56 protein-coding genes and 1 tRNA gene (1 of these 57 running past the window's edge) are annotated in these 57671 nt (G+C 56.2%); 17 read left to right on the top strand and 40 right to left on the bottom strand.

The features are described 5' to 3' along the window. The 33 genes from JW885_04465 to JW885_04305 form a co-directional block, all read right to left on the bottom strand. Window positions 1-767, bottom strand: partial view of a prepilin peptidase gene (locus tag JW885_04465; protein ID MBN1881406.1) — the 5' portion only. 13 nt of this gene lie to the left of the window's left edge; 767 of the gene's 780 nt are visible here — the first part of the coding sequence; the start codon lies at window positions 765-767; the stop codon falls past the left edge of the window. Window positions 768-915: 148 nt separating this feature from the next. Next, window positions 916-1548, bottom strand: coding sequence for a hypothetical protein (locus JW885_04460; protein MBN1881405.1), 633 nt, complete (start codon window positions 1546-1548; stop codon window positions 916-918). Further along, window positions 1549-2328, bottom strand: coding sequence for an ABC transporter permease (locus tag JW885_04455; GenBank protein ID MBN1881404.1), 780 nt, complete (start codon window positions 2326-2328; stop codon window positions 1549-1551). Beyond that, window positions 2325-3263 carry an ABC transporter ATP-binding protein gene (locus JW885_04450; GenBank protein MBN1881403.1) on the bottom strand — a complete coding sequence of 313 codons (939 nt, stop codon included), beginning with the start codon at window positions 3261-3263 and terminating at the stop codon, window positions 2325-2327. The genes JW885_04455 and JW885_04450 overlap by 4 nt, the downstream gene beginning before the upstream one ends. Continuing rightward, entirely contained in the window at window positions 3256-3933 is a 678-nt protein-coding gene (locus JW885_04445) for a hypothetical protein (GenBank protein ID MBN1881402.1), read from the bottom strand. The genes JW885_04450 and JW885_04445 overlap by 8 nt, the downstream gene beginning before the upstream one ends. Before the next feature lie 66 nt (window positions 3934-3999). After that, the gene (locus JW885_04440) at window positions 4000-4974 is read right to left on the bottom strand and encodes a flippase-like domain-containing protein (protein ID MBN1881401.1); all 975 of its coding nucleotides are present in this window, start codon (window positions 4972-4974) and stop codon (window positions 4000-4002) included. A gap of 2 nt (window positions 4975-4976) precedes the next feature. Continuing rightward, complete coding sequence (locus JW885_04435) at window positions 4977-6395, bottom strand: sugar transferase (GenBank protein MBN1881400.1); 1419 nt, start codon at window positions 6393-6395, stop codon at window positions 4977-4979. After that, the gene (locus tag JW885_04430) at window positions 6379-8505 is read right to left on the bottom strand and encodes a glycosyltransferase family 39 protein (GenBank protein MBN1881399.1); all 2127 of its coding nucleotides are present in this window, start codon (window positions 8503-8505) and stop codon (window positions 6379-6381) included. The genes JW885_04435 and JW885_04430 overlap by 17 nt, the downstream gene beginning before the upstream one ends. Continuing rightward, the gene (locus JW885_04425) at window positions 8498-9982 is read right to left on the bottom strand and encodes a B12-binding domain-containing radical SAM protein (GenBank protein ID MBN1881398.1); all 1485 of its coding nucleotides are present in this window, start codon (window positions 9980-9982) and stop codon (window positions 8498-8500) included. The genes JW885_04430 and JW885_04425 overlap by 8 nt, the downstream gene beginning before the upstream one ends. Further along, window positions 9979-10755, bottom strand: a complete 777-nt coding sequence (locus JW885_04420; GenBank protein MBN1881397.1) for a WecB/TagA/CpsF family glycosyltransferase — start codon at window positions 10753-10755, stop codon at window positions 9979-9981. The genes JW885_04425 and JW885_04420 overlap by 4 nt, the downstream gene beginning before the upstream one ends. Continuing rightward, the gene (locus JW885_04415; GenBank protein MBN1881396.1) at window positions 10739-11713 is read right to left on the bottom strand and encodes a glycosyltransferase family 2 protein; all 975 of its coding nucleotides are present in this window, start codon (window positions 11711-11713) and stop codon (window positions 10739-10741) included. Before JW885_04415 ends, JW885_04420 begins: the two co-directional genes overlap by 17 nt. A 121-nt stretch (window positions 11714-11834) precedes the next feature. Then, window positions 11835-12566, bottom strand: coding sequence for a 2-C-methyl-D-erythritol 4-phosphate cytidylyltransferase (gene ispD / locus JW885_04410; GenBank protein ID MBN1881395.1), 732 nt, complete (start codon window positions 12564-12566; stop codon window positions 11835-11837). Then, entirely contained in the window at window positions 12566-13549 is a 984-nt protein-coding gene (gene galE / locus JW885_04405; GenBank protein MBN1881394.1) for a UDP-glucose 4-epimerase GalE, read from the bottom strand. Before galE ends, ispD begins: the two co-directional genes overlap by 1 nt. Further along, window positions 13546-14517, bottom strand: coding sequence for a KpsF/GutQ family sugar-phosphate isomerase (locus JW885_04400; GenBank protein MBN1881393.1), 972 nt, complete (start codon window positions 14515-14517; stop codon window positions 13546-13548). The genes galE and JW885_04400 overlap by 4 nt, the downstream gene beginning before the upstream one ends. Continuing rightward, a complete protein-coding gene (locus tag JW885_04395) occupies window positions 14514-15713 on the bottom strand; it encodes a glycosyltransferase (protein MBN1881392.1) in 1200 nt (399 codons plus the stop codon). Before JW885_04395 ends, JW885_04400 begins: the two co-directional genes overlap by 4 nt. Continuing rightward, window positions 15710-16687, bottom strand: coding sequence for a glycosyltransferase family 2 protein (locus tag JW885_04390; GenBank protein ID MBN1881391.1), 978 nt, complete (start codon window positions 16685-16687; stop codon window positions 15710-15712). The genes JW885_04395 and JW885_04390 overlap by 4 nt, the downstream gene beginning before the upstream one ends. Before the next feature lie 74 nt (window positions 16688-16761). Further along, the gene (locus JW885_04385; GenBank protein ID MBN1881390.1) at window positions 16762-18903 is read right to left on the bottom strand and encodes a DUF2723 domain-containing protein; all 2142 of its coding nucleotides are present in this window, start codon (window positions 18901-18903) and stop codon (window positions 16762-16764) included. 131 nt (window positions 18904-19034) lie between these two features. Continuing rightward, entirely contained in the window at window positions 19035-19508 is a 474-nt protein-coding gene (locus JW885_04380) for a prepilin-type N-terminal cleavage/methylation domain-containing protein (protein ID MBN1881389.1), read from the bottom strand. A 244-nt stretch (window positions 19509-19752) separates the two neighbouring features. Further along, a complete protein-coding gene (locus JW885_04375) occupies window positions 19753-21165 on the bottom strand; it encodes a sigma-54-dependent Fis family transcriptional regulator (GenBank protein ID MBN1881388.1) in 1413 nt (470 codons plus the stop codon). A 13-nt stretch (window positions 21166-21178) separates the two neighbouring features. Continuing rightward, window positions 21179-22699 (bottom strand): transglutaminase domain-containing protein, encoded by a 1521-nt coding sequence (locus JW885_04370; protein MBN1881387.1) that lies wholly within the window; start codon window positions 22697-22699, stop codon window positions 21179-21181. Beyond that, complete coding sequence (locus tag JW885_04365; protein ID MBN1881386.1) at window positions 22692-23978, bottom strand: dihydroorotase; 1287 nt, start codon at window positions 23976-23978, stop codon at window positions 22692-22694. Before JW885_04365 ends, JW885_04370 begins: the two co-directional genes overlap by 8 nt. Continuing rightward, window positions 23962-24921, bottom strand: a complete 960-nt coding sequence (locus JW885_04360) for an aspartate carbamoyltransferase catalytic subunit (GenBank protein ID MBN1881385.1) — start codon at window positions 24919-24921, stop codon at window positions 23962-23964. The genes JW885_04365 and JW885_04360 overlap by 17 nt, the downstream gene beginning before the upstream one ends. Before the next feature lie 23 nt (window positions 24922-24944). Next, window positions 24945-25499, bottom strand: a complete 555-nt coding sequence (gene pyrR / locus JW885_04355) for a bifunctional pyr operon transcriptional regulator/uracil phosphoribosyltransferase PyrR (protein ID MBN1881384.1) — start codon at window positions 25497-25499, stop codon at window positions 24945-24947. A 123-nt stretch (window positions 25500-25622) separates the two neighbouring features. Next, complete coding sequence (locus JW885_04350; GenBank protein MBN1881383.1) at window positions 25623-26006, bottom strand: hypothetical protein; 384 nt, start codon at window positions 26004-26006, stop codon at window positions 25623-25625. 103 nt (window positions 26007-26109) lie between these two features. After that, window positions 26110-26712 carry a signal peptidase I gene (gene lepB / locus JW885_04345; GenBank protein ID MBN1881382.1) on the bottom strand — a complete coding sequence of 201 codons (603 nt, stop codon included), beginning with the start codon at window positions 26710-26712 and terminating at the stop codon, window positions 26110-26112. Window positions 26713-26716: 4 nt separating this feature from the next. After that, complete coding sequence (gene lepB / locus JW885_04340) at window positions 26717-27382, bottom strand: signal peptidase I (GenBank protein MBN1881381.1); 666 nt, start codon at window positions 27380-27382, stop codon at window positions 26717-26719. Window positions 27383-27589: 207 nt separating this feature from the next. Beyond that, complete coding sequence (gene lepB, locus JW885_04335; protein ID MBN1881380.1) at window positions 27590-28231, bottom strand: signal peptidase I; 642 nt, start codon at window positions 28229-28231, stop codon at window positions 27590-27592. A 183-nt stretch (window positions 28232-28414) separates the two neighbouring features. After that, the gene (gene lepB / locus JW885_04330) at window positions 28415-29059 is read right to left on the bottom strand and encodes a signal peptidase I (GenBank protein ID MBN1881379.1); all 645 of its coding nucleotides are present in this window, start codon (window positions 29057-29059) and stop codon (window positions 28415-28417) included. Between the two features lie 66 nt (window positions 29060-29125). After that, window positions 29126-30007: a dTDP-4-dehydrorhamnose reductase gene (rfbD, locus tag JW885_04325; GenBank protein MBN1881378.1), complete on the bottom strand. Its 882-nt coding sequence runs from the start codon at window positions 30005-30007 to the stop codon at window positions 29126-29128. After that, entirely contained in the window at window positions 30004-31014 is a 1011-nt protein-coding gene (gene rfbB, locus JW885_04320; protein ID MBN1881377.1) for a dTDP-glucose 4,6-dehydratase, read from the bottom strand. Before rfbB ends, rfbD begins: the two co-directional genes overlap by 4 nt. Before the next feature lie 109 nt (window positions 31015-31123). Then, on the bottom strand, window positions 31124-31591 hold the full coding sequence (locus JW885_04315) for a dTDP-4-dehydrorhamnose 3,5-epimerase family protein (GenBank protein ID MBN1881376.1): 468 nt from the start codon (window positions 31589-31591) through the stop codon (window positions 31124-31126). A 7-nt stretch (window positions 31592-31598) separates the two neighbouring features. Then, window positions 31599-32327, bottom strand: a complete 729-nt coding sequence (locus tag JW885_04310; protein ID MBN1881375.1) for an NTP transferase domain-containing protein — start codon at window positions 32325-32327, stop codon at window positions 31599-31601. A gap of 70 nt (window positions 32328-32397) precedes the next feature. Beyond that, complete coding sequence (locus JW885_04305) at window positions 32398-34602, bottom strand: LPS-assembly protein LptD (GenBank protein MBN1881374.1); 2205 nt, start codon at window positions 34600-34602, stop codon at window positions 32398-32400. A gap of 223 nt (window positions 34603-34825) precedes the next feature. Here JW885_04305 and JW885_04300 point away from each other — a divergent pair, with 223 nt between their 5' ends. Further along, a complete protein-coding gene (locus JW885_04300; protein MBN1881373.1) occupies window positions 34826-35353 on the top strand; it encodes a DUF4405 domain-containing protein in 528 nt (175 codons plus the stop codon). Between the two features lie 79 nt (window positions 35354-35432). On the opposite strand, the gene JW885_04295 is transcribed toward JW885_04300, so the two are convergent. Further along, the gene (locus JW885_04295; protein ID MBN1881372.1) at window positions 35433-36194 is read right to left on the bottom strand and encodes a class I SAM-dependent methyltransferase; all 762 of its coding nucleotides are present in this window, start codon (window positions 36192-36194) and stop codon (window positions 35433-35435) included. Between the two features lie 494 nt (window positions 36195-36688). On the opposite strand from JW885_04295, the gene JW885_04290 reads away from it, so the two are divergent. After that, entirely contained in the window at window positions 36689-36874 is a 186-nt protein-coding gene (locus JW885_04290) for a hypothetical protein (protein ID MBN1881371.1), read from the top strand. Window positions 36875-37075: 201 nt separating this feature from the next. On the opposite strand, the gene JW885_04285 is transcribed toward JW885_04290, so the two are convergent. Together JW885_04285 and JW885_04280 are read right to left on the bottom strand one after the other, a co-directional pair. Beyond that, window positions 37076-37645 (bottom strand): hypothetical protein, encoded by a 570-nt coding sequence (locus JW885_04285; protein MBN1881370.1) that lies wholly within the window; start codon window positions 37643-37645, stop codon window positions 37076-37078. A gap of 202 nt (window positions 37646-37847) precedes the next feature. Then, window positions 37848-38918, bottom strand: coding sequence for a Gfo/Idh/MocA family oxidoreductase (locus JW885_04280; GenBank protein MBN1881369.1), 1071 nt, complete (start codon window positions 38916-38918; stop codon window positions 37848-37850). Between the two features lie 235 nt (window positions 38919-39153). Here JW885_04280 and JW885_04275 point away from each other — a divergent pair, with 235 nt between their 5' ends. From JW885_04275 to rlmB, 7 genes are all read left to right on the top strand, one after another. After that, window positions 39154-39588: an RrF2 family transcriptional regulator gene (locus tag JW885_04275; protein MBN1881368.1), complete on the top strand. Its 435-nt coding sequence runs from the start codon at window positions 39154-39156 to the stop codon at window positions 39586-39588. Between the two features lie 16 nt (window positions 39589-39604). Next, on the top strand, window positions 39605-40537 hold the full coding sequence (gene cysK / locus JW885_04270) for a cysteine synthase A (protein ID MBN1881367.1): 933 nt from the start codon (window positions 39605-39607) through the stop codon (window positions 40535-40537). 42 nt (window positions 40538-40579) lie between these two features. Next, the gene (locus JW885_04265; GenBank protein ID MBN1881366.1) at window positions 40580-41866 is read left to right on the top strand and encodes an O-acetylhomoserine aminocarboxypropyltransferase/cysteine synthase; all 1287 of its coding nucleotides are present in this window, start codon (window positions 40580-40582) and stop codon (window positions 41864-41866) included. A 5-nt stretch (window positions 41867-41871) separates the two neighbouring features. Beyond that, a complete protein-coding gene (locus JW885_04260; protein ID MBN1881365.1) occupies window positions 41872-43029 on the top strand; it encodes a homoserine O-acetyltransferase in 1158 nt (385 codons plus the stop codon). Further along, on the top strand, window positions 43022-43666 hold the full coding sequence (metW, locus tag JW885_04255; GenBank protein MBN1881364.1) for a methionine biosynthesis protein MetW: 645 nt from the start codon (window positions 43022-43024) through the stop codon (window positions 43664-43666). The genes JW885_04260 and metW overlap by 8 nt, the downstream gene beginning before the upstream one ends. A 175-nt stretch (window positions 43667-43841) precedes the next feature. After that, on the top strand, window positions 43842-44195 hold the full coding sequence (locus JW885_04250) for a DUF1232 domain-containing protein (protein ID MBN1881363.1): 354 nt from the start codon (window positions 43842-43844) through the stop codon (window positions 44193-44195). A gap of 58 nt (window positions 44196-44253) precedes the next feature. Continuing rightward, window positions 44254-45048 carry a 23S rRNA (guanosine(2251)-2'-O)-methyltransferase RlmB gene (gene rlmB / locus JW885_04245; protein ID MBN1881362.1) on the top strand — a complete coding sequence of 265 codons (795 nt, stop codon included), beginning with the start codon at window positions 44254-44256 and terminating at the stop codon, window positions 45046-45048. Window positions 45049-45206: 158 nt separating this feature from the next. Here the strand turns inward: rlmB and JW885_04240 are convergent, their stop codons facing one another. Beyond that, window positions 45207-46166 carry a 1-acyl-sn-glycerol-3-phosphate acyltransferase gene (locus tag JW885_04240; GenBank protein MBN1881361.1) on the bottom strand — a complete coding sequence of 320 codons (960 nt, stop codon included), beginning with the start codon at window positions 46164-46166 and terminating at the stop codon, window positions 45207-45209. 100 nt (window positions 46167-46266) lie between these two features. Continuing rightward, window positions 46267-47190, bottom strand: coding sequence for a lysophospholipid acyltransferase family protein (locus tag JW885_04235; GenBank protein MBN1881360.1), 924 nt, complete (start codon window positions 47188-47190; stop codon window positions 46267-46269). A gap of 364 nt (window positions 47191-47554) precedes the next feature. Here JW885_04235 and JW885_04230 point away from each other — a divergent pair, with 364 nt between their 5' ends. The 6 genes from JW885_04230 (at window position 47555) to JW885_04205 (ending at window position 54318) form a co-directional block, all read left to right on the top strand. After that, window positions 47555-48124 (top strand): 2-oxoacid:acceptor oxidoreductase family protein, encoded by a 570-nt coding sequence (locus JW885_04230; protein ID MBN1881359.1) that lies wholly within the window; start codon window positions 47555-47557, stop codon window positions 48122-48124. Further along, the gene (locus JW885_04225) at window positions 48121-49833 is read left to right on the top strand and encodes an FAD-dependent oxidoreductase (protein ID MBN1881358.1); all 1713 of its coding nucleotides are present in this window, start codon (window positions 48121-48123) and stop codon (window positions 49831-49833) included. Before JW885_04230 ends, JW885_04225 begins: the two co-directional genes overlap by 4 nt. A gap of 58 nt (window positions 49834-49891) precedes the next feature. Beyond that, window positions 49892-51043 carry a pyruvate ferredoxin oxidoreductase gene (porA, locus tag JW885_04220; protein MBN1881357.1) on the top strand — a complete coding sequence of 384 codons (1152 nt, stop codon included), beginning with the start codon at window positions 49892-49894 and terminating at the stop codon, window positions 51041-51043. Between the two features lie 11 nt (window positions 51044-51054). Then, window positions 51055-51951 carry a pyruvate synthase subunit beta gene (locus tag JW885_04215; GenBank protein ID MBN1881356.1) on the top strand — a complete coding sequence of 299 codons (897 nt, stop codon included), beginning with the start codon at window positions 51055-51057 and terminating at the stop codon, window positions 51949-51951. Between the two features lie 75 nt (window positions 51952-52026). Next, on the top strand, window positions 52027-53349 hold the full coding sequence (locus tag JW885_04210; protein MBN1881355.1) for a M20/M25/M40 family metallo-hydrolase: 1323 nt from the start codon (window positions 52027-52029) through the stop codon (window positions 53347-53349). A gap of 15 nt (window positions 53350-53364) precedes the next feature. After that, window positions 53365-54318: an MBL fold metallo-hydrolase gene (locus JW885_04205; GenBank protein MBN1881354.1), complete on the top strand. Its 954-nt coding sequence runs from the start codon at window positions 53365-53367 to the stop codon at window positions 54316-54318. Between the two features lie 43 nt (window positions 54319-54361). Here the strand turns inward: JW885_04205 and JW885_04200 are convergent, their stop codons facing one another. Then, window positions 54362-55393 (bottom strand): flippase-like domain-containing protein, encoded by a 1032-nt coding sequence (locus JW885_04200; protein ID MBN1881353.1) that lies wholly within the window; start codon window positions 55391-55393, stop codon window positions 54362-54364. Next, window positions 55390-56313: a bifunctional riboflavin kinase/FAD synthetase gene (locus tag JW885_04195; protein MBN1881352.1), complete on the bottom strand. Its 924-nt coding sequence runs from the start codon at window positions 56311-56313 to the stop codon at window positions 55390-55392. Before JW885_04195 ends, JW885_04200 begins: the two co-directional genes overlap by 4 nt. Before the next feature lie 117 nt (window positions 56314-56430). Between JW885_04195 and JW885_04190 the strand changes: the two genes are divergently transcribed. Both JW885_04190 and JW885_04185 read left to right on the top strand, forming a co-directional pair. Continuing rightward, window positions 56431-56517 (top strand) — tRNA-Leu (locus JW885_04190). Window positions 56518-56703: 186 nt separating this feature from the next. Beyond that, window positions 56704-57216: a GNAT family N-acetyltransferase gene (locus JW885_04185; GenBank protein MBN1881351.1), complete on the top strand. Its 513-nt coding sequence runs from the start codon at window positions 56704-56706 to the stop codon at window positions 57214-57216. The last annotated feature ends 455 nt before the right edge of the window (window positions 57217-57671 follow it).

Genomic DNA, 57671 nt, shown 5'->3' with positions numbered 1-57671 from the left:
ATCCCGAGATACATGTCCATGAGGGTTCTTCCGAAAAATATGAAACAAACCGCTCCCAGGGAGAGAAACGGGCCGAAGGGAATTTTCATCTTCTCGTCGCCTGAATGCCTCATGTGCATAAAAATTCCACAGATGGATCCCACAATACTCCCCAGGAGAATGGTAAAAAAGACGCCGCCGATCCCCAGAAACGCCCCGATCATCGCCAAAAGCTTCACGTCCCCCATCCCCATGCCCTCTTCCTTTGTCCACAGGTAATAACCGAGGGCGGTCAGTGCCAAAAATCCCCCGCCGACGAGAATGCCCAGGGCCGATTCCTTCCACGAAATCTCCGGATTAAGAAACGACAGGGCGAATCCGATGAGAATCCCTGGGATCGAAATGACGTTGGGTATGATCTGAAAATCGACATCAATCATCGTTACCACGATGAGCGAAGCGCTCAGAATAAAATATATGACGAAAGGGACGGAAGGGCCGTAGAGATAAAAGAGTCCCGTGCACACAAGCCCCGTCAGCAGCTCCACAATCGGGTATCGCCATGATATGGGGCGCGCGCAGCCGCGGCATTTTCCCCTGAGCGCAATAAAGCTGATCAGAGGGATATTGTCATACCAGCGTATCGGCTCCTTACACTCGGGACAGCATGATCCGGGATGGACGATCGATTGTTCCCGGGGAAGCCTGTAGATGCATACGTTCAGGAAGCTGCCGATGATCAGCCCGAAAAAGAAGGTCGCGATCTGTATGAATAAATATATATCCATCAACAATCCAGATTGTTTTCGGCCCGGCATGAAAGGCCGGGCCGACAGGGCATGTATATACAGGCGTGTGGAAGAGCCGCAGCTCCCCCCGAATATACGGGCGGCCATATGAACGGGGCATTCATACTGCCCGAGAGATACCGCCCTCTCAGGCCAGATATAATCCGACGATCCATATCAAATAGAACACGATTGCGGCGACACATGCAAAAACCGCTTTCTTTTTGTTCCCCTTTTCATCATAGATGGGAAACGCGCTGAAGATAAAAAGAAACAGCGCCAGGATCCAGCCGACGAAACCGACTCCCACCAAAACCGACCAGCCCCGATGCGGGCCCGTGGGCCGTGTGAGTGTATCCATGACCTCTTCCTCGGTCATGTTCGGATATTCCTGAGCGATGTGATCCGCGAGCCACAGGTTGGAGCGATCAATCCACTCGGTCATGGGCGTAAACGGCCCTCGTGCGGCATTGAGAGAACTCCTGAGGGTTTCAATGGCGAATATCGCCGTTTTCATATCCCCCCGCTTCGCCGCGGATTCCCCGATGTCCCAGAGGGCTTCGGCGGAACCCCTCACCCAGGGATTCAGGGGCGCATACCACTTGATGGCCCTGCCGTGGTGAATAATGGCCGATATCTCATCGCTCGCTCGGGCCGCGTCCACTGCACGGTTGTACTCAACAACGGATCCCACGTATACCCTGCCGAGCACCATGGCCAACAGCACGACAACGAACATGAGAAAACGGGAAATTCTCAACGATTCGGTTGATTCACTCATTTATTTAAAATCCTTCCTGTTAAAGATAAAGGAAGAAATAGCAAACAGCAGAATGATATACAAAAGGCCGTACGTAATCGAAAACAGCAGAAAGTCCCCGCTTACCGGCAATCCGTGAACCGCGTTACTGCGGATGTTGAAGTTATCCAGGTTCGGAAAAACGTAATAGAGGATTTTCAATATTTTTTCAAGCGCCGTTCCGCTGAAATTATGACTAAACTCATACAGGTCATAGGTCAGATGCCCGATAATATAGACTCCGAGGGTGAACATACCGCTGAGGATGGGCGTTGTGAATGAAGAGAAAAATATCGCCACGGCGCAGACGATCATCAGCTCGAGAAATGTCAGCACAATGGCCTCAATAAGCAGCAGATCCACACCCCCGTTCTGTGAGAAAACGATGAGACAGAAAATCAGTGACATCGCCGCCACTTCCACGAAAATCGTAAAGACCAGGCCCAGGTATTTGCCCAGCAGGAATTGCAGTCGTGTGACCGGCTTTGAAACGATGGTATAGATCGTCCTTTTATCCAGCTCCTTATACACCAGGCCGATCCCGACGAAAATGGCGATCAGGGCGCCGAACAGCGAGATGGACGCCAATCCCACGTCCTTGATGATCTTCGTCCTCTGGCCGATCGTGACGACATCCAGCACCGTGGAGACAATCAGGATCAGTACGGCGAAAAAGACGATGCTGTAGAGGATCCTGTCCCGGATGGCCTCTTTGAACGTGTTTTCACCGATCACCCAGACCTTTGTGATGAATTTCATCATGACGACACATCCTTCTTGATTTCACTGATGAAGAGCTCCTCCAGGTTCACCCTGATCGGCTCCACCGTCTCGATCCTCGCATTGAACCAGCGAACAATATCAATGACCTTATTGACATCATCAGTCTTCTTTACCGTAAACAGGTACCTGTCGTCCACGGAGCGCTTCAGCGCCGCATACTCGCTCAATTGATCCACCATCGTCTTGTCACCGCCGCGAACCGTTATCTCCATCGACTTCACCCGTTTCCCGAGCAGCTCATCGAGTTTCCCCACATCCCTGATGCTTCCGTTGATAATGATGCCGACCCGATCGGCAAGCGCCTCCACGTCCGGAAGGATGTGGGAGGAGAAGATAATCGTCTTGCCCCGGCTCTTGAGGCTGTGGATAATCTGCTTGAACTCCGCCCGGCCCAGGGGATCCAGCCCCGCCATCGGCTCGTCAAGTATAATCAGATCAGGATCATTGATGAGGGCCTGAGCGAGGCCGACGCGTTGGAGCATTCCTTTGGAATACAGCCGCAACGCGATATCCGATTTTTTTTCCAAGCCCACCAGCTTGAGGAGATAGCCGATCCGCTCATTCCTTACACGAGAAGAGAGTGCGAACAGTCGGGCGTAAAAATCAAGAAATTCCCTGGCGGTGAGATATTCATAGAAATAGGGACTTTCCGGCAAAAAACCGATGCTTTCCTTGACGACAATATCCCCCGGGGGTCTGTTCATCACCCTGATGATCCCCTTATCCGGAAAGATGATTCCCATGATCAGCTTGAGGGTGGTGGTCTTCCCCGATCCGTTCGGACCCAGATATCCGAACACCTCCCCTTTTTTTATTTCCAGGCTCACACTCGAGAGGGCCTGCGTTTTCTTTATAAAAAAACCGGTACGAAAGGACTTCTGAACGCCTCTCAGATATACCGCATTCTCAGTCATGTGTGCCCTCGCTCTCAAGCTCCATAATTCTTTGCGCAAGAATGGCTTTTATCTCCGGAATGGTGAATGAATTATAGAGAAAGTACATAAATTCAAGGGTTGTTTCCCGTGTCTGTCCATATTCTCTCAATTTACTGGTCAGTTTCGCCAAGTATTCCGGAGATCCCTCGAGCCGGTTCGAACGCTCGAAATATTTCGCTGCTTCGTTGAGGTCCCCGTCATGGAAGAAATAATTGAGTCCCAAAAGGAAGGGAAAATACCAGTCGTCCGGATAGACGGTCATCCCCTTTTCCAGTATCAGGCGGGCATTGTCAAACTGGTTCGCTTCGAGATTTAAAAGCAGTCCCGCAAAAACATAGGGAAACTTGAAATACGGATCCAGGTCGGTGGTGATGTCCGCCATGTGATAGAGCCACGTGTAGGTATGATCCGTAGCATTGTGAGTGGCGAAATATTCGATCATCTTAATAAAAATGATATCGGCCACCACCTGGTCAAATCCGAGACTCACGATGTGCAGCACTCTCCCGGACGGTAAATAGAGGAGTTCCTCCTGCTTTTCCCATGTGACCTTCTCTCTGTCCAGGCGACGCTGAATCGGCACGATGGCCGCCACCAATAGCGCCACCAGCAAAACCACAACAACAATAGAGAGAAGAGACCTCTTCATCGACACACCGCCGCTCCTGATGATTTCACATCAAATAAGCATACAATAACAGATTTCCCCGCTTTTTCAAGATTTTTCATGAAATATTCCATGCCGCAGCACCAGTGTCAGCATCGACGCGACACCCAGAATCACAAGCCACATCATCAACAGCACCCGGTCGATGCCGGTTGCGTAGATACCCGATTCGAATCCGATCCCCGCCACTCGAGACAGCAGTCCCACAACCCCCTCCTTAACCCCCAGCCCTCCGGGAACGAAGCTCAGAACACCGGCGAGATTCGCCAGGGGAATCATGGCCCAGCCGGCGAGGTAGGGAATATCGACGCCGACGGTGCGGTATGAGAGCAGTATACGATAGGAGTCGATCATCACCAGGAGACAATCGGCGACGATGAGGGTCCCCAGGCACATCGCATTTCCCGCGATGACCGCCCATCCCTCTCGAAACCTTACAAGAAGCCGGTTCTGTATGCTCTCCGGGTTTCTCCCCATCCAGAGAAACAGTCCCAACGGCGCCGCGATCATGACGGCATATATCGGAAGTATCTCCCAGAGCATGGCTTCGCCCAGAATCGCCATGCCGATGATTCCGAGACATCCCATCGACGAAAACACGATAACCGTCAGCACAAAACCGGCGCCCAGCACCGAAGCATACCGGGTATAGGGAAAATCAAACACATTCTTCAAGTAGGCGGCGCTGACGATCGGCCCGCTTCTAACCGGGAGGTAGTTCAACAGCGAGTTGATCTGGGCGACGGCGAACCACTGGTGCCCGGCGAGGTGCACATCGAATGCCCGGGTCGCCGCACGGATTTTTACCCCGAGGACGGTTTGAAAAAGCACGATGAGGATGCTCATTTGCACAAGATACCCGGGCGAGAGATCCACAAGCGTAACGAATTCACCCCAGTGTCTCTTGATAAAAAACCAGGCGATGAACCCCACGATACCCAACAACAGGATGCTTGTGAGCACGCGTAATCGTCTTCCCGGCAATCCCGTCGTATTGAATGCCGCATCCCGTTTTTCGTTCACGGTCAGTACGCCCCCCTCCGTGAAAGCAACGCCGGGATGGTACGCAGGATGATGGATATGTCCATAATCAGAGAACGATTCTTTATATAATAAAAATCATATTGCACGTTCTCCTCCAGGGGCAGGTCCTGACGGCCGATAACCTGCCACAGACCGGTCAGTCCCGGCTTGACGGAGAGACGCTTTTTCTCCCACTCCTGGTACTTTTCAACGATAAAGGGCATCTCCGGCCGGGGTCCGACGATGCTCATGTCTCCCGCCAGGACATTGATAAGCTGGGGCAACTCGTCCAGGGAGAGCCGGCGAAGTACCCCCCCCAGCCGGGTTATCCGGTCGTCCCGTTCCTTTCGGGGCGAGCGGGAATAGGTCGGCGTGTCCACACGCATCGTTCGAAACTTTATCATTGAAAACCGTCTGCCGTCCCTCCCCACCCGCTCCTGGGAAAAGAAGATCGGCCCGGGGGAATCGATCTTGGTGAGCGCCATAACGAAAAGCCACAGCGGGACGGTTATCACGATGCCGATGGATGCCAGAATAATATCCATCGTTCGCTTGAAAAAATCATATCCACGCCCCGGCCCCTCCCCCTTGAGATTTACGACCGGAAAATTCCCCACCATGTCTATTCTGGTGGCGTCGGAGATGACGTCGAATACATCGGTCACGATATGAAACGACACACCCTTCCTGCCGGATGCGGAAACGACATTGAGAATGGTGTGATGATCCAGATTCGGCAGAGCGAAAAACACATCGTCTACATGGTACTCATCGATGATGGTGTGAATATCCTGATCGCTTCCCAGTACCGGGATATCGCCCACGTTTGTCCCGATTTTCGAGCGATCGTTATCCACGAATCCAACAACCCGATATCCCACATCCCGGGAATCCTGAAGCTTCTGGACGGTGCGTATACCGCTTTCCCCCGCCCCCACCACCAGGGTTCTCAGAACCCCATATCCCCGCTTCCACAGCACCGATTCCACCATACGAACGATTATTCGTGAAATACTGAGAAAGAAAAAACTTAAGATACCCATGAAGATCACCACGGAGCGGGATATATGCAGGTCTCTCAGGAGAAATCCAAGGGACATGCTGACCAACAGACCCAAGAAAAAGACCTTCACCAGGATGATGAATTCATTGGTAATGCTCATTTTCGCGGTCCGGTGATACAGACCAAAAATGCCGCCCGTGATAATCCAGCCGAGAACCATCATCGGCGTGGCGACGAGATAATCGGAAAAAGGATTGAGTTGGAGCGGATAGTAGTACGCAAGGGCGATCCGAAGCCAGTACGCACACAACCACGAGACGAAGAGAAACAATGCGTCCAGAAACACCAGTATGGCCGTTAAAAACACCCCTCCCCGTCTCTTGATGACGATGTCCCTGTTGTTATTCACCTCTGACACCGCTCAACTCCTGAATTTTCTCTCGAAGCTGTAAGGATTCCGGAAAAAGTTCCAAGCACTTGCGATAATAGGCCAACGCCGCCGGTCGATCACCCCGAATCTCCATAATACTTGCCAGGCCGAAATAGGCCTTCATGTAGTCGGGATTCAGACGGGCGGCATGCAACAGAAGCTCGCCCGCCTCGTCGGTATTTCCGATCTGCAGTTTCGCCAGGGCCAGAAACACCACGGGGATCGTGTCCCGGGGATAATCCGCCGTCACACCCTCGAGAATTGTTATCGCCTCTTCTTGTCTTTCCTGTCGGATCAACTCCACGGCCCTTTCGAAATCGGTCGGCACATATTCATCCGCGCCGGTATATCGATAGAGATCCACGCCGTTTCCCCTGATATATATCGTATCCACAAATTCCAGACATTCGAACACCTCCGGATAAATCTCCTCCAGATACGGCAGCCCGTTTTTCACGTCGATAATCAGGTGCGTGACGCCGGCGGCCTCAAACCGATCACAGGGAGACGACTCTCCGGGATCAATAAACGTCATGTATACGGCGTCCAGGTCATTTTCCAGGGTCATCACATGGGCATAGGGGCCCGCCAGAACCGCATCTTCCGCCAGGATGTCTCCCAATTCCCGGGAGAAGCTGCTCATGGTGTAATGGGGCCGCACCAGCCATGAGACATACATCGATCCCTGATATACGATACATAACACCACAAGCATCCCCACCATCACCACCCGCACGCCTCTTCTAATCACACCGCTGTCACTATATCGTTCGCTTCGCCGGTAGGAGAAGACCACCAGGGCCACGGCAACCCCCACAATGAGTGATATGGACGCCAGGAGATAAAAAGAACTGAAGAATCCGATGATTCGTTCAAAACGAGCGACCCCCTCCGCGGACATGCTCAGCCCCATAACGAAGGTATCGAAATTCCTGATGAAGTAAAACAGTGTTGTGTAGAGCAGCTTGAATGTCAGAAAAACGATCCAGACGATCAGCAGGATGTAATATCCGTAATCGTACTCGACCCGGGGCGGAGGATTCAACAGTCGGGAAAGGGCGCACCCCGCAGTGTAGAACATCGGCGGCATGAGAAACAGGAAGTATCGCGGCGGTGCATATTCAAAAAGGATGGTTGAAAGCGCCCCAAATACCAGCCAGACCACAATTACCAGGCGTACGACGGTATCGGGATCGGTGAAATCAAGCTTTTTCTTTATAAGATCGCCCATAAACATCAGAAGGTAGAGGTAGCTCATGAGCGAGACGACCGGCAGCCACAGGAAGATGGCCCCGCTCTGTCCGAGATTGAACAGATAAAAAAGCACCTTGTCTCCGGTCAATCCCTCACGCATGTGCGCCTTGATCCGTCCCAGGGCCATCAGCACCGGAGCAAAATCAAGATACAGCGACGCAATTACCGCCAGCGCACCCGCCACGACAAGCAGCACCACCGCCCCAAACACCATCGAAATCATCCGCTTTCTGTCCCTGAACCGTCCGTACAGCGCCGCCCCGTGCCCCACCACCAGGGCGGGAACGAGGGCCACGGCTATAACCCGCACCCAAAGGATCGCTACGATCAGTATGATCCATGCCGGGATGAACCACAGGGGTCTCTTGAGGCCCAGCATCCATAGATATACCGCCGCGAGCATGTAGGTAATCATCGTCGTATAGACCAGGGGAATCCTGGTATACATGATCCAGAAATAGGAGAACACCCAAAAAAGCATTGCGAAGATCACCGTCGGCTCGTCGTCCGTGCGGCGGGCGATCAAAAAGAAAAAGACCAGGCCAATAAGCCCGATTAGGACGGTGGTCAGGTTAATGACGGCGTTTGAAGAACCAAAAAGCCAGACGGCGGGCACATACAGGAGATAATACCCGGGAGCATTCCAGTTCCGGGAAATGCTCCGGGTCTCTCCCGTTTCGACGAATGATATGGCTGGTTCAAGATAGTAGGCGGCATCGGTGCTGGGCCCCTGGGACCAGCTCAGGTCAAACGGCGCGTCCGCCGCGGGATGAGCGCTTCTCATAAGGCCCGCCAGAACCAATCCGACAAATAAAATCAATATCCATCGTGTTTTCCTATCCATGACGCTCCCCTTTTGTTTTCTCAGGCTTCCGCGTTAAAAAATCCCTCAGATGCCCAATGACCGCCCGGGCGCCCCGGAATATATAGGAAATATCCCGAAGCGATCTGATTTTAAACAGATTTCTGAGTATGACCCGTGGAGACAAAAACGACTTGTAAATGCCGCCGGCTATCGTCATGACCTCTTCCGGTTCCATGTCCAGGGTTGTGAAGACCGGCTCGCTCATGTCGAACCGCTCGTATTCATCCGGGCGGATGCGAAAGAGATTCTCCCTGACACCCAGCTCGAAGAGCGGCGTGCCCGGATAGGGCACCAGGACTGTGGCCTGAAGCATCTCTGCGGAACCGTCCTCCATGAGGCGCTTGGCGAGATTCAGGGTATTCATCGCGTCGGCCCTGGTCTCCCAGGGATACCCGACGATGACCGTGAGGTGAACATCGAGCCCCGCGGCGGCGGCGTTTCTGCAGCCGGAGACGATCTGTTCGACGGCTATACCCTTGTCGATACGGTCCAGGGTCTTTTGGTTTGCGCTTTCGAGGCCCGCCTTCACCTTTCTGAATCCGGCCCTCTTCATTAGTCGGGGGATGTCCGGATTTTGCAGATAATCAAAGCGCATGTTGCATGAAAAGAGGATTTTTTTGTGATACCCTCTCTCGATCATGCCGTGACAGAACCTCTCGAGCCACGCACCGCCGGGGAAGGTTCCGGTGTCGTCGAAAATCTCCCGGGCGCCGTGCTCGGAAATCAAAAAACCGATCTCGTCCAGGACGTGTTCGACCGGGCGCACGGTGAATTTCGGATAGAGCGTCGTCCATGCACAGAAGGTGCAGCGGTGCCAGGGACAGTCCCTCCCGGACATGATATAGAAAAACGGCGTACGACGCCTCCATTTTTCCCCGTAGAGCCATGCCTGTGTCAGCACGCGGTCGATAAAGGGGGCTCCCGTCAGGTCGTCCTCCAGGCAGAATTCACCGCTCTGTCTTATCTCGCCCGCCTCCCGATACCACACCCCCGGCGGTATCGCGGCTTCGGCGTCGATGTGCGCCGCAAGCTTTTCGAGGGTGAAATCATAGGAGCCGCCGGTCACCGCATAATCGACGGGGGACGACCGCATAGTCTCCTCCGGCAGCGCGGTCACATGATCACCCATCAGTGCCGTCTTGATGTCCTCATCGATATTTTTGATCTTCCCGACGATATCCCAGTGCTGGCGAATGACCGGCGTCTTGCTTTCCATGACAATCAGGTCGGGCCGCTCCTCCCCGACGATACGGAAGAAGTCGTCGGGGGACTTCTTCCGGGCGATGCCGTCATACCAGATTACCCGATATCCCCGGGCCTGGAGGATGGTGGCGGCGGACGCCGATACCACCGGGTAGATATACGACGGCTCGTGATACCACTGAAACTGCCGGTTCTGCGTCAGCATGGGGCTTCCCTTGCCGGAAAGGGCGGGATAGGCGATCATTATCTTCACGAAACGTCCCCTCTCATTCTTTTCAGGCGAAGCCCGAGCATGCGAAAGAGAAACGACGGGTTGCCCACCGCGTAGCGGTAAAACATCCGCTTCGGCTCCATCAAAAATCTGTGGAACCACTCCAGGTGAACCTTTCGCATCCAGGACGGCGCCCGGCTGACCTTCCCCGCCACGAAGTCGAAGGTAGCCCCCACGCACCAGATCAGGGGGATCCCGAGGCGGTCCCGGTGGAACAGGGCCCATTCCTCCTGGGCGGGGGAGCCCATGCCCACGAAGAGGCAATCGGGCCTGTTTCGGGCGAGCATCTCGAGTACGGCCTCATTCTCCATCCCCTTACGGTCGAAATATCCATGATGGGTCCCCGTCACCCGGAGTCCGGGAAACATCGATCCGAGCACCCCCACCGCCTGCTCGGCCACCCCCGGCTCGCCCCCCAAGACGAAGATGGAGCGGTCCTCCTTCGTAAAACGGGACGCGAGATCGGAGATGAAATCGGCGGCGGTCAGTCGGCCAGGGATGGAGAGCCCCGCAACCCGGGCACCCAGGACAACCCCCACCCCATCACAGTATACCAGGTCAGCCCGGGTGAGCATCTCGTGATACGTCCGGTCCTTCCTGGCAAGGTTCATGGTATGTATGTTCGCATACATAAAAACCGCTCCTCCGGGCGGCTTTCCGGACGCGGCGACCACCGCAGCATCCAGGAGGCCATCAAGGGTCAGTCGTGCGATCTCGATCCCCTCGAGGGTCACCGTGTTATTGATCGGGAACAAACCGCCTCCTGATAAACCGCATCACCTCCCGGTGCTCAAGACTTCCCCGGGAGAATATCACCTTTCGTTTTTCTCGCATGACCCTCATCAGACTTGCCGCATCAGCATAGGCGCCCAGGAGGTGACGCTCGAACAGAAGTGCCCATGCGAACAACGCCGCCTCATACCCGACGACGAAGGGGAGGTGACGGGCGAGATTGACCAAAGTGTCGTTCTTTGCCAACAGGAGATACCGGTTGCGAAACTGGAGATAGGTGGCGCGTCGATCTTTCCCGCGCCGGGGGACCAGAGTGTATTCATGGACATGTCGTGCCACAGCCCTCGGCTCGTACCGGCATCGCCAGCCCGAAAGAAGCGCCCGCCACGACAGGTCAACCTCCTCACGGTAGGCGAAAAAATCGGTATCGAAGTACTGATCCCCCTGTTTTATATCCTCCAGCATCTCCCTCGAATACATCCCGTCCGACCCCATGACTCCCATGACGTATCCCGGGATGTCGTATTGTCCCCGATCCATTTCTCCTCCGCCCCGGTCGTCGTTCTTGCGGGTGCGGGAGAGAACCATTCCCGCACTGTCTATGGTCTTTCCGTCAAGACGGAGGAGCTTCCCCGCCACAAGCCCGATTCTGGGGCCCGCCTCAAAGGCCGCAACCTTACGCTCGATGAAATCCGGCTCCATGAAGAGATCCGGGTTGAGCGTCATGAAAAAATTGAAGCCGCCGCCGGCGATGATCCGGTTGTGGCCCCCGGAAAAGCCGGTGTTTTCAGGGTGAAGAACAATCTCATATGTGCCCCGGTACGACTTGATCACGTCCCGGGAGCCGTCGGAGGACGCATTATCGCTGATGACAAGCTCCACATCATCGTGGGTTTGTGCCCTGACCCGCTCGATACACTCTTCCAGGTACGCCTTATGGTTGTAGTTCAGGAGGCTTACCAGCACTCTCCGTCCGCTCATCGGGTGTGTCGCCTCCTTCTATAGACACCGCCCTTGGCGTGCATGCCAAATAGAACCACAAAGGTATCCCAACATACATCCCCCGTGTGCGCCCGGCCGACGCCGGGCCGATCATCCCCCTTCACTCATCCGTGTGCCCGTCGTTGCCCGCCAGGATTCCCTCCACCACGGCGATGTCCCCGGGGTGCGTCACCTTGATGTTGTTCGGGTCTCCGGGAACGATCCGCACCTCCCCACCGTTTTCAATTATCAGGGATGCATCATCCACCGCATCGGTTACGCCCCGTTTTCGGGCATGCTCATGGGCATCCGCGATCAGGCCCAGGCGGAAGACCTGGGGGGTCTGAATGCGGAAGAGCCGTTTTCGATCCAGGTAGGAATCGATACGCACCCCGTCCGTCAGGACGGCGGCATCCACCGCGGGGACCACCGCAACCGCGGCGCCGCTTGTTCGGGCGGCCGTTACCGCCCTCTCAACCACATCTTTATGTATCACGGGCCTGGCGGCGTCGTGGATCGCCACCAGATCGTCCGGATCTCCGCCCCGCTCCATCACCGCCCTGATCCCGTTATAGACCGACTCCTGACGAACGGCGCCGCCGGGGACACATGCGACCGATGAGCGCTCCCGGACATATTTTGCTAAAATGTCTTCGGCCGTCTCGAAGTCGTCCTCCCTGAGCGTCAGCACGACGCCCGCAAAATCCGCCGCGTGAAAGAGGGCTTTCAGCGTCACCGCCAGCATCGGGACGCCCCCGATGGACAGAAACTGCTTCGCCGCACCGCCTCCACCCCTCATTCGCTCCCCCAGCCCGGCGGCGGGCACCACGCCCCATAGACGATCGCCGCCCATCACGACACCATGTCTCTCTTCATCATGAAATTCCAGGCGTCCCGGACGATCTCGTCGAGATCGGTATGGGAGGGACGCCACCCCAGCGTCTCCTTGGCCTTTTTCGAAGACGCCACCAGAACCGGCGGATCTCCCGGCCGCCGCTCCCCCATCACCGCAGTGATCTTTCGTCCCGTCACCCGGCGGCACACCTCGATCACCTCCATCACCGAATGTCCCGATTCGCTCCCGAGGTTGAACACACAGCTTTCCCCGCCGTCCATCAAATGTGATAGGGCCAGAAGGTGGGCGTCGATCAGGTCGGTGATGTGGATATAATCCCGGATGCAGGTCCCGTCCGGTGTCGGGTAGTCGTCGCCGAACACGGTGACGGATTCCCGCCTTCCCCCCGCCGCCTGGAGCACCAGGGGGATGAGATGGGTTTCCGGGTCGTGGCGCTCGCCGATCTCCCCCTCGGGATCGCATCCCGCGGCGTTAAAATACCGAAGCGAGACATACCGCATGCCGTATGCCGCGTTGTAATCCGAAAGCGCCCGCTCGAAAAAGAGTTTCGTCGTGCCGTAGGGATTGATCGGAGAGAGCTCCGTGTCCTCGGGGATGGGGATTGCATGCGGCTCTCCGTAGACCGCGGCGGTGGAGGAAAAGATACACGCTTTCACGCCCGATGCGCGCATGGCCCGAAGGAGCGTCAGGCCGCCCACGGCGTTATTATCGTAATAGAGCTCGGGGTGCTCCACGGATTCCCCCACATACGTCAGCGCCGCGAAGTGCATCACGGCGTCGATGTCATAGGACCGAAAGACCTCCATCAGCCGATCGTAATCCCTTAGATCACCCTCGACGAAATCATCGGTCAATACGGCGTCTTTGTGTCCCCGGGAAAGATTATCCAGCACCACCGGCCGGTGTCCGGTGTGTATCAGCGCCTTGACCGCGTGTGAGCCGATATACCCGGCGCCGCCCACCACGAGTATCGTCCTCATAGGGTAATTCCCGCCTTCAGGATATCGTGAATGTGTATGACGCCCCGGGGACGGCCCTCATCGTCCGGGACCACCAGCGAGGTGATGGCGTTGTCCTCCATAACCCGCAGAGCCTCCGCGGCGAGCTTTTCCGCCTCGATGGTCCGAGGTATCCCCTTCCCGGCGATGAACTCCCCAACCTTCATGTCCAGTGGGGCCGGATGGTTCTGGAATATCCGCCTGAGATCCCCGTCGGTGACGATACCCGAAAGTCTCCCCCCCTCGCCGATGACGGTGGTCATCCCCAGTCCCTTGGAGGTCATCTCATAGATTGCATCCTTGAGGAGAGTGGAACGTTCCACCCGGGGGCACTCGTCTCCAGCATGCATCAAATCCGCCACGGAGAGCAGTACCCGCCGGCCGATGGCCCCTCCCGGATGGCGCTTTGCGAAATCCTCCAGGTTGAACCCCCGCATTTTCAAGAGAACCACCGCGAGGGCGTCACCCAGGGCCATCATCAGAGTGGTGGAGGAAGTCGGCACGATATCCCAGGGACACGCCTCCTTTTCGACCCACACATCCAGCACCACATCCGATTCCCGGGCCAGGCGGGAGTCCTTCGATCCGGTCATCCCGATGATCTTGACGCCCACCCAGCGAAAATAGGGGAAGAGACGGAGGATTTCATCGGACTCGCCGCTGTACGAGATGGCCACCACCAGATCGTCGGTCGTTACCACCCCCAGATCTCCATGGAGACCCTCTGCGGGGTGGAGATACACTGCCGGGGTTCCGGTACTGGAAAGGGTGGCGGCGATCTTTCTGCCCACCAGTCCCGATTTCCCGATCCCGGTGATGATCACCCGGCCGGTCGTCTCGTAAAAGAGGTCCAGGGCACGGGAGAACTCACTCCCCAGTCGATCCCGGAGGGCTCCAATGGCCCCCTGCTCGATATCGAGAACGGTTTTCCCCTCATCTATCGGATTCATGTGTCTGTTTCCCGTGTGCGTATGCGCAGAAATTGTTCTTCATATTGTTCGGCGATGACCGGCCAGGAAAATCGCTCCTTAACCTTCCTTTCCGCCGCCCCGACAATACGATCCCGAAGATCACCGTCACCGGAAAGCAGTATGACCGCATGAGCGATGGCGTCCGGGTCCTTCTGGGGAAAGATAAGTCCGGTCCTTTCGTGCTCGACGATATCCGGTATCCCCCCCACACCGGACGCCGCCACGGGAAGACCCGCGGCCATCGCCTCCAGTATTACCGTTCCCAGCCCCTCCGTCTCACCGGTTTCGGTGACGATCGCCGGAAGGACGAACAGATCGTGCTCCCGCAGTATCCCGGGCACATCAGCATGAGGCACCTCTCCCGTGAAGGTCACTGCCGCTCCCACACCCAGCGTTTTCGCCAATCGCTCCAGCGCCTCCCTCTCCGGCCCTTCGCCCACCAGTGTGAGAACGGCCCCGGGGAACTTCCCCTTGATTTTCACCAACGCCTCAATCAGATATCGATACCCCTTGAGGGGGATGAGCCGCCCCACGCCGATGATCCTTGGTGCGATGGCCTCCTGTTTTTCCCCCGAACCGCCGCCGGATGGTGCAAAACGCTCCACCTCCACCCCCATGGGTATCACCCTGATCCGTGCCTTGGGAGCAATGGCTTGTGCCCGGCGGGCCGTCGCGGCGCTGTTGGCGATCACGCCCGACGCGCCCGAAAGAGTCCACCGGGCGAGAAAGGCCGTCACCCTCCCCCCGACAAGGTGCACGTCACTGCCGTGGAGTATTACCACGGGGGAGGCGCCGCACAACCGGGCCACCATCCCCTGGGGGAAGAGCCAGTGGGCCGCCACCACATCGGCATTGGAAGCGAGGCGCCCGAGGACCAACCCCTGGGCCGCTAAAAAGAAGGGCACCAGAAAGAAGAGCCACGGACGGCGGCGCACATTGGTAACCATGCCCCGGCCGTACGCCAGCGCTTCGAGCCTTTCCGGACGCATGTATCGAAACCTGACCACACCCACGCCGTCGACGATTTCACCCCGAGCAAGGCCGGGCGCGTGAGGCGCCGCCACCGTCACCCGATGTCCCCTCCGCACCAGCTCTCGGGCCAGGGATAATACAAACACCCCGGCCCAGTCCTCCGGCCCGCGGGGAAAGGAGCTGGTGGTCATTACGATTTTCACGGCGACACTTTCGGATTTTCATCGCCCTTTAAGGGTTTATTATATTCCATATCAAACCACATGGCAAAGAACAGAGACTGGAGGCCTGATATGAACAGAAAGGCGGCGAATAGAGCGCTGGTCGCTGCCACGCCGTGTCCCAAAATCCGTACCACGAAGAGATACAGCCCCAGGATTCCCCCGGCGGGGGTGAGGGAAAGGCCCATCATGTAAAAAAATACCAGAGGGTGGAAATCATAGATGACATATTTTTTGAACATACGGGTGAAGAAGCCGCGAAGAAGCAAGAGAGAAATGGTCGGAATCACCTTGAAAAGCCGGATGCCCGACTTCTCCCCAATGTTGTACACCGGCCTGACCGGAACATCCACAACTCGGGCGTTGATGATGTTGAGTTTGATGAGCATGTCGTTGGGCATGCCGTAGCGGGGATATATGTTTTCCAGATCCAGACGAGCGAGGGTGCGAAAGTTGATCGCCGTGTACCCGGTCTGGGAATCGGCCACGTGCCAGTATCCCGAGGCGATTTTTGTTAAAAGTGAAAGGGTGGAGTTGCCCAGATAACGCACCTTCGGAATCATCCCCCACGCCCCCCCCCCGAACAGGCGGTTGCCCTTGGTATAGTCGGCCCGCCCGTCCAGCACCGGGTCCACCACCGCAGGCAGGTCCGCCGGGTCCATCTGGTTATCCCCCGCCATGACCACCGTCACATCGGCCTTCAGAATCAGCGCCTCCCGGTATCCCCGGGCGATGGCCCTCCCCACACCACTGTTGTTTTCCAGGGTGATGAGCCGCACCTCGCCCCGAAAGCTCCCCGAGTAGTCGGATACCCGATCGACGGTGGCGTCGGTGCTTGCGTCATCCACCACCACCGCCCAGTCGACGTAGTCCGGCAGACCCTCAAGCACCCGAGTGATCAAAAGTTCCTCGTTGTGGGCCGGAATGACGACACAGATTGTCTGGTTCTTCCTCATGGACGATTTATTTCGTATCCCGCTGTGAATGGGTATCTACTTATTGTATATATACCTATTTATATTATCTCTCTTTATCGGGACAGTTCATCAAGCAATTCCTCGATCTTCTCCCTGTCGTCCGGCGATGTATTCTCGTTTATCGCCTCCCGGGCGGCACGAAGGGCGTCGACCGCCTCCTCGTTTTGCTCCATCGCCAAAAAAACGATGCCCAGCCCCAGATAGGCCTCGGCGTTTATATCACCCATCTCCACGGCCAGAGAGAACTCCCGTGCCGCATCGTCATACCTCCCCTGGGAGAACAGGTTGTATCCATAATTCACCAGCAACAGAGACACGTTCGGGTACCGTTCAAGAAACCAGATGAACTCATCCTCCGCCTCGTCGTAGCGCTCCAGCATCGTCAGGGCATCCAGGAGGTCCCTCTTTATCAAGGGCACGGGCCCGATGACAATCTCCGCCATCCTGGCCACAGACACCACGGCCAGCCATTGTTTCTGCTTTACCAGGTAGGTGGACAGCGCCAGGAAATTGTTGCTGTAGTACGAGCGATACACCTCGTCTGCGAAAAACTCACCGCCCCGGGAGTCCAGCTCCCTCTGCACGAAATCATGAAGCCCGGTCAGATATGCGGCGCAATAGTCGGCATCCACCTTCTCCGCTTCGTCGTCTGTCACCACCCGGAAGAAAAACAGCTCGGGAACCAGCTGGTTCGAGAGCTTTTCAACGATGCGTCGATCCGGGCCCAGGTACACGGTTCGGGACGAGATGTTTTCACCCATCAGTTGGAGCATGAAATCAATGCCGGTGTCCCGGGTGTATTTCATGTCCGGGACCTCTATCCCGGGAAAGCGCTCCGGCGTCACCCGGTTGAAATATTCCGGCTCAAGGCAATCGCTGACGGGGACCACGTGGAGGTCTTCCCGAAGCCTCTCCACGTCCTTAAAGTAGTAAAAAAACGGCCAGTACAGGGATGTGAGGACCAGGGCGTCTCGATCGAAGCCGGTATAATCCGCCGCGGCCAGGCGCTCCGCCGCCCAGTAATTGGATTTATCGAGTTTTCCGTAGTCGATCGCCAGGGTAAACATCACGAAGGCCGCAAGCACCACCGCCCCCACCCGTCTCCATCGAATCCGCACACTGAATCTCTTTTCGATCCAGGATATTCCGAAATAAAAGGCCACAGCGGCGAGCATCATCGGCACCACGTACGACGCCGTGTAGATGCTGCCGGTTTGCCAGTACCAGATGAAAAATGATACATGCCCCAAAAAATAGAGCAGAAAAAGGAGCGCCATCCGCCAATTTTTCCGAAACACCACCAAAAGACCCGCCACCGAAACCAGGCTCCACAAAACCGTCAGCTCAGAGGCGGTGATGCCCACAAACCGCGAGATATTACTCCACAGCCCCCCCCGGGATACGGCGAAGTGATATGCGGAATCCTTTCGATCGGTGATATGAATGAAAAACTGCTCAAGGGTTTCCGGATTCCCCCAATCCATCCTCGGATTCGAAAGAGACCTGATGGGAAGATACATATATACGGAAAAGCCGATGGCGAAAAAGAGAAGGGCCCATCCCACATCTCCCAGCCTTCGGGGGAGTTCGTCCCGTTTCAGGTTCAGGACGATAAATACGAGGACCGCCGGGAGAAACAGGGCCACGGTGGCGTGGATGCCGGCGGACAGCCCGTAGAGGAATCCGCCTGCGATGAGATACCTCCGATCATCCCTCACCGCCCATCGGACCAGACAGAAAAGGATCCCCGCACCCGCCGCCGCCATGCCGGCATACACCTCCGCGCTGACCGAGCTCTCCCACAGCGAAAAGGAAAAGGCGTACGTCAGCGCCCCCGCCGCAGCTAGAAATCGGGAAGTATTGTCCCTCCCCCCACCCATCGCAAACACAACCTCCATAATGAGAACGGCGACCATCACCGCCGCACCGGCGCCCATGAATGCGGATAACAGATTGACCTTGAACGCAATGGACCCGAAGGGAAGATAGGTCAAAAGATTCGCCATCGGCATGTAGGAGGGAAATCCCGCCGGGTGGGGGATGGCCAGGGCGAAGGCGGCGTCAACAAACTCCGCCGAGTCCCTCCAGTAGACCGTCGGGCACAGGGTCAGGAGATAGACGAAAAAGCTTACCAGAAAAACGAATCCGAAAAGACCCGTGTCGATATTGTTTCGTATAAAACGGAGGTCTGGCATGGTTTTTATCTACCACGAAACAGACAGGTAATAAAGAAAAAAACGGCGGAACCTGTAGGTTCCGCCGTTAGTGGCCATCGTCTGCATACATCATAATGATCTATGCATACATACATCGCCCGGCGTCGTTATTAGACGTCGTTAAAGGCCTGCTCTCCCGCAGCGTTAAATCCACCAGGCGTGTCTTCCTGTGAAGGTTCACGGGATCCGTCATGTACATACCAGACGTCGCGATCCGCGTCACGGTCGATGTTGCCGGAGCAGGTGGCGGTAAAGCTGTCGTAGAGGGTATCCCCGTCACCGTCATACATCGCGATCCAGTCGGAAGATGCAATTTTAGTGTCCCCGCCGGGATACATCAGGTAGTATTTGGGGTCAGATGCGGTTTCGAATCCAATGAGGTCTGGTACTCTACTGAAGGTATTCTCGGTGGCGAAGTAGGCCAGCTCGGCCTCGTACACACCGGTCAGGATCGTCCGGGCTTCGGACTGCTTGGATTTCGCCTGGAACTTCAGGAAGTTCGGGATGGCGATGGCCGCCAGAATGGCGATAATGGCCACAACGATCATCAACTCAATAAGGGTAAAACCCTTTTTGCTTCTGATCTTACTCAACATAACATGTCCTCCTTTTGTAGGTAAACGTAGTTTCAGGACCATTTGACATCACTCATATAAAGCAAATTCAATGCCAATAATAATCTTTTTCGGGGGTTTGTGTGCGCTCTAACAGCATGAAATCGCTCATTAAAACGCAATCACCTGAAAACTCTTGTTATGAAGTATACCACACATGAAAAACTTTTGCAAAAAAGCAAATCCTTTTTGCAAAATAGTCACACATACCAACTCAGGCGTCGTCACCGATGCCGTATTTTTCGATCTTCCTGAGAAGCACCCAGTAACTGATGCCCAAAATCCGGGCGGCTTCTTTCTTGTTCCTGCCGGCACGAAGCAGGGCTTCTTTGATGAGCTCGGTCTCAATGCCCGAGATATATTCCTCCATGGAAAACGAATCGCCTCCCAGCATATGTGCGGCGTCTTCCGTTGCCGCCCTGCCGCCGTGCTCCTTATGCATGGAGAGCGCCAGGCTCTCCGGCAGAACGATATTGGAGGACTCCAGGGCCACGGACCGCTCGATGATGTTTTCAAGCTCCCGAACATTGCCGGGAAATGAATAGTCCTTGAGCACCTCCAAGGCGTAGGAAGATATCTTCCTGATCTCCTTTCCCTGCTCCGCGGACATCTTTTCCAGAAAATGCGACGCCAACAGCGGTATATCCTCCCGCCGCTCCCTGAGGGGCGGTATTTTTATCTCTATCACGTTGAGGCGGTAATAGAGATCCTCCCGGAAGCGGCCCGATATCACCTCCTGTTCCAGCTCTCTGTTCGTGGCGGCGATGATTCTCACATCCACAGAAATGTCCTCCGTCCCCCCTACCCGCTTGAATGTGCGCTCCTGGATGGCACGAAGCAGCTTAACCTGGATCGCCTGAGTCAGTTCCCCCACTTCGTCGAGGAATATGGTACCGGTATCGGCCACCTCGAAGAGACCCTCCTTGTGGGACACCGCTCCGGTGAAGGAACCCTTTACGTGTCCAAAGAGATCACTCTCCAGTAGGTTTTCAGGGATGCCGCCGCAGTTTATCACCACGAACGGACGATCTTTTCTCTGGCTTTTATTGTGTATCGCCCGGGCCACCAGCTCCTTGCCGGTGCCGCTTTCTCCCAATATGAGCACGTTGGACTTTGTGGCCGATACCCGTCCGATCAGGTCGAATATCTTCTGCATGGCGAAGCTGGTCCCGATGATATTCTCATAGTTATATTCTCTGCCCAGCTGTCGTTTTAAGAGTACGTTTTCCTTCTCCAGTCTCCCCCTTTCCAGGGCGTTGCTGATGATAACTTTTATCTCGTCGACATTAAACGGCTTCGTGATGTAATCGTACGCACCCTCCTTCATGGCGTCAACGGCGCTTTCGGTGGAGGCGTAAGCGGTAACCATGATGACTGTGGTGGCGGGATTGACCTCCTTCGCCTTTTTGAGGACCTCCGTTCCGTTCATGCCCGGCATAATGATATCCGTAATGACGAGATCATACATTTTTTTATCAATACGTTCGACCGCCTCCTTCCCGTTTTCAGCCAGATCAACCACGTACCCCTCGCGCCTGAGCATGATCTCGAGAAAATCTCTCATATTCTGCTCGTCATCCACCACGAGAATCTGCGGGGCTCGCTTTTTTTCCTGGTCCGTTTCCATATTCCCTACGTGTTCATTTGATATCGGCCCTTTTCGCCTCAAGAATCGTCACGTCGATGCTGCCCACAAGGGACACCACGTCGATGACCACCGCGCCGCTCCCCTCGGCAAACTTGATATGGGTGACGTCGGCGGGAAACTGACCGAACGCCGCGTCCACCGGAATCCATTCATCGAGGTACACTTCATTCCACGCATGAAAAAGAAACGCCTCCATTTCCTCCACGTAGACGATGCCGTTAACCACCCTTGTGGGGATACCCGCCGCCCGCACTAGGGCCGCATAGAGCTTCGCGTGGGATTCGCACTCCCCCTCCATGGTGGACAGCACATCCAGGGCCGACGTCGCGTCGACAAGCCGTTTTTCCACGTTACGATACACCCAGTCCATGATCATTTTCGCGGACCTCGTCGGATCGGCGACATCACCCAGGATATCTTCGACGGTGCGCTGCATCTCTTCATTATCGCTCTCGATGTCTATCTCGGGCAGAAGATATCCTTCAACTCCTTCAGGATATATCTCTGGAATTTCGATCGGTCCGTCCGACACCTCGGGCAAGAGGATCGTGTAGATATACGCGCCCTCATCGTCCGGTCCCACCACCTGCTGGTAAAAACCGTCGATGGGCTCAAACCCCCGGGGGACTCCCGTTACCCTGATCGACAGTTCCGACAATGACACAGGAGACGGCAGGGGAAAATCAACCGGTATCAGGGTGAAATCGATGACCGCCGTCATCGTGATTCCCGTTATCTCTCCCATGTTCGTCGCCGTCTCCCTGTCCTCCAGGCGTTGATCGAACTGGTCCATCGATACCTGGCGGATCAGGTCCCCGTCCCGGGTGACGTAGGATGTCGACTCCAGCCCCCGAATCGCTCCGACGACCTCGAACACCTCCATCGATTCGCCGTCAATGTCAATGACGGTCTCACCGACAACCTCTGCGGAAAAATCCTCGATGGCCCGCAGGTTTTCCAGAAACACCCGGTACTCAAAACGAGAACCGACCTCCAGGGGCTTTTGCATCATGAAATAGCCAATGGCCAGCGACGGGTAGATCCCCTCGTCCAGACGGTACTTTATCCGCTCATGCCCTCCCCCGGAATACACGTCCAGATACATGAAGCCGTCCTTTTCCGCAAGCCCCACCTCGGTGAGGAGGTGATCCATGATGATATGCTCATACATCAATCCCAGGACGGTGTTGTCACCTGTGATAAACACCTCGGAACGAAACGTGTTGTCGGTGGGATGGGAGAATTCATCGAGGCGATAGCGTATCATCCCGTCATCGTTGAGCCGAACAACCGGATTGTCGTCAAGCATACCCCGGGTTACGGTAAAATGATCATACCCGACCTTGATATCGTGAAAATATATGCCGAACCATTCGTCGAACATCACATCAATAGATTCGAACTTCTCGAATCTCCGGTCATAATCACCGGTCATGGAGCAGCAAACGAGGCTTGTCATGATCAGCAGGATGAGCGTCGTGAAGCGTCCGTATCGTGAAAATATATCAGACAATGGCGCCCTCCCGATACACAATGCTGCCCGCGACAATGGTCATCTTCACCCGGCCCGGGACGCTTCGCCCGGCAAACGGACTGTTTTTGCCCTTTGAGAAAAAGGCTCGGGGATCGACCGTCCAGTCCTCCCCGGTATCGACGATCGTTAGGTCCGCAGGAACCCCTGTCGCCAGCGTCCCGCCGGCAAGCCCCAGCGTTCTGGCGGGGGCGATGGTGAGCTTTTCAACAACATCGAAAAGGGTCATCTCCCCATCCCTGACAAGCTGCAGGGAGAGGGAAAGGAGCGTTTCGAGACCGGATATGCCGCTGGCGGCGTAGGAAAACTCCACCGCCTTTTCCACAATATCGTGCGGGGCGTGATCCGAGGCGATGACGTCTATGGTGCCGTCCTTGAGGCCCTCAATGACCGCCCGCCGGTCTTCCTCCGACCTGAGGGGCGGATTGACCTTGGTGTTGGTGTCGAAGGTGCGCACGGCATCGTCAGTGAGTGTGAAATAGTGGGGACAGGTCTCCGCCGTGACGGCCACCCCCCGCTCCTTCGCCCGCCGGATGACCTCCACGCCCCCGGCGGTGGAGATGTGGGCCACGTGGAGCCGGGCGCCGGTGAGCTGTGCCAGGGTGACGTCGCGAAATATCATGATTTCCTCGGCCTGGGGCGGATTCGCCGGGAGGCCGAGCTCGGTGGAGACGAATCCCTCGTTCATCACCCCATCGGCCACCAAGCTCATGTCTTCGGAGTGGGATATCACCGGGAGATCGAAGGTTACGGCGTATTCCATCCCCCGGCGCATGAGGTCCGAGTTGGATATCACGTGCCCGTCGTCGGAGAGGGCGCACACCCCAGCCGCCGCCAGCTCCCCGATCTCCGCCAGGACTTCCCCCGAAAGCCCCCGAGACACCGCCCCCACGGGATACACCCGAACGACGCCGGTCGTCTCGGCCTTCTCAAGGATATATTCGGTGATCTGTCCGTTGTCGTTGACCGGATCGGTATTTGCCATACAGGCCACAGACGTGACGCCGCCCGCGGCGGCGGCGCGGGTTCCCGATGCAACGGTCTCCTTGTATTCGAAGCCCGGCTCCCTCAGGTGTGTGTGTATATCAATGACGCCCGGGATGATCGTCATCTTTGAGACATCAATGACGTCGGCGTCCTTCGGACCCGCTCCCGGTGAGAGGACATCCGAAATCACTCCGTTCTCTATCAGAACATCGGCGGGGCCGCTTTGGCCGCCGCCCGGATCCACAACGGTACCGCCCTTAAGCAGCAGCTTCATCGGAACCTCCCTTGCCGATGAGGAGATAGAGTATGGCCATGCGCACAGCCACACCGTTTGTCACCTGCTCCAGTATGACCGAAAAGGGGCCGTCGGCCACCTCCGGGCTTATCTCAACCCCGCGGTTGATGGGACCTGGGTGCATAATGGTGACATCGTCTTTTGCTTCTTCCATATTCTCCAGGTTCAAGCCGAAAAATCGGGCGTAATCCCGATCCGACGGGAAGAGCACTTTCCCCTGACGCTCGCGTTGTATTCTGAGCATCATAATCACATCCGCGTCCCGGATCGCCTCCCGGACGGTGCGAACCACCCGTACGCCCATCTCTTCTACGCGGGTCGGTATCATGGTGGCGGGTCCCGCTATGGTCACGTTGGCGCCCAGTTTTGTCAGGCAGTAGATGTTCGAGCGGGCCACCCTGCTGTGTGTGATATCGCCGATGATCGATATATTCAGGCCGGCAATCCCCCCCTTAACCTGACGAATGGTCATGGCGTCAAGTAACGCCTGGGTTGGGTGCTCGTGGGCGCCGTCTCCGGCGTTGATGATGGACGACCTGACATGCCTCCCCAAAAGATCCGACGATCCCGGGATGGGATGACGCATAATGATCGCGTCCGGCGCCATCGCCTCCAGGTTGCGGGCGGTGTCGATAAGGGTTTCTCCCTTTTTCGCGCTGGATGTCGAGGCGGAGATATTGACGGTATCGGCGGACAGTCTCTTTGCGGCGAGTTCAAAGGACACCCGGGTTCTGGTGCTCGCCTCGTAAAACACGGTGATGACGGTCTTCCCCCTCAGAGTCGGGACCTTCTTAATATCACGTTTTGAAATTTCAAGAAAGGACTCGGCGGTATCGAGGATCAGTTCGATCTCCCATATATCCAGGTCCCTGATGCCGAGAAGGTCTTTTCGCTCCCAGACTTTTTCCACCGACTCGCTCATTTTTTCTCCCTCTTCAAGAAGCATTATGATGGTGTCTGTTCATGCTGTCGTACGACCGCCCCCAGGAGAGTTCCCTCATCGTCGAAGATGACCTCCACCCGCTCGTTCTCATCGATGGAAATCGTCTTCCCCACAAAATTTGGACTGATGGGCAGTTCCCGCTCACCGCGATCCACCAACACCGCTAGCTGCACTCGTTTCGGGCGGCCGAAATCCATCATGGCGTCAAGCGCCGCCCTGGTGGAGCGGCCGGTATGCAATACGTCGTCCACCAGAAGCACCACCCGACCGTTCAAAGAAAAGGGAATTTCCGTTTTTCGGACGAAGTGATGCTGGTCGGTTGTCGATATATCATCGCGGTAGAGGGTAATATCCAAAACGCCGATGGGAATAGCCACCCCTTCGAGCTGCTTGAGTTTTTCCTGTATAAGCCGCGCCAGAAATATCCCGCCGGTACGCATGCCGATGAGCACCACCTCTGCGGCATTGACGTTTTTCTCAAGAATCTGGGTGGCCAATCGGCTGACGATTCGATTCGCCTGTTCCTGACTTAATATAAGTCGATCTTGTTCAGTCACCGGATTTCCTTTTATGCGCCTTCCAAAAAAAACCCCCTTGCACGAAAACAGGGAGGTTTTGTGATATCCAGCTTTACGCTACTCGTTATATTATGTGTAGGATGAACCAATGGTTCTTTATTATTATTTTTGGGGTTTACTGAAGCCCTCAACGTGAAATTTCAACTCGTGTTCGAACATGTCCGGTATAAGCACAACCGTTTCCGTGTAATCGATCATGGCATAGTTCTGGTTGCCCTTCTTGACAATGACGATGTCATCCCGACCCAGATCTTCTTTCACTGCCGCAATTCTCGGCGACAATCTTTCCAGAATTATTTCCTCACTCCCGCCGCCGTTTGACCACATATATTCTTCCACAACTTTTTTCAGATCCATATGTGTTTTAATCGGCGGGAAGAATTTCGCTGCGGCGTAAACAATAATGGCGATGACGATGATCACCGCAAACGTCTTTCCCCGTCCTTCACCGCGCTGGGAAAAAAACGTTCGTCTTATTCTATCCATAATTTCATCCTATCGGTACAGATGTAATTTTTACATACAAAATGATATATCCCTAATGTATGTTTTTATCACCTTAGTCAATCAGTGTCAATGGATTTTTCCATTAAAAGGATTTCCCCACACGTTCCCATCTGACGGAGTAGAACCGCCCGGTCAGATCCCGGGACCAGTAGCAAAGCAGCACACGGCCCCTGAGATGCTCGTCTCCGATGAAGCCGAAAAAACGCCCGTCACCCATACTATCCCGATGATCGGCCAGAGCGAAGACCGCCCCGTCCGGCACAACCACCGGACCAAAGTTGTCCCGGACAGACAAATCCCGGGGATATATCTCCGGATCGTCAAAGGTCACATACGGTTCCTCTTGGGGGACTCCGTTGATAAAAAGCGTCTTGTCGACGATCATCACCTCATCACCGGCACATCCCACAACCCTCAGAATCACACGCCGTCTGTCCTCATCGGGGGTTCTGACATATATCAGGTCGTTTTTCCTCAGGGTTGAGACGTCGCAGAGTACTGGTGCCGCCGGTAAAAAACACCGACCCCCGGGAGAAAGCACCAGGAGGTAATCGCCGGGACTGACCGCCGGCTCCATGCCCGAAGCGGTCACGTAGATATTTTCAAACAGCCAGACGAACAGGAGAAAAAGGAATCCGCAGAAGAGGCAGAAGGCAAAAAAGAACCGGTGACCTCTTTCTATCATTGCGTTATCTGTGGACCAGGATCGTTCCGATGCGATCCCAGCGGATGTGGGCGGGGCGGCCGAGGAATCCGCCGTCTCCGGTATCCCGGCACCAGTACACCATTACGGTACGACCGATGATTTCGTGTTCCCGGACCAATCCCCAGAAGCGGGAATCGTTGCTGTTGTCTCGGTTATCACCCATCATGAAAAATGCGCCGGGAGGGATGGTGATCGGTCCGTAGTTGTCCCGTCGGCTGACGACGCCCGGCATCACCAGAGGATCTATATATTGTGCCTCCGCCACGTCATACACCTCGCCGTTGACATACAGCACCTTGTTTTTGATTTCGATGGTATCCCCCGGCATTCCGACCAGCCGTTTAATATAGTGAACACGATGATCCGGCGGGAATTTGAAGACAACCACATCCCCCCGGGACGGCTCGCGTAATCCGAAAATGAAAACATCCGTAAAGGGAACGGGAACGCCGTAGGAGCACTTACAGACGAGAATCTGGTCTCCGGGGTAAAGGGTGGGTACCATCGATTCGCTCGGAATCCTGTATGTCTGGAATACCAGCGTTTTACAGACCAGCACGATTATCAGCGCCAGGACAATGATCTCGGCAAATTCCCTGACGGCATGGACGGCGTGTGTCGTCTCCTTCGCCCGCGACTCCGTGCTCAATGGATACTCCCGGCAAATGTCATCCTGAATGAGGTCCCGGGGTGCGGCGGCATCTTGTTGATTAAGGACGGTTTTTCCCACAGCACTGGATGTCGCGATGCATATGCATACGTTGTTTCAAATGTTATCTGAAAACGAAAGAGAGAAGTCTTCCGCACGTTCCACCTGTTGTCGGTCATTATGTCAACGCTTCGATGTATGTGACACTCAACGGTTTATTATGGTTCCAATACGATCCCAGCGGATATGTGCAAATCGGGAGAGATACCCTTTCGCCTGAATGTCCCATGACCAGTATATCAATTGCGCGGTTCCGGTCAACTCCCGGGTATGGACAAATCCCCAGAAGCGGGAATCTTGACTGTTGTCTCGATTGTCCCCCATCATGAAATAGGAATCGGGTGGGACGACGATCGGGCCGAAATTATCCCGCTGCCCCGGTATAATGTCAGGGTCCGAGTGGATTTCACTCTCCACGACATACTCCTCACCGTTGATATACACCCGCTTATCCCTGATTTCCACCGTATCACCCGGCAGCCCGATCACCCGCTTGACGTAATGAACCCGTCTGTCTTCCGGATACTCGAACACCACGACATCGCCCCGCCTCGGCTCCCGAATGGTAAGCACCTTTACATCCGAAAACGGAATGCGGGTGCCGAAGACGAACTTATTGACCAGGAACTGATCTCCCCGAAGTATGGTGGGAATCATGGAGCCGGTGGGAACCTTGAAGCTGGGAAAGATAAACGCCTTGATGATAAGCGCCAGCATCAGAGCGATGGTAATGGCCTCCGCGTATTCGCGAAATACACTCAGCTCTGTTTCCTTTTCTTTGTGTGCCATTATCACACCTTTCAGACTTCATATTAAGGCTCTTCAGGCCGAAACACGCCCCGTTTTTCCACACCATAAGATGTCACAATGTGTATATGCCCGTCGCTTCAACCGTATTGGCGATACACGGCTTCCGGCACATCGAGAATTCCACGTGTCTCCGGCTCGTTAAGACACCGATATATGCGACACTCAGCGGTTGATTATGGTTCCAATACGATCCCAGCGGATATTGGCAAAGCGGGCGAGATAGCCCCCCGCCTGGATGTCACATGACCAGTATATCAATTGTGCGGTTCCGGTCAACTCCTGGGTATGAACAAAACCCCAGAAGCGGGAATCCACGCTGGTGTCCCGGTTGTCCCCCATCATGAAATAGGAATCGGGGGGAACGACGATCGGGCCGAAATTATCCCGCTCGCCAGGCACAATGTCAGGATCCGAGTGTATCTCGCTCTCTACGAAGTACTCCTCACCGTTGATATATACCCGCTTGTCCCTGATTTCCACCGTATCGCCCGGCAGCCCGATCACCCGTTTGATATAGGGAATCCGCCTGTCTTCCGGATACTCAAACACCACGACGTCGCCCCGTCTCGGTTCCCGAATGGCAAGCACCTTTACATCCGAAAACGGAATGCGGGTGCCGAAGACGAATTTGTTGACAAAAAACCGATCTCCCTCGAGTATGGTGGGTATCATGGAGCCGGTGGGGACCATGAAGCTGGGAAAGATAAACGCCTTGATGATAAGCGCCAGCATCATGGCGATGGTGATGGCCTCGGCGTATTCACGGAATACGCTCAGTCTGGTTTCTTTTTCTTTATACGCCATCATCACACCATTCAGACCACACTTGCCGAAATATTGCCGAATTCCCCCCGCCGCTGCTTGTCACAACGATTATTCAACAGGCAGGTTTTTCCGGCGAAGATACGCCGCCAGCCCCTCCCGCCAGGAGGGCATGGTCATACCGGTGTCCTTTTGAAACTTCATCATATCGAATACGGAGTTCCCGGGCCGCCTGGCAATCGCCGGATAGTCCTCAGTGGATACGGGGACCACCCGCACGTCCTTCCCTGTTCGAGTCATGATTTCCCGGGCGAAATCGAACCAGGTCGTTTCTCCGGAGTTGGCTACGTGATAGACGCCTTGATGTTTTCCCTCCACCAATGTCGTCAGCGCCCGGGCCAGATCTTCGGTATATGTGGGAGAGCCCCGCTGATCGTCAACAACCCGGAGCTCGTCTCTCTCGTCGGCGAGTTTCAGTATCGTCTCAACGAAGTTTTTCCCCTCGGGACCGTAAAGCCATTGGGTCCTGACGATGAGCGCGTCGGGACACGCATCGAGAGTCCTTTTTTCTCCTTCGAGCTTGGTCTGTCCGTACCAGTTCACCGGCTCGGTCGGATCGTCCTCCCGCCAGGGAGTCTCTTTCTTTCCGTCAAAAATGTAATCGGTACTGATATATACCACCCGGGCTCCGATCCTCCGCGCCGCCCGGGATATGTTTCCGGCGCCGTCACCATTAATGCGCATCGCCGCCTCCCGTTCGGTCTCCGCCAGATCGACGGCGGTGAAGGCCGCACAGTTGATGATGACCTCCGGCGGCTCAGGTAAACCCTCCAGAGCACTGTCGAACGCTTTGTTATCGGTAATGTCCGCCTCCTCCACATCCCACAGCGTAAGATTATGCTTCGGGGACCTATCCCGAAGGACACCTGTGAGGTCTGTGCCCAACATCCCTCGGGCTCCGATCAACAGTATCCGCACAAGATTCGTTCCTATGAAAGATCTCCGTAAAAGTTCTTGTAGTATTCCTGATACTGACCGCTCTTGATCTCCTCCCACCACCAACGGTTTTCCACGTACCAGGTGACCGTCTCCTCCATCGCCCGATCGAAGGTATACGACGGCGCCCAGCCCAGCTCTTTCTGAATCTTGGACGAATCGATGGCGTACCTGCGGTCGTGGCCGGGTCGGTCCGCCACGAAGCGGATGAGGTCGGTGGACTTGTCAAGGGCCGCAAGTATCGCCTCGGTGATCTCAAGATTCGTCCGCTCGTTGTTCCCGCCGATGTTGTATACCTCGCCGGGGACACCTTTTTTCAGCACCGTCTCGATCGCCGCGGCATGATCCCAGGTGTGCAGCCAGTCCCGGATATTCTTCCCATCGCCGTAAATCGGCAGGGGCTTGTCCTCCAGGGCGTTTGTGATAAAAAGCGGGATAAGCTTTTCCGGGAATTGATAGGGACCATAGTTGTTGGAACAGCGGGTGACCATTACCGGGAGACCGAAGGTCTTGAAACTGGCCAGGGCCAAAAGATCCGCCGATGTCTTGCTGGCGGAATACGGGCTGGTGGGGTCCAGGGGTGTCTGTTCGGTGAAATACCCTGTCGGCCCCAGGGAGCCGTACACCTCATCGGTGGAAATCTGGACAAATCGGGAGATATTATATTTCTTGGCCGCATCCAGAAGCACGTGGGTGCCCAGGATGTTCGTTTTGATGAACGTATCGGGGTCTATGATAGAGCGGTCCACGTGAGATTCGGCGGCGAAATTGACCACCGCATCGATCCCGTCGGCCATGATCTCTCCCACGAGCGTGGCGTCGATTATATCACCCTTGACAAACCGATACCGGCGATTATCTTCCACAGACTTCAGGTTCGCTAAGTTTCCCGCATAGGTGAGGGCGTCGAGGTTGACGATTTCTAAGCCTTCGTCTTTCTCCAACAGGTATAAAATGAAATTGGAGCCGATAAATCCGGCCCCACCGGTCACCAAGAGTTTCATCGTGTTTACATGCTCCATGTAGTGTGTGGAAAAAATGAAGGTATCCTATTCACATGGATACCGGAGCCAGCCGTCTCTGATGTACCGCCGCCTGTTGTATCGCCGCCCGTTATCCATCCTTTCTATCCCAATCGTAGGGTATGTCGTTTTCGTGGGGATGAACCCGATATTCATCCGGATTTTTACGATCGTAGGGTTCCGTGGGCGTGTTGATGACGATGGCCTCCACCTCCGAGATGCACTTGAACCCGTGAAACACTCCCGGCGGAATGACCACAAGCTGGGGATTGTGCTCACCCATAAACAGCTCCATGACGTTCCCCTTCGTGGGGCTCCCATCCCTGGAATCGTACAGCACGATCTTCATCATTCCCCTGACAACCGCCATATGGTCCGTCTGCTCCTTGTGATAGTGCCACCCTTTCACTACTCCCGGAAACGCCGTGGTCATATAGACCTGGCCGAATTTCTGGAAAAACTCATCGTCGCACCTCATTATCTCCATGAGACGACCCCGTTCATCCGGGATTGTCTTGAGCCGTTTGACCACGACCCCCGCTATATCCGATGATTTCATTGTCTCCCTATACGTTGTTGGCCCCTGTCTTGGCAACGAGCCCGCTGGCCGAAAGAAGTGAGTCGAAGGTGCCCGCGTCGGACCACCAACCGTCGATGACGCTCCACGTCAGGGCGTCTCGCTCTATGTAGGCGTTGTTGACATCAGTGATTTCCAACTCTCCCCGATCCGACGGTTTGAGTATTTTTATGATACTGAAAACCTCATTGTCATAGAGATATATCCCGATAACGGCATAATCCGATTTTGGATCTTTCGGTTTTTCCTCTATCTTAACGACTTTGTCGCCCTTGAGGACCGGCACACCGAACCGCTGGGGGTCCGAAACCTCTTTTAAGAGTATCTTCGCCCCGTTTCCCTGATTGTCAAAATCCTTCACCGCCTGGATGATGTTTTTCTCGATAATGTTGTCCCCCAGCACCACGCAGATGGCCTCTCCCTCGGCGAAATGCTCCGCCAGGCTCAGGGCGTCCGCAATGCCCCCTTCCCCTTCCTGGTACGCGTAGTGCAGGCGCTTCAGGCCGAAGTCAGCACCGTTTTTCAACAGGCGCAAAAAATCGCCGGCGCTGTTTCCACCGGTGACGATGAGGATATCCTCAATACCCGCATTGACTAGGGTCTGAATCGGGTAAAATATCATTGGTTTGTCATACACCGGCAGGAGATGCTTGTTGGTTACCCTCGTGAGTGGATAGAGCCTGGTGCCCAGCCCCCCCGCTAAAATAACACCTTTCATACCTGTTCCTTTTCATTCATTCCAAGATGATGTCGTATTCATCGTACGAGCGATTCACACCCGACGAACATCAGTCCCCATACGAGATGGAGCCCAATCCCGTCAGGGAGATGGTCATCATAAAGCCGTAGTCGTCCGAATCATCACTCGTGTCTTCTTCGTAATACACGTCCAAAAAGACCGCCCAGCATTGTTTGTGGTAATCGAAGCCGATGCTGTAATATCGCCTCTCATCGTCGGTCTTATGCAAAACACCGTCTTTGTATTCTTCATCGTTGAACACACAACTGGTTTCCAAATAGAGATCAAGATCTCTGTATGCAACCAGTTTCAACTCCCCGAAAAGCCTATCGTACTCTTGTGTGTAAAACTGCTCATCCTTGATATTATAGTATATTTCTTCAATCCTCGAATACCCGACCTTCAGATAATCGCCCCGGGAATCGGTGACGCTCATATCCCCGGAGAGCCGGGAAATGTTGTTCAAATAGTGGTCTATGTCCATCTCGAACCCGAGGCTGAAGTGATTGCAGGGGTTCAGACGCACCTCGTAGAACGAGGTGACATAGGTTTCGGGAAGATTGTAGTTGACGCTGTCAGGATCCTTGTCGAAATCCATCGCGACGCCCGCCTTGAGATAGAAAATCTCGAGCGTATCGGGCGTATCGGCAAAGACGGGATTCCCGTTGAGACTGCTCTCCAGAGAAAAAGTGAGTATGCTCCTCCCCCACACCCGATCCACGGAATCGAACCGGGGGTAGTGTTTCTGTTCGAGGTCCGGGGCGAAGGTGTAGGACACGCCGGGTCTGATGAGCCACGAGAGCGTATCATACGGACCTCCATCCGGATAGACGGTGGACACATGTTCGCTGAACGCCTTCACCCCCGCCACGTAGGTGTATCGATCGGAACTGTTGTCGCCGCGGTTGTTGTCGTCGGTCCACCACCAGGTGGCGATGCCCTCGGCCCAGGGTTCCACGGTCAGGTATTTCAGGGAGATCGGCGCGGAGAGCCTGGGGTTGACGTTCAGACGTACCCCTTCAGTCCCTTTCTCGCGATAAAAATAGACCATCGTGGGTGACATCCTGAACACCAGAGGCGTATGGGGTATCTCAACCGGCCGCACCGTGAACCCCGCCTCGGGTAGCCGATGGAGGGTTCTTTCATCCCGCCGATCGTCCAGATCGTCGAGATAGCTGAAATTGACGTAGGCGAAGGCCCAGTCAAAGTCCCGGGATAAATTCACCCTGGACTCCATATAGTCGGAGTCTCTTTGTTCGATATTGTCGTACGAGTCATACAGGTCGTCGATGTAATCGTCATCGCTGATCATGTTGATGTCCACAAACGCCTGGATACCCCCGGGGAGCACCTGGGAATGGTCGAAGGAGAACGCCCAGCGAAAGTCGGTATACGTACGGCCGGTATCCACGTCCTTGCGGTTATGGTCCTCGATAAAGCTGTAGTTGATCTGGCCGTACAGGTCTTCGGCCAGAACATATCGATATTCCAGCCCCACCTTCAGGCCCCGCTCGGTCATCACATCACCGATGATGGTGGCGTCCATGCTCTTATTGATGGCCCAGTAAAAGGGGAGCGTGAACGAAAAGCCGTCGTCGCTGGACGAGCCGAATGACGGCATGAGAAGCCCGGTCTGCCGCTCCCTCTTGACCGGGTAGATGCCGTAGGGAAGGTACATGACCGGCACGTCCTTGACCCGGAACACCCCGTCCCAGACTTCCGCGTACCCGCCGACGGTCACCTCGGCTTTTCTGCCGGAAATCCTCCAGGCCGGTACCTCCCCGTCGCAGCTGGTCAGGCTTCCCCTGAAGGCCCGATAGGTATCCTCGCCGGTCTTCTCCAGTTCCTCGCCGGCGACGTAGAAATGTTTCTCGGCATAAAAGATCATTCCGTTATAGAGGATACCGGTCTGGGTGTCTATATTCAGCTCAACCCGGTCCGCCTCTACCCGGTTCTCCCCATCATAATACACCACGTTCCCCTCGGCAACGGCGTCCTTGGTGACGGCGTTGACCCTGATTAGGTCCGCATTGAGCATGGAGGTTCCCCGGGTGATTTCAACATTCCCCTCGGCGATGTATACATTATTTTCCCGATCATAGCTGAGCATATCAGCTTCGATCGTGACGGGCGTGGTCGGATCGCCGAAATAGTCGTCATCGACCTGCGCCGTCGCAAACGGCGCAACGGCCACCACAGCGATGACCAGCATCGCTGAACCGATACATCGAATCAATGCTATACATGATTTCATGGGTCGTATCTATTCCCTAAAAACACCAATGAAAATTCATAACATATAAAAAGTTCCATTTCAAGGAAATAACAGCGTGATTCTTTGCACGCCCATTTCGGCGTTTCGCGGAATATTCGCACCCCCCGAAGAAAAAAACGAAGGATATCCCCATATCGCCTGTTAGTATCAACAAAAGGGAGGACCTGCTGTTCACCACTTTCTTATCTGGAGAAAGGCTCTTATGATGGACAAAAACAAGATCAACTTCTGGATCGATGCGGCAACATTCGTGGTCTTCGTCATCCTGGTATTCACCGGCTTTCTTCTGTACACCCATGCATTCGGCGGATCCGGTAGAGAGGGCGGTTTCACCATCGGCGGCCTGAGCTGGAAGGACATTCACATGATCGCCTCCCTGGTCTTCCTTGCGCTGATTATCGTGCACCTGGTGTTCCATCGTTCCTGGGGTGCGACGTGCGGGAAGAAATACACCGGTGTCGGGTTGTGGATACTGGGAGCGCTCATGGGGCTGTTACTCTTGGCTGCGGTGTGCGTCCCCTTCTTCTTCGCGGGGGAACACCCGGGAGGAAACGGATATCGAGGAGGCAGGGGGGTCGATTACGGGATAGAATCGAACCTCTCCGGATTCAACCGGGGCCCCGGCCCGGGAAGGATCTCGGGTGATGTGAACCTGAAAACAGTCGAAATACCTGCGAAAACAGCCCCCGGCACGAGAGCCGGGGGCCATCGATGGGGAAAAAACCGGTAGGACAAGACCGGAAACACTCTTCGAGAGCCGGATGAAAAAAGACCGGGCGTATGCCGGCCTCACGAATACTTCCAGTATTTTATAGCGCGCCGTAGACGACATTCGTCGTATATTCAATGTATACTTTCCCGTCCTTGTTTAATTCACCGAAAAGAGCGCGAACCGCATCCAGCATTTCCTCATAATTATCATCATCGGGTGACGGAGCGTACGTGTTTGACAATATCCTTTCGACAAGACCGTCCTCGGAGAGTGTTTGAGAATAGGGAAAGTACGCTGTTTTGTATTTCCGGGAACCGTATAAGGATCCGATTTTTTCATCATCAATCTTATCCCGTTCGTGCGCCGCATACCCGGATGAATACGTACGGAGAATTTCATTATACGCCGTCAAGAAATCAGACCCGTGAGTATTTCGGACGTTCCATATCAGTACGACCATCCCCCCTCCACGCAATATCCGCCGGAATTCTTGGCGGGCTCTCCTCACATCAAACCAATGAAACGCCTGGGCGGCGAACACAAAATCGGCCGCATGATCCGGCACATTCATCTCTTCCGCCGTGCCCTTGACGGATATATATTTTTTATATCGGGATAGGTTTCTCTCTGCAATCACACGCATTCGGTCATTCGGCTCGACGGCATACGCTCGATTTTCGTTCTGCAGGAGAATTTCAGTAAGCTTTCCGGTCCCGGCCCCAACATCAACCACGACATGCGATGCATCCAGTCCAACCTCCACCCTGAGAAAATTCATCATCTCGACCGGGTAGGAAGGTCTGAACCTGTCGTACTCCTCCGATCGTTCATCAAATCTGTGTATTGCGTCGGTCATCATCGGCCCGTTATCGTTGTTCCGATTTTTCCGATATTCCCTTCCCGATAGGTACACACCCACAGTCTTTCTTGGATTGATACGTCCTCTCTTTTATCAGCATTTTACCATACGTTTTTTAACCATCCATCCTCAACACGTGAGAAATAGTGTCACATCTCCGCTCGAACAGGGGGAGGGACCACCCAGAAAAAACAGCCAACAGGTATCCCGCATTTGAAAAACGGGGCCGCCCCGCCTTGACCGTTGGTTCACAGCGGCATTACGTTCTTTTCTCCCGCCAGTGTACTCCGAAAATCGACCGCCCCTTTTCAATACCTTTTTAATAAAAAAATACTTGACAGAGATGTGATATTTTATATAATATAGCTTAAAATGATATGTTATTTAACCACCTTTAAGCATAATTATGCGTTATTTAAGCATAATTATGCTTTCGGGTAAACGGCACCGAACAGGGAGCACCGTTTTTTGTCACCCAAACAAGGATGAACGCCATGAATGGGAAGATGGAACAGGCAACAAAAATCCTGATGACTAAACTGGATGTCAACAAAAAGGATGCGGTCAATCGAATCTCTCACCTCGCCGCGTTGAAAAATCTCGATACCGAAAAAACCTGTGACGTGATCATCCAGCTTGAAAATATCGTCTCGGAGAAGTGGTTCGCCACGTCGGCGTAGGAATCCGCCTCTTTTCCGTCGATGCACATGCACACCACCGTCCGTCGACCATGGACATGATCCAAAGACACCGGTGTCATCGTGCAATCCCGACCCGTCAAGGATCGGGCGTTGATATACTCTTTTTTCCCGAAAAGAAACGGGGAGCGAAGGTCATCGCTCCCCGTTTCTTTGTCAGATTGTAATCGAAATCTTCAGTCCCTACTGTCTTCCCCAGTAGCCGATGACATCGGAAATGGTCTCGGCCATGGCGCCGTTGAGGGATTCGGCGTGGGCCTGGTGACGCACCTTGGAGATGATGTTCCCCGTGGCGTTGTCCACAATATAAATTTCCACCTCCACGAACGGGCCGCCGATGCCCCACCAGCTTCCGCCGCCGCCGGCGTAATAATCGACCATGGCGCTGTGTACGGTGATGTCCGCGTTCTTATCCACAACGGACAGTCCCAAACGTCCCAATCCCTGACGCAGGTTCTCCGTCAGGGCGTGCTGGGCGTTCACGTCGATGGTGCGGGAGATGTTTTCAAAGGGGATGACTTCGACGGTCTTGTACTGGGAGAGGCTCACGCCCGGCTCGGTCCATACCCATGCGTTGCTGGAGTCCTCGTACATGTCGGTATAATCGGGGATAAAGTCCCACACCTCGTCGGAACTGCGGAAATCATCATCGTTGACGAGAAGTTCCTGCCCCAGTGCCGGCACCGTTAACAGCACCACCAGCAGCGCCACAAGGGAAAATAAAAACAATCGCGTTGCACGACGATCACACATTGAAGCCTCCTTTTTCAAAAATAGTTAAATTAGTATACTCTATTTTCACGTATTCTTCAAGTTACCATACATTACGATCGAATCCGTGTGCCGTGTCACATTTTATGAGAAGAAATACAAAAGCTTCACACAATAGACGGGCCTCGACCGTACCGATCCCGATCCACCACTCACCCGCACGCCGTCGCAGGCGGGGCGCCGATCAAAAATCCATCTGCGGTATGTCCATCACCCTTCCCTCATCGGCGGACATGCTGGCACACAGGGCAATATTCAAGGCCGCAATGCCGTCCTCCCCCGTCACCGGCACCGGGAGGTCGTCCGCCACCGTCTTTGCGAAATAACCGGCAAAATCCGCGATGTTTCTCACCTCATGAATCTCATTACCGAACAACTCCACCACCGTCTCCTCAGGCGGCCTCCCGTGGGCCCGATAGGCCACCACCCCCATATGCTCGCTGACGTAGTTGTCAAGGGGCGATCTCTCCTTATCCTTCACCGAGCTCCAGAGGGTCCCTTTCGTACCGTTTATCACGATCGTCAGGTCGAAATCGAATCCGGTCAGTACGTGAGACACCTCCCAGATCGAGCCGTCTTCAAAGATGCCGTGGGCGTACGCCATATCCTCGAAGTCGAAATCATCAAAGACCCAATCGTTCTTTACGCAGCCCACCCTCGTCATCTCCATCCCCTTGTAGTAGCGTAACAGATCGAACCAGTGACATGTCTCCTCAACGATCATACCGCCCGAAAATTCCTTCTTCTGTATCCACCGCTCCCACTTGTCCCGCAGAAAGGGCCCGCGAAAATGCTGCAGAGACATCCCCGCAATCGTCCCCAGGACACCCTGATCGATGAGCTCTTTTGTGCGTACGGTCACCGGATTCAGGCGGTATTCATACCCGACACAAAGCTTGACATCCTTTTGCTTCGCCGCGGTGACGATATCCACGGCACTCGGGATGTCCAGGGCCACCGGTTTTTCCAAAAGGAGGTGCTTGCCCGCTTCAATCACCGCCAGGGCCACCTCCCGATGGGTATGGTCCGGCGTGGCCACCACCACGAGGTCAAGATCCTTCCGGGCAAGAAATTCGTCAAGATCGGTATAGGTGTCGGTCTTGAAATACTCCCGGGCCTGAGCCAGGCGATCCTCCATCAGATCACATACCGCCAGCATCCGGGCGTGTTCGCTCTCCATCAGCCCGATCACATGTGCGCGCCCGACTCCCAATCCGATAACTCCCGCCCCCGGAACCTTTTTCTTCGCAGTCATATATAATATTCCTTTCGGCACGGTATATGCCAATATAGAAAAAGATATCCTCACGCATCGGCACCACCCGCCTGTAATACGCACTTATACTACACCATTTGCAGTAAAAAGAAAATACCGCATATCAATCAATGCTCATACAAATTTTTAAAAAATGCGGGTTTTTATTGCTTTTATTTCAAATATAATAAATAATGTTTGGGAAAATTCTTATTCCCATTCAAAAGGATTCCCCATGAGACTCACCACGCTTTCCCGATACGGAACCAGGGCGCTATTTGATATCGCCTATTACGGACAGGGCGAAGCTGTCCGGGCGTCGGAGATCTCCAAGCGCCAAAATATTTCACTCAATTACATTGGACAGATATTTCTGAAGCTCAAGAGGGCCGGACTTATCAAGAGCCATAGAGGGCGCTCGGGCGGATATGTCCTGAGTGCCGCGCCGGAGGAGATCACTCTTCTTGCCATCATCGAGGCGGTGGAGGGACCCATCGCTCTCGTCTCGTGTGTCAACAATCATAAAGACTGTATGTTTGTGGAGTCGTGCATCACCCACGACGTGTGGGTAGAGGCGAGCGAGATAATCGCGGATTATTTCAGAAACATTACTCTGAAAAACCTCATCGATCAGGGTAAGACCTTGGGCTTGGCGCGAGAGGCTTCATAAGGAAACGTCGCTCCGTATGATTTCCGAAACCATCACCGACCTCATCGGAAACACCCCATTGGTCAGGCTCAATCGGCTTTCCCGAGACCTCTCGTCCTCAATCCTGGTGAAACTGGAATCGAAAAATCCAGGCGGCAGCATCAAGGACCGTATCGCCCTTTCGATGATAGAAGCGGCGGAACACCAGGGTTTGATCACTCCGGGAGTATCCACCATCGTGGAACCCACATCAGGCAACACCGGCATCGGTCTTGCTCTGGTGGGGGCGGCTCGAAACTACCGGGTGGTCATCGTCATGCCCGATTCCCTGAGCCGCGAGCGTATGGACCTCCTAAGACTCTTGGGAGCTGATCTGGTACTCACGCCGGGGGCATCGGGCATTGAGGCCGCCATCGAAGAGGCTTCTCGGATACGAGACGAGACGCCGAACGCCTATATGCCGCTCCAATTTGAAAATCCCGAAAACCCCGCCGCTCACCGCCGCACCACCGCCGAGGAGATTTATCGAGATACCGAGGGTTCCGTGGATGTCTTTGTGGCCGGTGTGGGCACCGGCGGAACCATCACCGGCACAGGATCACGGCTCAAGGAGCTGATCGGCGACTGTCGGGTGGTGGCGGTGGAACCCGCAGGCTCCCCCGTGATCTCAGGAGGAAAGCCGGGACCCCATGGTATCCAGGGTATCGGCGCGGGATTCATTCCACAGGTATTAGACCTGACGGTGATTGATGAAATCATCACCGTCACAGACCAAGACGCCCTCACCACCGCCAGGAGGATCATCACCGAGGAAGGTATCCTGTGCGGCATCTCCTCGGGGGCAAACGTATGGGCCGCACGCAAGCTCGCCGCCCGACCCGAATACACGGGAAAAACCATCGTCACCATCATCTGCGATACCGGAGATCGATACCTCTCAACAGACCTTGCAAAAAGCACAAACGAATAGTATCATCTATATTCACTCCTTTCATCCTTCGGAAAAGCAAAGATGACAAATAAAAAAACGGATTCTTACGGCTTCGATACGCTGGCCCTGCACGGAGGGTACACACCGGATCCCGCCACCGGCGCCCGGTCCGTCCCCATCTACCAGACCACGTCGTTCGTCTTCGACGACGCGGAACACGCCGCCCGGCTCTTTTCCCTGGATGAATCGGGCAATATCTACACCCGCATCGGAAACCCGACCACGGAGGTGTTCGAAAAAAGAATGGCGCTGCTGGAGGGGGGGGTGGGTGCGCTTGCTGTCGCTTCGGGCCAGGCGGCGGTGAGCCTGGCGCTGCTCACCATCACCTCCGCGGGGGGGCACGTGGTATCCTCTGTGAGCCTCTACGGCGGAACCCACACCCTGTTTCATCACACCTTCTCCCGTCTCGGCATCGATGCGGATTTCGTGGATATCCACGATCTTGACGCTGTGAAATCCGCCCTGACCGACAGAACATCGTGCATCTACCTCGAGACGATCGGCAACCCGGCCATGGACGTCCCCGATATCCAAACAATCGCCGACATCGCCCATGCCCACGGCGTCCCGTTGATGGTGGACAACACCTTCGCATCCCCCGCCCTGTGCCGACCCCTGGAGCACGGAGCGGATATTGTGATACACTCGGCCACGAAATACATCGGCGGGCACGGCACCTCCATCGGCGGGGTCATCGTGGACGGCGGCGCCTTCGACTGGTCATCACGCCCCTTCTCACTTTTGACGGAGCCGGACCCCTCGTACCACGGGATCGTCTTTACCGACGAATTCGGCCCGGAGGCGTTCATCACCCGCGCCCGGGTGACGATGCTCAGGGATTTCGGCCCGGCCCTGTCACCCTTCAACGCGTTTCTCTTCATCCAGGGGTTGGAGACCTTGAGCCTGCGCATGCGGCGCCACAGCGAAAACGCACAAATCGCGGCCGAATTTCTCGACTCTCACCCGGCCGTCTCCCGGGTTTCCTACCCGGGACTGACAACTCACCCCACCCATGCATGCGCCGCACGATACCTCCCCGGCGGATGCGGGGGGATGATCGGCTTCGAGGTGATGGGGGGGATCGAGGCGGGGAAAAAGGTCATCAACAACGTCAAGCTGATTTCCCTTCTGGCCAACGTGGGGGACGCCCGGAGCCTCATCATCCACCCGGCCAGCACCACCCACCAGCAGCTGACCGAAACCCAGCGGCTCGAGGGAGGCGTGACCGACGGCTTTGTCCGCCTCAGTGTGGGGCTGGAGACGGCTTGTGACATCATCAATGATCTCGACTGTGCCCTGGGAGGGTGACGACCATGCCGAACGGCACAAGAAAAACTCACCGGGAATCCCCGGGAAGTGTGGGCATCGTCGGGAAAGAGTATTTCACCTTCGCCGCCCACCCCGATGAGCTGGAATTGGAGAGCGGCGCGCGCCTGGGACCCGTCACCCTGGCTTACGAGACCTACGGCTCCCTCAACGCCGATCGATCCAACGCCGTTCTGGTGTTCCACGCCCTCTCCGGGGATTCCCACTGCGCGGGCCGCTACACCCCGGATGACGAGAAACCGGGCTGGTGGGAGGTCATGGTGGGCCCCGGCAAGGGGGTGGACACTGATCGCTTCTTCGTCATTTGCGTAAACGTCATCGGCGGATGCATGGGATCCACCGGCCCCGCATCGATACACCCGAAGACGAAAAAACCTTATGGCCTTGCATTTCCGGTCATCTCCATCAGGGATATGGTCGCAGCCCAACGACACCTAATCGACCATTTGGAGATAGAGGTGCTCCACGGGGTCATCGGCGGCTCGATGGGGGGGATGCAGGCCCTCCAGTGGGCTATCGACTACCCCGAGCGGGCGAAATCCGCGGTGCTCTTGGCCACCACCCCCCGCCTCTCGCCCCAGGGCATCGCGTTCGACCAGGTGGGCCGACAGGCCATCATCAACGATCCCAATTTCGCCGGCGGCGATTATTACGGAAAACAGCCCCCGGAGATGGGGCTGGCCGTGGCCCGGATGATCGGGCACATCACGTATCTCTCCGATGAGGCCATGCACGAAAAATTCGGCAGGCGGCTGAAAGAAAAGGACAAAGGATACGCCTACAATTTCGACGTGGAATTCGAGGTGGAGGGCTACCTGGAGCACCAGGGCGTCAGCTTCAACAAGAGATTCGACGCCAACTCGTACCTCTACATCACCAAGGCCATCAACTACTTCAATCCCCAGGCCTATCACGCCACCCTGGCCGAGGCCTTCCGGGGGGTTCGGTCGAAGTTCCTGGTCGTGTCGTTCACGTCGGACTGGCTGTACCCCAGCTATCAGTCCAAGGAGATGGCCCGGGCCCTGATGGCCGCCGGGGCGCCGGTGTCGTTCTTGGAGCTGGACACCCCCCACGGCCATGATTCGTTCCTGCTTCAAAACGACGAGCTCTCCGGCATCGTCAGGGATTTTTTCGCCAATGTCTGATCGATCGACGTCACACGCACCGCTTTTCAGGGACGATCACACGTTCATCTTCGAGACCATCCCGGATGGGAGCCGGGTGCTCGACCTGGGCTGCGGGTTTGGGGAGCTCCTCGGCGCCCTGGTGGAGGAGAAGGGGGTATCTGGCCGGGGAGTGGAGATTTCCGCCGACGGCGTGGCGGCCTGCGTCTCCCGGGGCCTGTCGGTCTATCACGGCGATATCAACGAGGGTCTCTCCGAGTGGGCCGACGGCTCGTTCGATTACGTAATCCTCAACCAGACTCTCCACGAGATACAGCGGCCGTTGTTCGTCCTCACCGAGATGCTCAGGGTCGGGGATATCGGCATCGTCGGCTTTCCAAACTACGGCTACCTCCTCGTGCGGCTCTATCTCCTCTTCTCCGGTCGCATGCCGGCCACCACCGACATCCCCTACGCCTGGGACGACACACCGAACATACACCCCTTCACCCTCCGGGACTTCGACACGTTGCTTGACCGCATGGACCTTTCCGTCATACGGAGAAAGCACTTTCCCGAGACGGGGGGTGTATCGTCTTTCATCCGGGACGTCATGCCCAACAGCCTTGCCAGAAACTGCGTGTACCTCATCGGCAGGAAAAAAACCGTCGGACGATGAGCCGACGGATCCCGGGCGGCCGAGTAAGGCGGCTCACCTCGACCTTTCGAACATCCCCGGAGCGGGCGGCGAGCCGGTGTGAATCTCACACGACTCCCTTTTCCCTCTTTTCTTTCCGAACAATATGCCGTATAATGATTAGTATTCATTATTGACGTACCACGGGAGTGTTTCCATGCCCTCGAAAAGCATATTCGACGCGGTGAATATCGCCCGCCGCTGGCGATACCTAAAGGCCATCTTCACCGACAAGGCCTACCGGGTTCCGCTCTTTCGAAAACTCACCTATCTCGCCCTGATTGTATATATCCTCATCCCCATCGATTTCATCCCCGGCATCTTTCCCCTGGTCGGCCTGGTGGACGACATCGGCGCCCTGGCCCTGATCATGGGACTTTTGGTCTACGAGACCGAGCGATACAAAAACTTCCTTGAAACGGGAGAGATGGACGCAGATGACACCGACCCGTCGGACGCAAGCGACCGGGTCCGGGAAAAGATGAAGGATTTCGAAGGAACCCGCAGGTAACCCCCGCTTCGTTTCGAAACCTCGAGACAAAACGTCCTTTTCGAAGATCGGTTTTTTAGTGAAAAAGAAAAAGCATCCTCCAAAACCGGGCAAAAGACGCCCCGAAGACGAGCCCCGTATCAGCCTGGAGGGGCGAAATGTGGTCCTGGAGGCGTTGGGGTCCGACCGGGAGATCGAGGAGGTGTTTCTGGACGGGGGCGCCGAGGCGGCGGGGAAGGTGCGCTCCATCATGGAGCTCGCCCGAAAACGGGGGGTCCCGCTCACGGCCCTGGACCGCCGGGAGCTGGACGCCCGCTCCCAAACCGGCTCCCATCAGGGGGTCATCGCCCTGGCCCGTCCCCGTGAGGATATCAGCCTCAAGACCCTCCTTGAGGTCGTCGACAACACCACGGATCCTGTGATCCTGGTGCTGGGAGAGGTGCTCTACGAGCAGAACCTGGGGGCGATTCTGCGCACCTGTGACGGCGCCGGCGCCCGGAGCGTGGTGGTTCCCCCCCGCCGAAGCGCACCGCTGTCTTCGGTGGCGGTCCGGGTGTCCATGGGCGCATCCGAATATATCCCGGTCATCAGGGAAAGCCCCACCAGCGCCCTGGCCCAGCTTTCCCGGGCCGGGTTTCACATCATCGGGGTGGAGGCGAACGGCGAATGCGCTCATTTCGAGGCGGACCTGACGGGGCCGGTCGCTTTAGTCTTCGGCGGGGAGGACAAGGGCCTGTCCGATACCCTCAGGAACAAGTGCGACCGGGTTATCTCCATACCGCTTCTGGGCCGCATCTCGTCTTTGAACATCTCGGTGGCGGTGGCGGTGGTGCTGTACGAAAAGGTCCGCCAGCAACACGTCGTCTCCAGCTGATAAAACCGCGTCTTTCTCTCCCTCCGGAACAGACACACAGAACACCAATGGTATCGAAAAAAACCCCCCGATGTGTGCCATCGGAGGGTTTTGAATATCACGTGTATTCTTTATCTCAGTCACGGCCGGTGATTCACACACATCATCGGCCTCATTCGCTATACCACCGTCACCGGCTGGAGTGAACGGTATTTTTCATCCAACAGCTCGTTGATGGCCTCCATCACCTGGAGGGCGAACTCATGCATCTCGTCGGCCAGGCGGATTTCGGCGTCCCGTGAAAAGGGGACGAAGTCCATTTTGTCCTCATCGACAACGAAGTCCCTCGGATCGATGGGCATACCCACCCGGTAGACGACCTTTCCCTTTTTCGCCACCGGGGAGTTACCGGGATAAATCGTATCCGATCCGCTGCATCCCACCGGCACCACCTTGGCCCTGGACTTCAATGCCAGATGAGATATGCCGGTTTTCCCGGAGGTGAGGGTGTCCGACCGGGTGCCCTCAGGAAAGATGATAACATTGAGGCGCTTTTCAAACAGCGCGTTGAAGTTTATCTCCGCCACCTTCGCCATCAGCATCCGGTAGTACCGCTCAACGTACTCGGCGTAGGGAATTTTTATCTCGTCTATAAGCTGACGGGGATACTCCAAAACACTTCTAAGGGCCTCGGTGATCTCGTCGCTCAGCTTCTGTATCTGCTTTTTCCCGTTGACCAGGTCCCTGAGCAGCCGATACTCGATCTGGGATATCTTCCGGTTGACGATATCCCGAAAATCCTCCTTAATGAGATAGCCCCGGGACGGCACCGGGATGTTGTTCGTCCAGTCGAAGAACTTCCCCAATAACGGGTTGTTGTAGTAATCTCCCTTGACCCAGGTAGTGGTGTAGGGAAGCCTCGGGTTCATCCGCCACATCTTGTACTGAAACGGCCAGTAGTTGTAGCGATCGGTGTGGTTCAGGGCGAATATCACCGTCTCGTCCGTGGGTATCCGCTCGATGTTCTCGATGTTAATGTCAACCTTCGAGAAGAAGTAGTTGGGCCCCACAAAAAACCTCCCGAGGGTCTTTTGCAGCTTGGCGTTTGTGCTCAACCGTATTCGGTTCATATGATTCATGTCAATTTTCATCTGTTTCCCTTTCAGTTGCGCGTCGAGGAAAAACGGCACTGCAAAAAATATTAAATTACTGAGTCTTCATCATATCATAAATTCACGTTTATCTGCGCCTTTTTTTCCACCTGTCGTGGGTCCAGAGAAGCTCATGGGGATACTCCCGCACATATCGCTCCATGATGTCCGTGCGGAGCTGGGAATAATTTCGGATGTCCTTTTCGACATCGCCGGTGGGGGCGAATTCGATCTGGTCGTCCACCACCACCCGGTAGCAACTCTTTTTCCCCCGAAAGATGTTGATGGGCAGCATCGGGGCGCCGGTCTTGAGAGCGATGGCCGCCGGACCCGCAGCCAGCATGGTGGTTTTGCCGAAGAAGTTCACCTCAACGCCGCCCCGGCGCTTGAATTCATCGGCCACCATCATCACAAAATCACCTCGTCCAAGCGCCCGAAACGCCCCCTTTGCGGCGCTCACCCTGCTGACGAAATTGATCCGATTGACCGGGATGGTGTCCATGTATTTATACCATGCCTTCGCGAAATGCGGATTCTTCGGATCCTTCACGAGAAAGGAAAAATTGAACTCCTCCTTGCTCAGGCGGATGGCCAAAAGCTGGAAGTTCCCCAGATGGGCGGCGGCGCCGACGGCGCCCCGTCCCCCCTCGAGCGCCCGGTGAATTTTTTCGAGCCCCTCAACGGGCACATTTCGGAGCAGCTCATCGATATTCCTGGGGTGGTAGTAGTGGTTGATCTCGAGGCTATCGATCAAGAGCTCATAGAGGGCCCGTCGGGCCAGCCTCCGGGAATCCCGTGGGGTGAGGTCCTCCTCGAAGGCGATCCTGATGTGCCGGGCGAACCGCCGTTCAAGCCCCAGCAGGTATCCGGCCACCGGATACATCAACACGAACATCACCACCGACACCCCCCGGATGAGCCAGAGGGGCGTATAGGGGATAACCTCCGCGAAAAAGCAAAAGGCGATCGCGGCCAGACGATCTCCCAGGTCAGAAACGAATCCCCGTGCCATAGGTAGTGTGTGCGCCGATCATTCCTCATCAAAAAGATCTCCGGTGAGAATTCCGGCGCGCTCCTGCGTTATCGAAACGATGCGACAAAATGCCGCAAAGTATAGACTGTAGCAACACGGGAGGTGGAAGTCAAAGTATTTCTTTTCAATCGTCCCGGCATCGATCGCCGAGGCGGGGAACACTTTGTATACGTGTGCCCTTCGCGCCGCAATGAGAACCTCCCTGAAATGCCCGACGGGGGTGGCATACCGAGTCCGGAAAGCTCTCGGATACGGCCCGAAGGGCGCTGATTGCCCTTGACACGCCCCTTCGTCCCGGCTAACATGAGTGATGTTTTTCACGACACCGGAAAGCGCCACTTTCATGTACGAAATTCGATTTCACGGTCGCGGGGGACAGGGGGCGGTCATGGCCTCGGAGATTCTGGCTCTGGCGGCGTTCCTCGAGGGGAACTATCCCCAGTCGTTTCCCTCCTTCGGCCTGGAGCGCCGCGGTGCGCCCGTGGCGGCCTACCTCAGGATCGACGATGAAAAAATCCTCATCCGGCAGAACATCTACAATCCTGACTTCATCGTGGTGATGGATCCCACCCTCCTGGAGCTTGAGCCGACGCTCTCCGGCCTGAAGCCGGAGGGGGGGCTTTTGATTAACAGCGACGACCCCCCGGAGGCGTTTCGCACCCTCAAAAGCTGTGAAGGGATTTCCATCGGCACCGTGCCCGCGGGCACGATCGCCCGGAGCCGGGGGCTGGGGACGGAACTCCTTCCGATCATCAACACCACCATTTTGGGCGCCGTAACACGCATGACCGATATCGTATCCCTCGAAAGTTTGACCGACGCAATCGAACAGACCATCCCGAAACACGCCGCCAACAACGCCGAGGGCGCCCGGGAGGCGTATAACCGGGTGATCATCCTGGAGGCGACGTGACCACGAAGATAACCCTCACCCAGATCGACCAGTATCCTGAGGTCCCCTCGTCCTGGGGGGGAATGGAGTGGAACAAAACCGGGAGCTGGCGGTTTCTTATGCCGGTATTCTCCCCCCGGCCCTCCCCCTGCAGTAGAGAGTGCCCCCTGCAGAACAATATTCCCGAGATGATGGCCCTCCTCGCAGACGGAGACACGGCCGGGGCGACCCTCGCCCTGGCCCTGGAAAATCCCTTTCCCGCCGTCCTGGGGCGGGTGTGCCCCGCATTCTGTACGGAAGCGTGCAATCGGGATCGATTCGACGAGAGGGTCTCCATCAGGGCCGTCGAGCGCCTTCTGGGGAACGAAGCACTGAAAAAACACCCCGACCTCCCGAAGCGAAAGGCCACGGGGAAAAGCGTGGCGATCGTCGGCTCCGGTCCTGCGGGCCTTTCGACGGCGAGGTTCCTGGCGCTCTTGGGATATGCGGTCACCGTCTTCGAGCGGGAGGAGGCCCCCGGCGGGGTGCTCCGGCTGGGGATTCCCCCGTATCGGCTCCCCCGGGACATACTGGATTCGTGTATCGATGCAATCCGCCGCCTGGGGGTGGATATCAGAACCGGCGTTTCCATCGGTACGGACATCATTCTCACCGATCTCGAGAAAGACTTCGACGCCGTCTTCGCGGCGCCCGGGGCGCATCGCTCCCTGGATGTGGACCTGGGAGGATATACAGGAATCGGCGTTCTATCCGGCCTTTCTTTTCTGGCGGACGTCTTTCGGGGAACAATCGATTCGGTCACGGGCGAGTACGCCGTTATCGGCGGCGGGAACACCGCCCTGGACGCCGCCCGCACGATCCTCCGCCTGGGGGGATCCCCCCATATTTATTACAGGAGAAGTCGTGACGAGATGCCCGCCTTCACCGACGAAATCGAGGAGGCGCGTGAGGAGGACATCCCGATCTCGTACCTGACGGCCCCCGTCGGGCTCACGGAAAAAAAGGGGCGCCTGGCGATGACCCTGATCACAATGGAGTTGGGGGAGGAGGACGCCTCCGGCAGGAGGCGGCCGGTGCAGATTTCCGGCAGCGAGCGGGAGGTCTGTGTGGATCGGGTCATCACCGCCGTGGGTGAGGCGGAGGACTTCTCGTTCATGGGGACGGACGGGGACAAAAAAGATCCCGTATCCATCCTCGATGCAGAAGGCGTGCTCCTGGGCGGGGACGCGGGTGGGGGGCGACGCACCGTGGCGGACGCCGCCGCCGCCGGCAAGCGGGCGGCGATCATGATCGACGCGCGTCTCTCCGGCCGCCCGGCGCCCGAGGCGACGGAGAGGATGACCTTCAGCCGCTGGCTGGAAGAGCGTCCGGCCCCAGAGGGGGACCCGGTGGCGTTCGAGGATATACAAACGGCCTATTTCAAGAAAAGTGACGCCTATCGTCTCCAGAAGACGGACCCACATATGCGATCGGGTGATTTCTCGGAAGTCACCGCGGGGCCGACCGAACGGGACGCCGCCGCCGAGGCGGCCCGATGCTTCGTCTGCGGCACCTGCATCGACTGCAAGACCTGCGAGCGGTTCTGTCCCGATTTTTCGCTCTCGATCATCAGGAATCTCAAGGCGCGCGGTGTGGGAAGCAGCGTCCGGGTCGACGAGGATTTCTGCAAGGGATGCGGTATCTGCGCCCGGGAGTGCCCCCGGGGCGTCATCGTGATGAAAACGCCGTGATCCCCCACGATCTTCGTGTGGGATGCGGCCGGATTTGACCACCAGAGGCGAGCAACATATGAAACAACTTTTGGAGGGGAACCATGCCGTGTCGATGGGGGTGCTGCGCTCCCGTGTCCAGGTCATCCCCGCCTACCCCATCACCCCCCAGACACACATATCGGAACTGTTGGCCCAGTTCGCCTCCGACGGGACCATGGACGCCCGCTACATCAAGGTTGAAAGCGAGCATTCGGCCATGGCCGCGTGCATCGGCGCCGCCACCGCCGGCGCCCGAACCTTCACCGCCACATCCTCCCAGGGTCTGGCCCTGATGCACGAGCTGCTGCATTGGGCCGCCGGGGGACGCCTCCCCATCGTTATGGCCTGCGTCAACCGCACCCTGGGCGCCCCCTGGAATATCTGGAACGATCAGTCCGATTCCATGTCCCAGCGGGATACGGGCTGGCTCCAGTTTTACTGCGAGGACAACCAGGACTGCGTCGATTCCGTGCTTCTTGCCTATGCCGTGGCGGAACGGGTATTTACACCGGCCATGATCATCCTCGACGCCTTCATCCTCTCCCATACCACGGAAGCGGTGGATGTGCCCGATGAGATGACGGCGGATCGGTTTCTCCCGCCGCTCAACAACCCCCACGCCATCGATCTGGACTCCCCCCGGGCCTTCTCGCCGGTGGTGGCGCCGGATCACTTCACCGAGGTGAAGTATCGCCAGTTCGACGCCGCCCGCCGTGCGTTAACGGTCATCGACGAGGAAAACCGACGGTTCAAGGAGATCTTCGGCCGGAGCTACAGCTCTATCGAGACCTACCGGACTGACGGCGCCGAGACCATCATCGCCGCCTGCGGGGCGGTGTGCGGAACAATACGGGCGGCGGTGGATCGGCTTCGGGAAGAAAAGACGCCGGTCGGCATGCTCAAGGTGCGGACTTTCAGGCCCTTCCCCTCAGAGCTGATCACGGACGCCGTCTCGGGGGTGTCCACGGTGTTTGTCCTGGACAAGAGCGTCATCCCGGGGCAGGGCGGCCCCCTGGCCCAGGAGATCCGCGCCGCCCTCTACGATGCGAACAAACGTCCCCGGGTAATCGGCGCCGTGGCGGGGCTGGGGGGGCGGGATATCACCGTCGACCTGATATGTGAGGCGATCCGTGGGCTTGAAAAAACGAAGGATACACCCCAACCTTTCTTTCTGGGCATGAAGAAATAGACGAGTCAATCATGACGACACCGGATACAGCGGCAAACGAACGAACCGATCAATACATCACCCCGGGACACCTGGCGTGCCCCGGATGCGGGGCGACGCTGGCCATGCAGTGGGTGCTGTCCGTTCTGGGGAAGGACACCGTGCTGGGGCTTCCGGCGTGCTGCTTTTCCATCATCAGCGGCGCCTTCCCCCATACTCCCATGAACGTCAACCTGGTCCACACCGCCTTCGAAACCGGCGCGGCCATCGCCTCCGGCCTCAAGGCGGGATTGGAGGCCACCGGCAGGGGACATGCCCATGTGGTCTCCTGGGCTGGAGACGGCGGCACGTTCGACATCGGGCTCCAGGCCCTCTCCGGCGCCGCCGAGCGAAACGAGGATATCATCTACGTCTGCTACGACAACGAGGCGTACATGAACACCGGCAACCAGCGGAGCTCCGCCACCCCCCGGTTCGCCCGGACCACCACGAGTCCCGCGGGGGAGAGCATGCACAAGAAGGATATCCTGGCCATCATGGCCGCCCACGGCATCCCCTACGCCGCCAGCGCCTCCATCGCCTTTCCCGACGATCTTACGGCCAAGGTCGAAAAGGCGAAACACATCACCGGCACCCGGTTTCTCCACATTCTGGTGGCCTGCCCCACGGGCTGGCGCATGCCGTCGGACATGACCATCACCGCGGCCCGCCTGGCGGTGGAGACGGGCGTCTTTCCGCTGATTGAAATAGAAAACGGCGAGCGGACCACCATCACGTATCTCCCGGAGCCCCGGATTCCCCTGGCCGAGTACCTCTCAATACAGGGGCGGTTTTCCGGCATGTCGAAAGACGAGATCGCCGAAATCCAGCGGTGGGTAAATGAAAGATGGGAACGGCTCATGAAAACGGCGGACGTTTCCGTCCCGTAGTATCGGGGGCCAACAGGATACACACATCCACACCATGGTACAACATATGGCCGCCTGACAAAAGGAGTATCGATAATGAGCACGCACGACTCAGACCACGAAGCGGTTCGACTCCTGTCGGACTATATCAAGATCAACACCACGAATCCCCCCGGCAACGAGCGGGTCGCCGTCGATTTCCTCTCGGAGCTCTTCACGGCCGAGGGCATCGATTACAAAATCTATGAGCCCGAGGCGGGGCGGGCGTCCATCAGGGCGCACCTCCCCGGTACGGGGGAGAAAAAACCGCTTATCCTCATGACCCACATCGACGTGGTTCCCGCGGACAAGAGCGAATGGAGCTTCGACCCCTTCGGCGGGAAGATCATCGACGGCTTTGTCACGGGCCGGGGGGCGCTGGATACAAAGGGCCAGGGCATCATGCTGCTTATGGCGCTGCTTCACCTCAAGCGGAAGAAGATCGAGCCGACGAGAGACGTCGTGTTTCTGGCCTGCGCCGACGAGGAGATGGCCGGTAACTACGGCGCGGGATACTTGATTGAAAACCACAGGGATGATTTCGAGGCGGGGATCGTTCTCAACGAGGGGGGGATGGGCATCACGGATCTATTGGCCGGACGGCCCCTGATGACCATCGCCACGGCGGAAAAGGGGCTGTGCTGGCTGAAGCTCTCGGTCACCGGTCCCCCGGGCCACGGCTCCGCCCCCCACGGCGAAAACGCCCTGGAGCGATTGACCCGGGCGGTGAACCGGGTGCTCGAGCGGGGGACCGACTACGACGTCAAGCCGGCGGTGGCCGCCTATTTCAAAAATCTCGCCGAGGGGTGGCCCTTTTTGGCGGAGTATCAAAAGGACGGCGATGCGGACACCCTGATACAAAACCTGAAGGACTCATCGCTTCTTTTCAATCCCATGATCTCCGCTCAACTGAAGAACACCATCAGCCTGACGGTCATGCACTCGGGAGACAAGACCAACACCATCCCCTCCCGGGCCGAGGCGCATCTGGACTGCCGCCTGCTGCCGGGGGAGGGCGTGGAGGAGTTCATGGCCGCCGTAACCAAGCTTCTGAATGATGTCGGTATCGACGTGTCATACCTCGACACCTCGGTGGCCAACGAATCCCCCTTTAATACCGATGAATATGAAACCATCGTCCGTGTCATGGAACGATATCTGCCCGACGCCGTCATCACCCCGTCGCTCTTGACGGGGTGCTCCGATTCGCGGTTTTTCAGGAAAATCGGCATACCCACATACGGCGTCATGCCCGCCCTGGTGCCGCTCTCCGATGTCATCTCGATGATTCATGGCATCGATGAGAAGATTTCGATTGAAAACGTCATCAACGGCTCGAACATCATGACGGATATCGTCCTCGACCTGTGCGGGCGGTAAAAAAAGGAGTAAATCATGAGCGTATCTCTCAAAGAAGTGGACAAGGTGGAAATTCTCACCCTCCAGGACAACTACGTGGACCTGATCCTCAGGGACAACTCGGAGGTCGTGCTTCGGGCCATGCCCCTCAAAGACATGGAGGTGAAGAACTCAATTTTAGCCGAACACGGCTTTTCGTCCCTGGTGACGGTCACGTCCGGGGACGTCTCCCGGAGCGTGCTCTTCGATTTCGGCTTTTCCGCACACGGCGCCGCATTCAACGCCGACGCATTGGGTGTGGACCTCTCCGTCGTGGAGACGGCGGCGCTCTCCCACGGACATCTTGACCACACCGGCGGCATCGAGGAGCTGGGCAAACGCATCAAAAAGCCCGGTCTCTCCCTCTATCTCCACCCCGAGGCCTTCCGCAATCCCCGTTATCTGAAAGTCACCGAGGATATCCGGGTCGGCTTTCCCTCCTTCACCCGGGAGCGGGCGAAAAAGGCGGGGTTCGAGCCGGTGGAGCGATCCGAGCCCACGCCGCTGTTGGACGGCCAGATGCTGTTTTTGGGGGGGGTGCCGAGAAAGACCGATTTCGAGAGGGTGGGAAACGACTTCTTCTTTGAGAGGGACGGCGTGGAGACCCAGGACGATATCGCCGATGACACCTCCATCGTCGCGAACCTGAAGGGGAAGGGATTGATCGTGCTCTCCGGCTGCGCCCACTCGGGCATCATCAACACCACCAACTACGCCAAAGAAGTCACCGGAATCGGCGATGTCCACGTCATCATGGGGGGGTTCCACCTCAACGGGGCGGATTTCGACGGGGTCATCAAGCCCACCGCCGATAATCTCATATCCCTCGATCCGGCCTACATCATCCCCACCCACTGCACCGGGAGGGAGGCGATCGGCTACATCGAGGAGCGGATGTCGGATAAATTCATCCTCAACATGGCCGGCACGAAACTCACTTTCGCAGCCTAAGACAAAATCGAACGGGGGACGGTGTAGCCGTCCCCCGCTGTATTCAATCTTGGACCGCCTTTTCCGGCGTCACGCCGGCGGCCGAGGCCCTGTGCACCTCGCCGATATCCACCTTATCCAGCCAGATGAACAACAACCCCCCGGCGATGGCCGGCAGAAAATTGACCGCGTGCATGACGATACCCATGCCCACCGCCTCCTCCGCCGGAAGGCCGAAAAATATCAGGGCATAGCGGGCGGCGGCATGGAAGGGGCCGATGTAGCCGGGGGTGGAGGGGAGCGCCACGGCGAAGCACAATATCACCGTCAAAAACAGCGCCGCAGAGATGGGAAGCATAAATCCGAAGGCCAGAAAGACCGTGTAATAGAGACCCGTCACCGTCAACCAGAGAAGCAGTGTGGTGACGATCACCGGTATGAAGAGATCCTTTCGAAACAAAACCGCCAGGCCCCCGGCAAAGGATAAAGCCATCGACTCCGCCCGCCCCCGCCAGCGCTCCGGCACCGGCCTGGTCACCCACGCAAGCAACGCCTTCGCCCAGCGGCTCTCCCGGCCCAGGAACACCAGGAAGACAAAAACCCCGATCACGCCCGCGAGACTTACCATCCCGGCGGCCCGAAGACCCCGCTGAAACTCCTGGTACTCCCCGGGGAAGGGCACCAGCACAAGCACCACCCCCAAAAGCACGAGCACCGCCAGCATATCGAAGAGCCGCTCCACCACCACCGTCGCCAGAACCGCCGACGCCCTGACCCGCTCCATCCTCCCCAGCACGATGCAGCGGATGATCTCACCCAGGCGGGCGGGAAACATGTTATTGGCCCCGAAGCCGATTGCTACCGCCGAGAAGATCGTGCGGAGCCGCATCTTTTTGATGGGCATCGCCAGATATCGCCAGCGTATCGTGCGGATCAGATAGGTGAGGTAATAGAGGAAAACAGAGAGGACGATTATCGGCCACCGGATGAGGAAAAAGGCCGCCCACAGGGCTGTGTAATCGAGCCTTCGCAGGGCGAGATACAAAAAAAAGGCCCCGATACCGAGCCCCAGGTAAAATTTCCAGTCCAGTTTCATGAGCCGAGGATTTCCCGTGCCTCACGCACGTCCATCACGATCCGGGCGATGAGCTCCTCGGGACCGGAAAAGGCCCGCTCACCCCGGATGCGCCGGACAAAGGATACCTCGATCACCTCGCCGTAGAGGTCTTCGACGAAGTCGAGGATAAATACCTCTAAAGACAACCCGACATCGGAGAACGTCGGATTATTGCCCAGGTTCGCCACCGCGGGATACTCCATCCCGTCCCGAATCACCCGGACCGCGTACACCCCGTCCGCCGGGACGAGGCGGGTAGTGAAATCGACATTGGCGGTGGGAAATCCCAAGAGACTTCGTCCCCGATCCATCCCGTGTATCACCTCGCCCCTCATGGTGTACTCCCTGCCCAGAAGCTGTGCCGCCCGGTCCACGGCGCCGTCGCCGATGAGCCGGCGTATCTCCGTCGAGCTCACCGGCATCCCATCCAATGTTACCTCCTCCACCTTTTCCACCGCAAATCCCAGCTTCTTACCCTGAACATTCAGGTCGTCGATATCGCCGATCCGGTTTTTACCGAAGGAAAAATCATAGCCCACAAAGACATGAACGACCGAGAGGCTTTCACGGAGTACCCGCCGGGAAAACTCCCGGGGACTCATCCGGTAAAAGGTCCGGTCCTCCCCCACCACGAAGACGGCACTGATACCCTGTTGTTCGATCAGGTGCATCTTCTCGTCAAAATCGGTGATTAGGAGCGGCTCCTCCCCGGTGAAAATCTTTCTGGGGTGGGGATGAAACGTCAGGATCGCGGGTTGTGCGTCTTCCCGCTCGGCCCGATCCACCACCCGCTCGAGTATGGCCGTGTGCCCCCGGTGGACGCCGTCGAAGTTGCCGATGGCAAGCACCGTTCGATCGAAGGGCGCCCGATAATCCCTGTGCCAATTGATGATGTGCATGGTCGTCGGTTCTTTTTCCTTGACACGAAAATTAAAAAAGTATACTCTTAAAACTTGTCATTTTCAACCTAAAAAGGGGTGGGTAAAAAGGGAAAGAAGGCGAAAAAGTAAAAAAATGCCGAAGTGGCGGAACTGGTAGACGCGCTAGGTTCAGGGTCTAGTGGGTGTACGCCTGTGCGGGTTCGACTCCCGCCTTCGGCACCAAACGAATATAATCCGAACCACCAAAGACAGGGAGAACCTGTCGGCGAGGGGTTCGGATTTGTGCTATATCTGGAATGAGATTGAGAGGACGGGCGACTATGCTTGTCCTCTTGTTTTTATGGGTATATAATTTAGTGCATGAGATATAAGGTGAATGAATATTATATTGGAAGGTGAAATTTTGGTATGGTGATTTTGGAAACGTCACGTTTGTGCTTGCGGGAAATACACACAGATGACTACAAATCTATTGGCTCAATTTTACAAGATATTGATGTTATGTACGCTTGGGAACATGCTTTTTCTGATGAAGAAGTTATTCAATGGATTGATGAAAATATTATGAGATATGATAGGGATGGGTATAGTTATTGGGCAGTAATAGAAAAAACATCCGACAGGTTAATTGGTGTTACCGGGCTAATTTCTGAAGAAGCAGACAATGAAAACTATGTTGGGATCGGCTACATTTACAAAAAGTCGCATTGGGGAAACGGGTATGCCTTTGAAGCTGCCTCCGCTTGTATTGATTATGCTTTTAATGTCTTGCATCTAAGAGAAATTACAGCACAAATTAGACCGGAAAATACTGCTTCAAGAAAGGTGGCGGAAAGGCTTGGCATGTCTATTAAGAAACAGTTTATCAGGTACTATAAAAACAAAGACATGCTCCATCTGCTTTATACCCGTACCATATGAACAAATAGTTTTTCTTTCACCTTCCGCCAAACAGACCGACATCGGGCCAGGTTGGTCCGGCCCGTCACGGGAAAGAAGCCAAAAACGGAGGATAAGGGACAAAACCCTTTCCCTCCTTTTTTTATGCCCTGAAAGCCCATACATCAAGCCTTTTCAAGTTCTAATCCGTGATATCTTCTCCCCTTGTTCCGCCTGTACTTTTTCGCCCTTTTTGCGTGGAGTCCCCATCGAGTGAGAGAGGGTCGGTTTTTTCGCCAACCCTTACGTTTTGCCGCATCCGCATGCGAAAAGGCCGGATGATACCGGCCTTTTTTTATTAATTTCATACCCGTACGAGGCCGGTCGTCCCCCATCGCCCCCCCGGCATCCTCGTCCCGGCTCGGCTTGTACCGTTCGCTGCCCCCCCCCCCCCCCCCCCCCCCCCCCCCCCCCCCCCCCCCCCCCCCCCCCCCCCC

Source organism: Candidatus Zymogenaceae bacterium, from assembly GCA_016931225.1.
In the GTDB taxonomy this organism is placed as follows: Bacteria; Desulfobacterota; Zymogenia; order Zymogenales; family Zymogenaceae; genus JAFGFE01.
Note: the sequence above shows the minus strand (reverse complement) of the source record. Positions and strands in the feature narration are given on the sequence as shown.

Bases quoted from the DNA above. Each gene is read 5' to 3' on its own strand.
- JW885_04460 (MBN1881405.1), bottom strand. From the start codon at position 1,548: ATGAGTGAATCAACCGAATCGTTGAGAATTTCCCGTTTTCTCATGTTC.
- JW885_04455 (MBN1881404.1), bottom strand. From the start codon at position 2,328: ATGATGAAATTCATCACAAAGGTCTGGGTGATCGGTGAAAACACGTTC.
- JW885_04450 (MBN1881403.1), bottom strand. From the start codon at position 3,263: ATGACTGAGAATGCGGTATATCTGAGAGGCGTTCAGAAGTCCTTTCGT.
- JW885_04445 (MBN1881402.1), bottom strand. From the start codon at position 3,933: ATGAAGAGGTCTCTTCTCTCTATTGTTGTTGTGGTTTTGCTGGTGGCG.
- JW885_04430 (MBN1881399.1), bottom strand. From the start codon at position 8,505: ATGGATAGGAAAACACGATGGATATTGATTTTATTTGTCGGATTGGTT.
- JW885_04415 (MBN1881396.1), bottom strand. From the start codon at position 11,713: ATGAGCGGACGGAGAGTGCTGGTAAGCCTCCTGAACTACAACCATAAG.
- ispD (MBN1881395.1), bottom strand. From the start codon at position 12,566: ATGGGCGGCGATCGTCTATGGGGCGTGGTGCCCGCCGCCGGGCTGGGG.
- galE (MBN1881394.1), bottom strand. From the start codon at position 13,549: ATGAGGACGATACTCGTGGTGGGCGGCGCCGGGTATATCGGCTCACAC.
- JW885_04400 (MBN1881393.1), bottom strand. From the start codon at position 14,517: ATGAATCCGATAGATGAGGGGAAAACCGTTCTCGATATCGAGCAGGGG.
- JW885_04390 (MBN1881391.1), bottom strand. From the start codon at position 16,687: ATGAGGAAGAACCAGACAATCTGTGTCGTCATTCCGGCCCACAACGAG.
- JW885_04385 (MBN1881390.1), bottom strand. From the start codon at position 18,903: ATGCCAGACCTCCGTTTTATACGAAACAATATCGACACGGGTCTTTTC.
- JW885_04375 (MBN1881388.1), bottom strand. From the start codon at position 21,165: ATGGAAACGGACCAGGAAAAAAAGCGAGCCCCGCAGATTCTCGTGGTG.
- JW885_04365 (MBN1881386.1), bottom strand. From the start codon at position 23,978: ATGAAGCTGCTGCTTAAGGGCGGTACCGTTGTGGATCCGGGCGGCGGC.
- JW885_04360 (MBN1881385.1), bottom strand. From the start codon at position 24,921: ATGAGCGAGTCGGTGGAAAAAGTCTGGGAGCGAAAAGACCTTCTCGGC.
- JW885_04350 (MBN1881383.1), bottom strand. From the start codon at position 26,006: ATGGATAGAATAAGACGAACGTTTTTTTCCCAGCGCGGTGAAGGACGG.
- lepB (MBN1881382.1), bottom strand. From the start codon at position 26,712: ATGATAGAAAGAGGTCACCGGTTCTTTTTTGCCTTCTGCCTCTTCTGC.
- lepB (MBN1881380.1), bottom strand. From the start codon at position 28,231: ATGGCACACAAAGAAAAGGAAACAGAGCTGAGTGTATTTCGCGAATAC.
- lepB (MBN1881379.1), bottom strand. From the start codon at position 29,059: ATGATGGCGTATAAAGAAAAAGAAACCAGACTGAGCGTATTCCGTGAA.
- rfbB (MBN1881377.1), bottom strand. From the start codon at position 31,014: ATGAAACTCTTGGTGACCGGTGGGGCCGGATTTATCGGCTCCAATTTC.
- JW885_04315 (MBN1881376.1), bottom strand. From the start codon at position 31,591: ATGAAATCATCGGATATAGCGGGGGTCGTGGTCAAACGGCTCAAGACA.
- JW885_04310 (MBN1881375.1), bottom strand. From the start codon at position 32,327: ATGAAAGGTGTTATTTTAGCGGGGGGGCTGGGCACCAGGCTCTATCCA.
- JW885_04305 (MBN1881374.1), bottom strand. From the start codon at position 34,602: ATGAAATCATGTATAGCATTGATTCGATGTATCGGTTCAGCGATGCTG.
- JW885_04300 (MBN1881373.1), top strand. From the start codon at position 34,826: ATGATGGACAAAAACAAGATCAACTTCTGGATCGATGCGGCAACATTC.
- JW885_04295 (MBN1881372.1), bottom strand. From the start codon at position 36,194: ATGATGACCGACGCAATACACAGATTTGATGAACGATCGGAGGAGTAC.
- JW885_04290 (MBN1881371.1), top strand. From the start codon at position 36,689: ATGAATGGGAAGATGGAACAGGCAACAAAAATCCTGATGACTAAACTG.
- JW885_04285 (MBN1881370.1), bottom strand. From the start codon at position 37,645: ATGTGTGATCGTCGTGCAACGCGATTGTTTTTATTTTCCCTTGTGGCG.
- JW885_04280 (MBN1881369.1), bottom strand. From the start codon at position 38,918: ATGACTGCGAAGAAAAAGGTTCCGGGGGCGGGAGTTATCGGATTGGGA.
- JW885_04275 (MBN1881368.1), top strand. From the start codon at position 39,154: ATGAGACTCACCACGCTTTCCCGATACGGAACCAGGGCGCTATTTGAT.
- cysK (MBN1881367.1), top strand. From the start codon at position 39,605: ATGATTTCCGAAACCATCACCGACCTCATCGGAAACACCCCATTGGTC.
- JW885_04265 (MBN1881366.1), top strand. From the start codon at position 40,580: ATGACAAATAAAAAAACGGATTCTTACGGCTTCGATACGCTGGCCCTG.
- JW885_04260 (MBN1881365.1), top strand. From the start codon at position 41,872: ATGCCGAACGGCACAAGAAAAACTCACCGGGAATCCCCGGGAAGTGTG.
- metW (MBN1881364.1), top strand. From the start codon at position 43,022: ATGTCTGATCGATCGACGTCACACGCACCGCTTTTCAGGGACGATCAC.
- JW885_04250 (MBN1881363.1), top strand. From the start codon at position 43,842: ATGCCCTCGAAAAGCATATTCGACGCGGTGAATATCGCCCGCCGCTGG.
- JW885_04240 (MBN1881361.1), bottom strand. From the start codon at position 46,166: ATGAATCATATGAACCGAATACGGTTGAGCACAAACGCCAAGCTGCAA.
- JW885_04235 (MBN1881360.1), bottom strand. From the start codon at position 47,190: ATGGCACGGGGATTCGTTTCTGACCTGGGAGATCGTCTGGCCGCGATC.
- JW885_04230 (MBN1881359.1), top strand. From the start codon at position 47,555: ATGTACGAAATTCGATTTCACGGTCGCGGGGGACAGGGGGCGGTCATG.
- porA (MBN1881357.1), top strand. From the start codon at position 49,892: ATGAAACAACTTTTGGAGGGGAACCATGCCGTGTCGATGGGGGTGCTG.
- JW885_04215 (MBN1881356.1), top strand. From the start codon at position 51,055: ATGACGACACCGGATACAGCGGCAAACGAACGAACCGATCAATACATC.
- JW885_04210 (MBN1881355.1), top strand. From the start codon at position 52,027: ATGAGCACGCACGACTCAGACCACGAAGCGGTTCGACTCCTGTCGGAC.
- JW885_04205 (MBN1881354.1), top strand. From the start codon at position 53,365: ATGAGCGTATCTCTCAAAGAAGTGGACAAGGTGGAAATTCTCACCCTC.
- JW885_04200 (MBN1881353.1), bottom strand. From the start codon at position 55,393: ATGAAACTGGACTGGAAATTTTACCTGGGGCTCGGTATCGGGGCCTTT.
- JW885_04195 (MBN1881352.1), bottom strand. From the start codon at position 56,313: ATGCACATCATCAATTGGCACAGGGATTATCGGGCGCCCTTCGATCGA.
- JW885_04185 (MBN1881351.1), top strand. From the start codon at position 56,704: ATGGTGATTTTGGAAACGTCACGTTTGTGCTTGCGGGAAATACACACA.